This window comes from Bacteroides sp. 1_1_30 (genome assembly GCF_020982715.1).
GTDB lineage: Bacteria > Bacteroidota > Bacteroidia > Bacteroidales > Bacteroidaceae > Bacteroides > Bacteroides xylanisolvens.
Genome location: NZ_JAJKHN010000003.1, coordinates 1 through 57671, shown reverse-complemented (window position 1 = coordinate 57671; position 57671 = coordinate 1). Strand labels below are relative to the sequence as shown.

The following is a 57671-nucleotide window of genomic DNA, read 5'->3' as shown; positions in this document are numbered from 1 at the left end:
TCGAAATGGTTATTTATCATTTTATCAAATTGTTTGATAATCGTTTTATTCACTTCGTTACGTGTAATGAATTGGCGTTCGTAGAAACGGACACAGTAATCTAGCAATAGCTCTATATATTTGGAAACTATTTTTTTGCTGTGGCGATCAATGCAACGTTCGAGTTCTTGCTTGATCTTGTCCATAAACTCCAGAATGATCTGTTTCTCGCGCAATGATATATGCAGTGCCTCTTCAGGCTGATAAGAGAAGAAAGTATAGTTATCTATATTAAGTCCGAGCGGAGTGCCACAAATCAGATCGGGATGAAAAGCCAATATCCATCCTTTAGAGGGAAATCTCTTATTTTTTTCTTTCATACTGATAGACTCTCCGGGAGCCAGGCAGATCAAAGTACCGTCCGAGAAATCATAATACTGGTGACCATACACATAGGCCTCACATTTACACTCACTCAATAGAATCGTATAAAAGTCGAACTTGATGTCCGTATGAGGCGACAAGTCAGCCTTTGAGAGATCAATGACACTCACCAGCGGATGTAGTGTTTTGTTTCCCAGACAACAATTGCATTGATGCACGGTCCCTATTTTGAGTACTTTATCTCCCATGATGTTGAGACTCCTGTAGCTAAAAAATGCTTAGTTTCTTTGTTTATATTCGTTCGGGGTGCAACCGACATGCTTTTTAAACAATCGGCTGAAGTGCTGTGGATATTGAAATCCCAGTTCATAAGCCACTTGGCTGACAGTTTGAACACCTTCCAGTATTCTTTCTTTTGCCAGTTCGATAATCCGGCACTGGATATATTCCTGTGCAGTTTTTCCTGTTTCCTTCTTTATCAAGTCTCCGAAATAATTAGGAGAGAGACATGCCTTGTCTGCAAAATATTTCACGGATGGCAGTCCTTCGGTTATTGCCACCTGATTCTGGAAGTATTCGTCCAGCAATTGCTCGAATTTTACGATAATATCTTTGTTCGCCTGATTACGTGTGATAAACTGCCGTTCGTAGAAACGCATACAGTAATCCAGCAGCAGTTCGATGTTTCGCACGATGAGTTGCTTGCTGTGTTTGTCGATAGGATGTTCCAGCTCGATCCTGATTTTATGTATGCAATCAGTTACGATTTCTCTTTCCTGGTCTGAAAGATGCAATGCTTCATTTACCTCGTAAGAGAAAAAAGTATAGTTTTTGATATGCTGTCCTAATGAAGTTCCGCGGATTAAATCGGGATGAAACAAAACGCCGATTGACTTGGTGCGGGGAGCAGGCCTGTTGCGGTTGTCTATTCCGCTCACTTGTCCCGGTGCCATACAAACAACCGTTCCTTCCTGATAATCGTAATTCTTACGTCCATAAGTGAGGTCGCCACATTTTGCATCCTTCAGGAACAAGCAGTAGAATCCGATATTCATACGGATATATTCAACTGACCTGGTGGCTTTTGAGAAGTCGATTACATTCACCAAAGGGTGCAATGTTTCCAGTCCAAACAATTGGTCATACTGATCGACGGTTTCAATTTTTGTTATTTCATCCATATGCTTCTGTTATTAATCTGATACAAAGATAAAACATTTGAAGGTATCTTTTTAATTTCATTCAGCAAATCAGTAATATGGGTATAAGAATCAGTAATCTGTATACTACATAAACTTTCGGGCAGAAAAATAAATGGCAATGATTGCTGGAAGTAAATGATGGAATTGATATATTTGTTCCGGAGAATATAAAAAACAGGTTTTATGAAAGCATTATTTATTGGAGGTACAGGTACGATCAGTACAGATGTAGTGGCATTGGCGCAACAAAAAGGGTGGGAGATTACTCTCCTAAATCGTGGTTCGAAAAAGATGCCGGAGGGAATTCACAGTATCATTGCGGATATTAATGATGAAGAAGCTGTGGCAAAAGCCATCGTGTCCGAACATTACGATGTGGTTGCACAGTTCATCGGCTATACGGCAGAAGACGTGAAGCGTGATATCCGCCTGTTCCAGAATAAAACGCGGCAATATATCTTTATCAGCAGTGCCTCTGCCTACCAAAAGCCATTGGCCGATTACCGCATAACCGAAAGCACCCCTTTGGTCAATCCCTATTGGCAGTATTCCCGTAACAAGATAGAAGCGGAAGAAGTGCTGATGGCAGCCTATCGCACAAACGGTTTCCCCGTTACAATCGTCCGTCCCAGCCATACCTACAACGGAACAAAACCTCCCGTATCTGTACATGGAGATAAGGGAAACTGGCAGATCCTAAAACGAATCCTTGAAGGTAAACCTGTTATTATCCCCGGCGACGGTTCTTCTTTGTGGACATTGACTCACTCTAAAGATTTTGCCAAAGGTTATGTAGGACTGATGGCGAACCCTCATGCCATTGGGAACGCTTTTCATATCACTACCGATGAAAGCATGACCTGGAATCAGATTTATCAAACCATTGCCGACGCGTTGGGTAAACCTCTGAATGCATTACACGTAGCCTCCGATTTCCTTGCCAAGCATAGCGATCATTATGATTTCAGAGGTGAACTGTTAGGAGATAAAGCAGCTACGGTAGTCTTTGATAACTCGAAGATAAAGCGGTTGGTTCCTGATTTTATATGCAATACTTCCATGGCAGACGGATTACGACAAGCCGTACACTATATGCTTTCCCATCCGGAATCACAAATACCCGATCCGGAATTTGATTCATGGTGTGATCGTATTGCCAACGCAATAAGTGCGGCAGATAAGGCCTTCGAGCTTTCCTAATTCTGTGCCGAACTTACTTGATTTAATTCCGGACTGTCTGATCTAATCTATAGGACTACTTGGTTTTATTTCAGACTTCCGGGGTTTTATATTGAAGTACCTTATTTAATAAGGCGCGTTTCGTCCTTGTTGCACTTCGATTCGTATTCCGAAATTACCATTTGCTGATTTCAGTTCGAATGCTCCCCGGAAATTATTTCTTTCCCAAGGCATAGCGCTGCGGTTAGGCACTCGCCAGCCATCCTTATCATAATCTCCGTAGGTATTGATTCTCATTCCGTTTTTCAGTTTGAAAGACCCCATCTGCATAAACTGTGGAGAAGAAGACAGTCCCCAACCATATCCGTAGCCAAAGCCAGAAAAGCCGGAGAAAGAAGACGAAGAAAAAGAATCAGTGAATCCTTGCGAATAAGTAACATCTGTATTTAAACGAAAGAGCTGATTATAATCTTTCGTCATATTAGGCATCTCTAAATTAAACTTGGGAAGTTCGGGAGTTGCTACATTCATTAGCCCCATATCCAGCAGAAAGCCACCAAACTCTTTAATATTGGTGGATGGAGCATGACGAATACTATCGGAAGGAATTTCCGACTGTGCGGATGCAAAACCGACCGATAATATCAGCGAAAGAAATAGAATCAGTTTTTTCATCTTCGTAAAGGTTGATTTACCACAAAGATAGAGATTTTCAACCTGACTATTTGCTTCCGTTATGTTTTCTTAGAAAAAAAACTATCTTTTCAGTTATTTACGATTAGGCGATTTACAATGTACGATTGAGGTTACTATCCTCAATCATACGATCGTAAATCGTCTAATCAGTTCATTCTTTTGATGCTTTCCATGTTTGGGCATATTCTTCCAACACACACTTGATACTTTGTCCGATTTTCACATAATCGGCCTCATTCAAATTAGCCAGTGACACACGCACACTCCATTTCGGTCCGGCAAAGCCACCGCCATTCAACAGCACGAGTGAAGTTTCGTTTGCCAGACGGAAAACCACATCCAGCGGATTGTATGTCTTTTGCAGATAAGCAACGAAGTCATCTCCGTAGAATTTCTTCGCCCATACCAGCATATCAATCTCCGAATAATATCCGGCACGCAGCGGATCCTCTACCAGTGTGAACCCCGTGTTATCCCACAACGCATGCAGGCGTCGATGAATAATTTCCTGCATCTTGGTTTTATAACTGTCTTCTTTATCCAGAAGCGAGAAGATGGCAAACAAACTCATCTGCATTTGTTGAGGCAGAGAAAGCCCTGCGGTATGATTCAGCGCAATCTGCCGGCTGTCAGCCACCATGCGGTCGATAAATTTCATTTTTTCCGGTTGCAGGCTAAGACTGGAATAACGTTTGTTCAATATTGATTTCTGCTCCTCCGACAGGCGGGCAATCATTTTGTCGTAGATGTTGTCTTCGTGTAAAGCAATCACTGCGGTTCTCCATCCCGTAGCTCCGAAATATTTGGAGAACGAATAAACGCAAAGCGTATTGTGTGGCAATTCTGCCATCAATGAACGGAAATGAGGGATAAACGTTCCATACACATCATCCGTAATAATCATCAGGTTCGGATTGTCATTCTTCACAATGTTGATGATACGTTCGGTAGTCTCCCTGCTAAGTGCGTAACTGGGCGGATTACTTGGATTGGTGATAAATAATGCTTTGATCCGCGGATCTTTCAACTTGTCTATATCTTCATCCTTATACTGCCAGGTGTGCAATCCGTCAGGAGTCATCTGGTCGGCGGAAATTTCGGTAACGTCAAACTGATAGCGTCGCAATTCCGGGATTTCTATATAAGGAGTGAACACGGGAATCATCAAAGCAATGGCATCTCCCTGATTCAACAGGAAATTCTCTTGCAAAGAATCGAACAGATAACACATGGCTGCCGTACCTCCTTCGGTGGCGAAAAGGTCAAAAGTCCCTTTCGGCGGACGGCGGTCACACATCTCTTGTGCCAAGTAATCCTGCACGATTAACTCTGTAAAATGTAAAATACGGTCGGGCACAGGATACTGGTCGCCGATGACCGATTCCGCCCATTCGTGAATCAGCGTATCCGGATCGGCAGCATGCTCCATCAACATATAATTGTAGCCCTCTTTCAGCAGATTAGCCCCCGGAGCTTTTTCATTCTCTTTCAGGAAAGCCTCGAAACGGGCAGCTATTCCAGCCTTTTGCGGAATACCTGCTATTCCTTCTTCCAGTGAAAACGCATGGCGACATTCGCAAAGTCCGAATTGTCCCAACAGAAAAAATGCTTCGCGTGGTTCGGTAGCAATCCAGTTCGGATTACCTCTTCCCGCATTCAGCATGGTATGTGCTATTTTCTTAATGCTTTCGTCTGCCATATCGATCAGTTTGTTTTTCAGCTCGAACGGGCTGATCGTTTCCATTTTCTTGGCATAACTTTTCGTAATGGCAGGGTTATTTGTTTTCTTTTCCATAATGATATTTATTTATATAGTTTTACATAAGCAACACGATGACGACTCCCCAGATAATCAGTAGCGTATTGCCGACTGCATACGTCACTGTATACCCTAATGCGGGTGTATCACTTTCCACTGCATCCTGAATAGCTCCCAGTGCCGCTGTTGTGGTACGTGCTCCTGCCGTGCATCCCAATGAAAGGGCAGGGTGGAATTTGAACAGGTATCTCGCCATCAGCAATCCTGCGAGAAGAGGGATGGCAGTTGCCAGTGCACCGACAATAAACAGACTGACTCCGACTTCCTTGAATCCGGCTATAAAACTGGGGCCTGCAGCAATGCCGACCACTGCGATAAACATATTCAGCCCTACATTATTCAATACCCATAAAGAGGGTTCGGGGATACCTCCGAAAGTAGGATGCTTGCTGCGTAACCAACCGAACAGAAGTCCGGCAATCAATGCGCCGCCACTGGTAGAAAGACTGATAGGAACACCTCCCAGATGGATAGCCAGTGCACCGAAAAGACCACCGAGCAAAATGCCCAGCCCGACGAAAATCATATCCGTCTGATTGGTCGGACGGTCAATGTAACCCATTTGTTTGGCAGCGTCTTCCACTTCATGTTTAAGACCGGTGAGCTCGAGAATATCTCCCGAATCCACAACTGTTTTGGATAATACCGGAACATTGATTCCGGCACGCTTGATGTTACGGATACTGACTCCGTGCATAAATTTCTGTGCCCGGATTTTGGCTACCGTTTCGCCGGCAAACGTCCGGTGAGTCACCATTACGGGAAGAGTTTCCGCCGGAAAATCCAATAATTGTGCGTCGATCACTTCCGGACCGATCCAGTCTTCTTCTCCGATTACAAACTCACGGCGTCCGCTTAGTACCACTTCGTCATTTTTGCGAAGAATCAGGTTCGGATCAACATCTTTCACCACTCCTCTTTGACGAATCCGTTCTACAAACAGCCGTTTATCATTCTTACATAAATATGTTTCGAGTTCACTGACTTTCTTTCCTTTGCCGAACCATTCATTGGTGATTTTATAGGCACGGAATACCACCGGACGAAGAGCCGGGGAAAATCCGGGTTCATCAGCTTCCGATGTTCCCATTTGAGCCTCCAGTTCTTTGCAGTCGGCTTTCACCTTATCCAGTCCGCCCAGCATTTTAGGGCCGAGAGAAGCCAGAATCCATGCAGAACCGGCTGTACCGAAGATATAAGTTACAGCGTAAGCTACCGGAATCGCATTGATGAATGTTGCTTTTTGTGCATCGCTGATTCCCAATTGGTTGATTGTATCGCTTGCCACGCCGATCACGGCGGATATGGTCTGTGAGCCTGCCAAAAGTCCGGCAGCTTCCCCTACATGGTATCCCATGATTTTGGCGAGTATCCACGGTGCCACCAGGCTGACAATACACATCAGTACAGCGAATCCCACCTGTGGCAGCCCATCCTTTTTCAATCCGCGGAAAAACTGTGGACCTACCTTATAGCCGACGGCAAACAGGAAAAGCAGAAAGAACACAGCTTTCATCGGGCCATCCACAGTGATATTCAGTTGCCCGACCAACACGCCGACCAGCAGAACACTGGTGACTGTCCCTAATGAGAATTTCCCTATTTTGAGTCTGCCCAGCCAGAATCCGGCAAAGAGCGTCAGGAAAATAGCAAGTTCAGGGTGTACCCTTAGTTGATTAATAATCCATTCCATAATTAAGTTGTTGTTTTAGGTTATGTCATTTACAACAGTTATTGCGTGAAAAGAGTTTATAGTGTTTATGATAAATAGATATATAAATATCCGATGAACTTTAAATTTCTCTATTTCGCTTTTTTGTTATACTTTTGTTCTTTCAAAAATAAAACTAATCATATTCTGTATGAAATCAGACATAGAAATTGCTCGCAGCATTGAGCTGAAGAAGATTAAGCAAGTTGCCGAAGGTGTCGGAATTCCTCGTGAGGAAGTGGAGAATTATGGCCGCTACATCGCAAAGATCCCTGAACAACTGATTGATGAAGAGAAAGTGAAGAAAAGCAATCTCATCCTGGTCACTGCTATCACGGCAACCAAAGCGGGCATTGGCAAAACTACCGTATCTATCGGTCTTGCTTTGGGACTGAATAAAATTGGAAAGAATGCGATTGTCGCTCTTCGTGAACCGTCTCTCGGTCCTTGTTTCGGAATGAAGGGAGGAGCGGCCGGTGGAGGATATGCACAAGTGCTTCCGATGGATAAGATTAACCTTCATTTCACAGGGGATTTTCACGCCATCACCTCTGCTCATAACATGATTTCGGCTTTGCTCGACAATTATCTCTATCAGAACCAGGCAAAAGGTTTCGGATTGAAAGAAATTCTTTGGCGGAGAGTGCTTGATGTGAACGACCGTTCGTTGCGCAGCATCGTTGTCGGTCTTGGACCTAAATCTAACGGGATTACCCAAGAGTCCGGTTTCGATATTACTCCTGCTTCGGAAATTATGGCGATTCTTTGTCTTTCCAAAGATGTGAGTGATTTGCGTCGTCGTATCGAAAACATCCTGTTGGGCTTCACTTATGATGACCAGCCTTTTACCGTAAAAGATCTGGGAGTGGCAGGAGCTATCACTGTGTTGCTGAAAGATGCCATCCATCCTAATCTGGTGCAGACTACGGAAGGAACCGCTGCTTTTGTACACGGCGGTCCGTTCGCTAATATTGCGCATGGTTGTAACTCTATTCTGGCCACTAAATTGGCAATGTCTTTCGGCGATTATGTAATCACAGAAGCCGGATTCGGTGCTGATCTTGGTGCAGAGAAGTTCTACAATATCAAGTGCCGCAAGAGTGGACTCCAACCGCGTCTCACGGTGATTGTCGCTACGGCACAAGGATTGAAGATGCACGGAGGTGTCAGTCTCGACCGTATCAAAGAACCGAATATGGAAGGACTGAAAGAAGGATTGCGTAATCTGGACAAACATGTTCGTAATCTTCGTTCATTCGGTCAGACGGTTATTGTAGCTTTCAATAAGTTTGCGTCCGACACCGATGAAGAAATGGAATTGCTGCGTGAGCATTGCGAACAGTTGGGAGTCGGTTTTGCTATCAACAATGCGTTCAGTGAAGGAGGAGAGGGGGCAGTAGACATGGCCCGCCTGGTGGTAGATACAATCGAAAATAATCCGTCCGAACCTTTGCGTTATACATATAAGGAAGAAGATAATATACAGCAGAAGATTGAAAAGGTGGCTACTAATATTTACGGAGCCAGCGTTATTACTTACAGCAGTATTGCACGCAACCGTATCAAACTGATCGAGAAAATGGGCATCACTCATTACCCGGTTTGTATTGCTAAAACACAGTATTCATTCTCTGCCGATCCTAAGATTTATGGCGCGGTGAACAATTTCGAGTTCCATATTAAAGATATTGTAATCAATAACGGAGCTGAAATGATTGTAGCCATTGCCGGAGAAATTCTTCGTATGCCGGGATTGCCTAAAGAACCGCAAGCATTGCATATCGATATTGTGGATGGAGAAATAGAAGGATTGAGCTGATATACACTTAAATATACATTTAAAGAACGCTTGCTCTGGCGCTATGCCGATAAAAATAAATCCCCGTCTTTCCCTATAAAATGAATGTGGAAAGACGGGGATGACTGTATATAGAGTCCAGTGTGCTTCTCTTTTCTCTTCTTGCACACTGTACGGTTGAATTCGTACTTGTTGTGGGTGATATATGACATCATATATTTCTTTTATAGTAACAAAAACGAAATTCCGGAAAGATAGTTCGAACGGGACCGTTAATAAATAAAAAAAGACCTGCTCCTTTCGTAAAGAGCAGACCTTAAATGGGAATTAAGCTAATAACAGTTTACAATTACTAGCTTTAAATTTGTGTTTTAGTAAGCGAAAAGAGGATATTTTTTCATTGTCTCATTGACGCGTGCACGTACTTGTGCAATAACTTCCTCATTTTCTACGTTAGACAATACAGTCTCGATCATTTCTGCAATTTCGAGCATCAAGTCTTCTTTTGCACCACGAGTTGTGATAGCAGGAGTACCCAAACGGATACCGGAAGTCTGGAAAGCCGAACGGCTGTCGAACGGAACCATGTTCTTGTTAACGGTAATATCAGCAGAAACCAATGCTTTTTCTGCCACTTTACCTGTCAAATCAGGATATTTGCTACGCAGGTCGACCAACATAGAGTGATTGTCTGTACCACCGGAAACGATGGTAAAGCCACGGTCGATCAAAGCCTGTGCAAGTACGGCAGCATTTTTCTGTACTTGTTTAGCATATTCCTTAAATTCAGGTTGCAGGATTTCGCCGAAAGCAACTGCTTTAGCAGCAATTACATGTTCCAACGGTCCGCCTTGGATACCCGGGAAAACGGCAGAATCCAGTAATTGAGACATCATTTTGATCTCACCTTTCGGAGTTTTCTTACCCCATGGATTGGGGAAATCCTTACCCATCATGATGACACCACCACGAGGTCCGCGAAGTGTTTTATGTGTAGTAGAAGTGACGATATGTGCATATTTAACCGGATTTTCGAGCACTCCGGCAGCGATCAGACCGGCAGGATGAGCCATGTCGATCATCAGGATAGCGCCTACTTTGTCAGCGATTTCACGCATACGTTTGTAATCCCATTCACGAGAGTATGCAGAACCACCACCGATAATCATTTTTGGTTTTTCACGAAGAGCGACTTCTTCCATCTGGTCGTAATCAACGCGTCCTGTTTCCTGATTCAGGTTATATTCGCAAGGAGTATAGATGATACCGGAAGTGTTCACTAATGAACCGTGAGACAGGTGTCCGCCGTGTGCCAGATTTAATCCCATGAATTTGTCGCCCGGATTCAGAACAGCAAGGAAAACAGCAGCATTAGCTTGTGCTCCCGAGTGTGGCTGTACGTTTGCCCATTCAGCGCCGAAAATTTCTTTCAGGCGGTCGATAGCGATTTGTTCGCTTTGGTCTACTACTTCGCAACCTCCGTAGTAACGTTTGCCGGGATAACCTTCTGCGTACTTGTTAGTCAGGCAAGAACCCATTGCCTGCATTACTTGGTCACTCACAAAGTTTTCTGATGCAATCAGCTCGATTCCTTTCAACTGACGTTGATGCTCTTTTTCGATGATGTCGAAAATGATGTCGTCTCTTTTCATTCTTTTATAAGTAAGATTAAATTTCTAATTCGAGATACCTATTTTAAGCGCACAAAGTTAATGAAAATAAATAAAGAATGAAGGAACAGTAAGAAAAATGTTAGTAAAAAGCGGGATTTAATGATATTTTATTCTTAAAGAATGAATCCCAGTGAAAAACTTAACGCGCTGTCACGGCGACGGAAAATAATGTTGCTCACACCCGTACTGCCGTCGGAGTTGATATTGTCATAAATGATAGACTTGGAGATGTTTCCTATACCTTGTTCGTAGCGGAAATCGAAGAAGATACGTGAGATGTTGACACCTACGCCAATCACTGCGCTGACATTGAACGGATACAACTTTTCGTGAATACCCTTTTGGTCGAAATTCTTAAAAGTGATTTCATTGTGCTTTCCCCATAGGTAGCGAAGCTTGGGACCTGCGAAGATAGACATTCCGTAAGGTCCTTTTTTCACTACGTTATATCCATATAGAACGGGAAAATCGACACTGTGCAACACCGATTGCACCGAAGCGTAATCAGGCTCGATGGCAGGATGCTGGGAACCGAGTTTGTCGAAAGTAATCTCACATTTGCTTACATTATACGACACTTCAGGCTGAATGAAATGTTTTTTCATATTGATGCGCATGAAGAGAGCACCGAAATAACCAATCTTATAGTTATTCTGCACCTCATCGATAGTTACATCTTTAATTTTCAGTTCAGACACCATGAACATGGAAGAGTTGAAGCCCGCTTTGATACCGATATTTATTTTTTTTGTGTTGGGACGGTCTACTCTGTCTGCGTTATAATTCTGTCCGACAACCGGGCTGCCGGCTGCAACTAATAAACCTAAAAAAATGAATTTACGCAGCATATCCATGACAGTATCGTTCCTTTTATGATTTTTTCTTTTCTACACTCCAACCGAACTTACCGATTTTCTCTCCCAAATTGTAATATCCTCCGTGCACATATACCAGCGGATTAGCTTCCGCCAGTTCCAGCTTTCCGGTTTCGGGGTTCAGGTTCCGTTCATCGGCACGCACATTTACTACGTCGGCAATAAACATATCATGTGAGCCAAGAGAGATGATTTCTTTTACACGACATTCAATGCAAAGGGGTGATTCTTCAATCAGCGGTGCACTGACCACCGTACACTGTCCGGGTGTCAGTTTCATCTCTTCGAATTTATGATAATCACGTCCCGAACGAACTCCGCACCAGTCGGTGGCAAAAGCCATGTCTTTGGTTGTCAGGTTGATGACAAACTCCATGTTCTTTTTGATAATATCGTATGAGTGGCGTTCCGGACGTACGGATATATAACACATGGGCGGGTTCGTGCAAATCGTACCCGTCCATGCTACTGTGAACATATTATATTCGCTTTCCTCTTTTCCGCAACTGACTAGTACAGCCGGCAGCGGATAAATCATCGTTCCTGGTTTCCAGTCCTGTTTCATAGTTGTCATTTTTTTCACCACAGATTACACAGATTAACACAGATATAGATGTTATTGTCCCATAAAATAAAAATCTGTGTGAATCCGTGTAATCTGTGGTGAGCTGAAGTTAGAGGATTGTTATCTCTTCACGTCTCTGTTCTTTTTCGCAATAATGGCATTTCACGATGCAATTATCCTTATCTATCACATGAAAGATGGTGCTCATCGGTTCATTGTTGGTAATACATTTCGGATTGGCACATTTCACGATGCCACGAAGCTCATCCGGCATTTTTACCTCTTTCTTTTCCACTACCTCGTAATCGCGGATAATATTCAGTTTGACGTGCGGTGCTACTACCGAAATACGGTTGATCTCTTCGTCACAAAAGAATTTATCTGCAATTTTGATGATTCCTTTTTTACCCAGCTTCTTGCTGTCGAGGTTGAATCCGATCGTGATATTGCTTGTCATTTGTTCCACACCGAGCAGTTGCACTACGGTGAAGAGCTTTTCAGATGGGATATGGTCAATCACTGTTCCGTTTTTCAGGGCAGCTACTTGCAATGCTTGTTTATTTTCGCTCATAATAAAATATCGTTTTTAACGTCCTCTAATGTGATACCTAATACATCGCAAAGGATTGCTTCGCGGGCATACAGACCGTTTTGTGCCTGTTGGAAATAATATGCTTTCGGGTTGTCATCCACATCGTAAGCAATTTCGTTGACACGGGGAAGCGGGTGCAGGATACGCAGGTTCGGACGTGTGTTTTCCAACATTTTGTTACGGAGAATATATACATTCTTCACCCGTTCATATTCCATCAGGTCGGTGAAACGTTCGCGTTGCACACGGGTCATATACAGAATATCGGCGTCGGCGATAATCTCTTCGGAAAAGTCTGTATGTTCAACGTATTTTATTTGGTGCGTTTTGCAGTAAAGTTTGTATTCTTCCGGCATTTTCAATTCTTCAGGAGCGATAAAATGGAAAGTCGGATTAAAGTGTCGCATCGCCATCAGCAAAGAATGTACGGTGCGGCCGTATTTCAAGTCACCCACCAGGAAAATATTCAGATTTTCCAGCGTTCCTTGCGTTTTGTAGATAGAGTAAAGATCGAGCATCGTCTGCGACGGGTGCTGGTTAGCTCCGTCACCTGCATTGACAATGGGCACCGGGGCTACTTCGCTGGCATATCGTGCAGCTCCTTCGAGATAGTGTCGCATGACGATAATATCTGCGTAGTTACTCACCATCATGATCGTGTCTTTAAGTGTTTCCCCTTTGGAAGAGCTGGTGGCCTTGGGGTCAGAGAATCCGATTACTCGTGCACCGAGACGGTTGGCAGCTGTTTCAAAACTCAAGCGGGTACGGGTGGAAGGTTCGAAGAACAGGGTTGCTACTACCTTTCCTTGTAATAACCGGCGATTGGGGTTCATTTCAAACTGCTTCGCCATTTCGAGCATGTAGAGGATTTTTTCTTTAGAATGTTCGGCAATGGTTACTAAACTTCTGTTTTCCATTTTGTTATCTTTTATGTGGATAGAACTTGTTTTACCGGAGCGTAAAGGTACGAAGAATTTGTGAAAAGCACAGATTTTTCGTACCTTTTTTATCAGCTTTTAATCAGTCGGTTTATTTCCGTCCGCTGGCTAGTGCTGCAATGATATATTTCCCCGGTGCTCCGATTTTGCTCCAGGCCGTATTAGAGAGTAGTTTCCATACTTGGGTGCCTTTCCTGCCATAGTCTGATAACCGGAGAATTGTCTGCCTCTCCTTCAAATTAGTCACTTTGTGGCGTTCCAGACTTTCTATCAGTCCGTTCATGTTGTGTGTGGCCTGATTGTATGCATACCCCGGAATTTCAAACGAAGCATCGCTTATTTCTTCTTCTTCAGTATTTAGTTTAGTTTCCTTTAGTTTAGTTTGTCGAGAAATGTCTGCATTTTCTGAACTCACTTCCTCTTGAGTTGGAAAAATGTTAGCATTTTCCTTGTTCAACTCATCCTTGTGTATCCTTTTTCTCTGTTTGGTCTCTAATAAATAAGGTAGTTGTGAGAAATCTATTTTTCTTCGTGTTGTAGCTTCGAACCACACTCTTTGAATCTGTTCCGAAGTGAGTATACCGTGTTTCTCGTAGGTTTCCTTATGGAAAAATCCTTTTTCCAATAACAGGTCGACAATCTTTTCCATCATATCCTCTTTGATCCCGCCACCTACTTTGCGGACGAAAATTAGATTTTGTTCTTTCCCCCAAGAGATGTAATATCCCTCTTTATAGATTTTGCAAAGTAATCGCATGACCATGTAAGAAGCTAACACTCCGAATTTGGCTTCTAATAACTCCATAACCTCTTCGTCAAAAAAGTTTGCCGGTGTCGGGAAGTAAGGTATCCCTTTATTAATCATATTCATTATTCAATATTTTTTTATTATAAACTATACAATAGCTTTCCATTCCATCAGGTTTCCGATCATGAATCTTCTCCATCCTTTTTGTTCTTCACTCCAATAAATAATAGACTCTTGTTGTGCTGTGATATTAAATTCTCTATGAAAGAATTTTTCATATCCTACCAGTGTTCCTTTTTCCAGGCAGAACGTACCATCCTGCTTATGAAAAGCTATCATTGCATTTCCATACAACATGTGTTCTATTAGTTTAATGCACTCCTGTACAATTCTATCCGCACATTTATCCGAAATCCCCTTTTCGGCAGTAATACGTTTTTTCCATACTAATTTGCAAGCTTCCAACTTGCCTTTCTTGATCTTTTGTCTCATTTTCTTCTGTTTTTTGATTGAAAAATTAAGTTTTTATTTAAACGTAAATATTCCCTGTCGGATAGTGACGGTATGCTGTTGTCATAGCGTTACTATCCTTTCATTATAGTGACGCTATGACAACAGCATACCGTCACTATTTTTTGAGAGAAATTCTTGTTGCTTTCCGACCGGTTGAAAACGGCGGCGAAGGTAGGCCTTATATTTCACTTGTCCCATTATTTTTTCTTAGTACTTGCTTTTAAGCTTTTCAGCCTGTTCTCTTTTTTCCTTTTTCTCTTTCATATATTCTTCTTCGACAGACTTTTTCAATGCCGCCAATTCTGCATGTATACTGCTAAGTTCCATTAACTTATAGCCGCCATGCTTGTGAATGTATAATACTTTTTGGTCATAGATATATTGGGCCAGATTTATCAGCTTTTTTTTCTTAGGATGGTGGAAATATCCATCGATAAAGATTCTCAAATGCATGGTGAGATAAAGGCGGATATCTCCACTGATTGCTATTCTGTTTTCCAGCTCTTCTTCACTGATGATTTCTTCCTTTGACTGTCTTCCAGGGGCTTTTCCCACTGTTTGAACATTTCTTTTTGCTTTGTTGTTTTTACTTCCTTTTTTAGATTTTTCGCTTCTCATAATTAGTTAATTTTTGCAATATTAATGAATGTTAATTCGAAAATAATATCTGGAAAGTGAAATTGAACCTGCAAAAAGATTTGTTCTTTTGTCGCTTGCCAAATAGTATATATATAAAATAACTAGTGATGCAAATGATGAATAAAAATGGATTTAGTCGATGTGGTGAGAACTACATCAATCGTTTACGAAAGGAAGGGCGTTATTCTACGGCGCACGTTTATAAGAACGCCCTTTATTCTTTCGGGAGGTATTGTGGTACATTGAATGTGTCGTTCAAGCAAGTTACCAAGGAACGTTTACGACGTTATGGTCAGTATCTTTATGAGTGTGGTTTGAAGCCCAATACGATTTCTACGTATATGCGTATGCTTCGTAGTATTTACAATCGGGGAGTGGAAGCGGGGAGTGCCCCTTATGTTCCTCGATTGTTTCATGATGTCTATACAGGTGTGGATGTCCGGCAAAAGAAAGCTTTGTCTGCTGGTGAATTACATAAGCTTTTGTATGAAGATCCCAAATCGGAACGTTTACGTCGTACACAAATTATTGCCGCCCTGATGTTTCAGTTTTGTGGAATGTCATTTGCTGATTTGGCACATTTGGAAAAATCAGCTTTAGATCAGAGCGTGTTGCGCTATAATCGAATCAAGACGAAAACTCCCATGAGCGTCGAAGTATTGGATACCGCCAGGGGAATGATAAATCAACTCTGGAGTAATCAGGAACCCATTCCCGATTGTCCGGACTATCTATTTGATATACTTTGTAATAACAAGAAACGCAAAGATGAAAGAGCATACCGTGAATATCAGTCTGCTCTTCGGAATTTTAATAATAGTTTGAAGGATTTGGCGAGAGTTTTACGGTTAAAATCTCCGGTTTCTTCTTATACACTGCGCCATTCTTGGGCAACGACAGCGAAGTATCGTGGAGTGCCAATTGAAATGATCAGTGAATCATTGGGGCATAAATCTATAAAAACGACACAAATCTATTTAAAAGGTTTTGAACTCAAAGAACGTACAGAGGTAAATAAAGGGAATTTATCTTACATTAGAAACTATCGTTTAGGTTGATAGTTAACGATAAAGTGTTAGAAATCAAGGGCGAAATGTTTCCGTTACTTCTTAGGTAACGGATAATTATTCGGTGCAAAGATATGCAAAAATACAAATAGTAAACAAGTAAAATCTTCTTTTTTTTCTGAATTGTTGAAATATGCAACAAAAATATATCAGGACATGATGATTCTGTTTGATCATGCCTGAAATTCCTGTACTCTGTTTCCAAAGATGTTTTCCCTTCACGTAGGTTAGAAAAACATCTTTGTAGGCAGTTCCTGTCCATGTTTTTCTGCTTTCATCTGTTTTTCTGTGAATGAGTACCTTATCCGTTACCTAAGAAGTAACGGAAAAATAAGGGGTAAAAAAGTATGATTCTAACGAAAGAAACTTTAAGTGCTGGGCCTAGTATTGGGACAGGGGAAGGCGTAGCACACTCTAAACGCTGGTATGTCGCTCTGGTCCGTATGCATCATGAAAAGAAAGTAGCCGAGCGTTTAGATAAAATAGGGATTGAAAATTTTGTACCAGTCCAGCAAGAAGTACATCAATGGAGTGACCGCCGTAAAGTGGTTGAATCCGTATTGCTTCCGATGATGGTTTTTGTACACGCTGATCCCAAAGAACGTAAAGAGGTTCTTTCCTTTTCTACAGTTAGTCGGTATATGGTAATGCGTGGTGAGAGCAGTCCGACTATCATTCCTGATGAACAAATGGCTCGTTTCCGTTTTATGCTTGACTATTCCGAAGAGGCAATCTGTATGAATAGTGCTCCTTTGGCACGTGGTGAAAAAGTGCGTGTCATTAAAGGTCCCTTGACAGGGCTTGTAGGAGAACTGGTTATGGTAGATGGTAGAAGTAAAATTGCTGTCCGGTTGAATATGCTGGGGTGTGCTTGTGCGGATATGCCGGTTGGATATGTGGAACCGATAGGAGAGAAACAATAGGCAACTAAATGTGTTATGGTAACAGGAAACGAATATATATTTCCGAATATAGATGATGCACTAGAATATGTGTTAAAGAATGAACAAAAAGCATTGGCTTCAGACAGGAAGAGACAAGTTGCTCCTTGTGTGCCAGAACAGCCGACTTCATCTTTTTTGAAGCCTGGAATGAAATCAAAACTGATTCCGGTGGACAGTTTAAATTATCCTTATAGCGGATATTTCAATAATGCACCATCAGAAAGTTTCGTTATGTCTCGATTGGCATCGGGTAGATATTCGTTGAAACCTAATCTGCATGAGAGAAAATTTCTGTTTCGTGGTGAGACTGAGTTTCATTCTCCTTGTACTCCAAGTCTGTTTCGCAAAAATGAACAGAAACAATATATTGAAGAATTGGCAATTGGGCAGGAAATGGAGCTCTTAATGTTGTCACATCCTTTAGTTCAGCTACTAGACCTTGGTGTTGAACTGAATGGACAACAATTTCGCTTTGAGATGAATTTGTTGGGTTTGACTCAGCATTATTACAATAAAACATGTTTTCTGGACATGACCAGTAGTCCGCAAGTGGCAGCGTTTTTTGCAACTACCGATTACGATTGGAAGACAGATACCTATTCGCCCATTTTAGATAAAGAGCACGTAGCTGGTGTCCTTTATTATTATTCGTTGGATATTGATGCTGACTTCAAGATAGTTCCACTTACAACAATAGGATTACAGGTTTTTCCACGTAGTGGCAAACAGTATGGCTTTCTTTATAAGTTGACAAAGGGACAGGATTTTAACACCTTTTTACGACTACAAATGGTGCGATTTAAGCATGACCCCAAAATAGCTCAACGTATTTTTGATGAATTTCATGGTGGCAAAGATCTTTTTCCTGATGATATTTTGATGAATCATTGGAAGGCTTGTAATCGTGATAAGCTAGTGCTGTCAAACAGGACTGTTTTGGCAAATCAGGTTAATAATCCCGGCTCATCAGTTGATGATTTGACTCATGAATTAGAAAATTTGGGGTATGAAATTCGAGACTATATACCAACTTTTACAAAAGATGAATTGAAAGAATATTACGCTGCTATAAAAAAAGGTTTTTGGAATGAATTTTGTTCAAGGATATACATCCCGGGTGATAATGGTTCTATATTGAATGCGTTGAAATCCCTTCCTTATGACCAGCGTTATCAATGGGCTTTTGATGAAAATATTCCGTATACTATAGATTATAACCAAGGGGTTGTACTAAAAAAGTTTGCCCGTTGCTTGAAATAGGTGAATTAGCCCTGAATTATTAAGATGTCTCAAGTAACAGACAATAATAAACGCATAGCGAAGAATACACTTCTTCTCTACGTTCGTATGCTCTTTATGATGATCGTGAGTTTGTATACATCACGTGTCATATTGAATGCTTTGGGAGTTGAAGATTTTGGTATATATAATGTTGTTGGTGGCGTTGTGGCTATGTTTTCAGTAATATCGGGCTCATTGTCTACCGCTATTAGTCGATTTATTACTTTTGAATTAGGGAAAGGTGATCAATGTAAACTGAATAAAATATTTTCAGCATCGGTTACTATTCAAATGTTGTTATCTTTGATTATTGTCGTATTAATAGAATCTATTGGCGTATGGTTTCTTAATTCTAAGATGACTATTCCAGTAGATAGAATAGTGGCAGCTAACTGGGTACTTCAATTTTCTATTGTCACTTTTGTCATAAATCTTATAAGTGTTCCATATAATGCGGAAATCATAGCGCATGAGAAGATGTCAGTTTTCGCATATATCTCCATATTAGAGGTTATAGGCAAACTGACCATTGCATTTTTGATTGTCGTTTCGCCTATTGACAGACTAGTTTTCTATGCCATTCTTATGTGTTTGGTTGCGGCTGTTATTCGACTAACCTACACTTGTTACTGTCGTAAACATTTTGAAGAATGTACTTATCACTTTTGCTGGGATAGAAAATTATTGAAGAGTATGTTTGGCTTTGCCAGTTGGAATTTTATAGGAGCATCAGCTTTTGTGTTAAGAGAACAAGGTGTTAATGTAATTTTAAATGTTTTTTGTGGACCAGTTGTTAATGCTGCTAGAGGAGTATCTACACAAGTAAATAGTGCTATAATAGGATTTGTTAATAATTTTATGATGGCGTTGAATCCGCAAATTACTAAATCGTATGCGTCTGGGAATAAGGAGTATATGTTTGCTCTATTACATCAAGGTGCCCGATTATCCTTTTATATGCTTCTCTTTTTATCTTTACCTATTCTGATAAATACTGAATATATTTTACTTTTATGGTTGAAGACAGTTCCTCAATTTACTATTATTTTTGTTCAACTCACATTGATTTTAGCTATGGTAGAATCTATTTCAAATCCTTTAGTTACAGCATTGTTGGCAACTGGAAAGATTAAGAATTACCAAATAATTGTAGGGGGATTAAACTTGTTGAATTTTCCTATTTCATATATTGCATTAAAAATAGGTTTCTCTCCATATTCTACTATGTATATAGCGTTAACGATTTCTGTGTTATGCTTATTGTTAAGGTTGTTGTTTTTAAAAGGAATGATAGGATTATCAGCATTATCTTTTATAACAAAAGTGATATTAAATGTAATGTGTGTAACCATAATTTCAGCGCTAGTTCCTTTGCTGTTGAAAATCTCTATAAACAGTATAAATTTATTTGCTTTTATAGGTAATATTCTTACCTGTTTTATATCAGTATCAATTACAATATTTTATGTTGGTTGTAAAAGACAAGAAAGGCAAGTTGTAATTTCTTTTATTAGGAATAAAATAAAAAAACGTGGATAAAAAAAAAGTGTTACTTCTGGGAGGAACAGGAACTCTTAGTATGGGAGTTCTTAAAGAAGCTTTAAATAAAGGTTGGGATATAACTGTACTAAATCGTGGAATACATAAAAAACATATTCCGGATAGCGTACATAGAATCATAGGTGATTTTAAAAAAGTTGAAACTTGGAAAGAAGCATTGCATTCATGTAATTTCGATGTGGTTGTTGACTTTTTATCACGTAATCCTGCGGATATATCTCGGGTTTTCCCTATATTAAAAAATAATTGTAAACAATACATTTTTATTTCTTCTGCTTGCGTTTATCGAAGAAATGAGGAAGATTTTCCGATAAAAGAAGATTCGCCTAAACCCAATATGAATTGGGACTACAATGTTGAAAAATATAATTCGGAAAAAGAGCTGGTCAAGTTATCCCAAAATGCATCATGCTATTATACTATAATTCGTCCTTATATTACATATGATGACGAAAGGATACCTTTTGGAATAGCTCCCTCTTATAAATATCATAGAACAATTATTGAAAGATTAAAAAATGGAAAACCAATGTTTGTTTGGAATGAAGGTAATAACATAACGACATTAACTTATATATCAGATTTTGCTAAAGGTGTGGTTGGGTTATTTTCTAATAATGCAGCAATAAATGAAGATTTTCACATAACGAGTGATTATCAATATACATGGAATGAATTCTGGAGTATTTTTCTTGCTAAATTGAATTTAAAAAGTACTATATATCATGTAGATGCCAAAGATATAACAAAATATATGCCTTCTGAAAAGCAATTATTAATGGGGGATCGGGGATTAGATGCCTCATTTGATAATAAAAAAATAAAAAAGGCTGTTCCATCTTTGACGTTTGAATTTAATCTGGAAAAAGGTATTGATAATTTGATAAAATATTACAATGAACTTGATTCTTGGAATTATGATTATAGATATGATGCGATGATAGATAAAATGTTGGCAAAACAATCTCCAAGATGTTTTTACATTAAATATGAAAAGGCCTATCGTTCTTCTTGGTTGATTTATCATATCTATAGATATCTCCCATATAAAATGGCGAATAAATTATGCAGAGTAATAAAAATAAATCAATAGATTTCAAAAGTTCAGTATTTACCTGTAATAAACTAAATTGCAGTGGTTGTGGTGCATGTGCTCAAATATGCTCAAAACATGCAATTGATATGGTAGAAGATAATGAAGGCTTCTTATTTCCAATATTAAATCAAGAGAAATGTGTGCAATGTGGATTATGTGATAAAATTTGTCCTGAAGTTAATTCACACCAATCAAACGTAGGAGAATATAAACAATGTTTTGCTGCAACTAATAAAGACAATGATTATTCACGTATGAGTGCGACTATTGGCGCTTGTACAATGATGGCCGAGTATGTTTTATCTATAGGCGGATATGTTTTTGGGGTTATTCTAGATGAAGATGAATGGAAAGCAAAACATAGATGTATAGATAATTATTCTCTTTTGCAAGAAGCTAGAAATTCAAAATATATTCAAAGCGATACAGGAAGTACATATTCTCTGGCTAAACAACTTCTAAATAAAGATAAAACTGTACTTTATATAGGGACACCTTGTCAAATTGCAGGATTAAAAGCCTTTTTGCAAAAAGAATATAAAAAATTGTATACAATAGATTTGATTTGTCATGGTGTATACAGTTATAGGCTACTTCAAAAAGAAGTAGATTATTGGAGTTGCAAGTTTAATAGAGGTAAAGTAAGTAATTTTAGATTTAGAAGTAAGGAGAAATATCCATGGATATACGGTGGTGTTATTAATTTTGATATCAGTAACAATAAGAGTTATGCTCATATAGAAATACATGGAAGTTGTTCGCCTCTTTATCGTTGCTATGCCTATAGTGAAGATGGTATTAATTATACCCTTAGAGAATCCTGCTATTCTTGTCAATTTAGAGATACCAATCGTTTTGGAGATATAACAATAGGAGATGCGTGGGGAATATCAAAGAAACGTTCTGAACTTTTTCAGAACAAAAATCTAAAGAAAGGAATATCATTAATATTATGCAATACTCATAAAGGGAAATTTCTTTTAGATCATATTGATAGTCAAGTTAATTTGGTTGAATTATCAGAAAATGAGGCTTTCTCTCAAGATGCATTAAAAAGTTCCAATAGAATGATTCCCAAGGAAAGATATCTTATTTATAATAATCTGGACAATGAAGATTGGGAGTCTTTAATTGAAAAAAATCTTCATGTTAATTTTACCAAATTAAGAACGATGTATCATATTCACGAGGTGAAGAAAACAATTAAAGAAGTAATTAAAGAAATGATTTTTTATAATAGATGGAAAAAGTGAAATATTATCCATATTTGGATACTTTGAAAGTAAGTAAGATCTTAAAAAGATTATTGTTTGGTTTATGAGATTGATTTCACATTTGCGCGCTATCAAATATGGCTTAGTTTGGTATGTAATAAATAGTTTAGTGTCCAATTTCCCAAGTATAAGATTAAGATATTATATTCTTAAATTATTTGGAATGAATTTAGCCAAGAATGTTCGATTTTATCAAGGATTTCACATAAGAAATCCTAAGGGAATTGCCGTTAATGATGGCGTCTCTATTGGCCCTAGAGTTTTGCTAGATGGTCGTAAGGGATTAATTATAGGTAAAAATGTAGTAATTGCGTACGAAGCAATTATATGGACATTAAATCATGATTACAACGACATATACTTTGCTGGTAAAGGATCATCTGTCACTATTGGCGATTATGCTTGGATTTGTTGTCGGTCGATAATACTTCCAGGCATTACCATTGGGGAAGGAGCTGTAGTTGCATCAGGTGCAATTGTAACAAAAGATGTTCCCCCATATACTATTGTAGGAGGAACACCTGCTAAAATTATTGGATATCGTGAGAAGAAAGCATATAGTTATGGTTATCATAAAAACAGTTCAATAGAATATTTTATATAAAATGAATTTGCCTGCTTATAAAAAAATAAGTGTAACGAAAAAAGCTGTTATATATCTTACGTTATTTATAGCTTTTTGTGGATGGTCTTCAATATATTTAAGCTGGGGAGGATGGCTGTCTAAACCTTCATTTTTTATTGGTTTCTTCTTATTTTGCTTGTGTATCTATTATTGTCGGCGAATAACAAGTGGAGAGATGACTAATGTTGTGAATTGGACCTTAATTTCAGCGTTTTTCAGCATTATTCCTGCTATGGGGGATTGGCATGCTAGTTTTCATTCTTACTTTTACGGGTATATTGCAACCTATTATGGATTGTTTTTTTATTATATGTTGAGAATATGGAAAGTGAGCCCAAATGCTCTTATGAAAATAGTAACTGTATTTTGTTTTATTTGGGTAGCTATTGAAATTGGTCAGCAATTTACGTATCCTGAATATTGGTTTTTAGGTCGCCAAAATGAATGGGACATAGTTGAGAACCGTATGGGACTTTGGAGATTCTACATTTGGGGGATTGATTTTGTAATGTTAGCCTTTGCATTTTATGCTGGTAAAGCTTTTTCCTCGAAACAATATTCAAAGGTTAATATGATTTATTTTATCATTTTTACTGTGGGTATTCTATGCTATTGTTCAAGGAAGCATATTGTCGCGGTCGTTGTAGTGATTATGTATGCTATATTAATGATAGAAAGCAAACATAAATGGAAGATCAGAATTATTTGTTTGGTCGTGATGGCGATTCTTTTTTATAGTTTCTATGATGATTATTTAGCAATGAGCGCAGAAGCTGTTGATTCTCAAGGTGCCGGTGAGGACTTCATTCGTTATCTTGCTGCCAAATATTTTATAGTGGATTTTTCTAATTCACCTCTTTATCCGATATTTGGGACAGGGTGGGGGAGTTTGGCTCTTGGTAATAAACTAGAGTATTGTAAACACGTACTACACTTTTATATTTCAGATGTTGGAATTATAGGTTATTATTCCACAGTCGGCTTAGTTGGGGTTTCTGCTATTATTTTTTACATATACAAATTTATCAGAAATTGGAAATATATTGATTTGGGGTATAAAATGTTCTTTATTATGAAAATGATTCTTGTTGTATTTGACTTCTGGATGTGCTGGGCTATTGGTATAATTGCTTATGGAACATTTTTATATCTATTGGATGAAAATATAAAGGAGAATAAACTTATTAAGAGTAAATTATGAATATTGGAATACTAACATTTTATAAAGTTGCAAATTTTGGAGCTAATATACAGGGGGTATCTACATACTGTTATTTGAAAAATGCAGGACACAATCCGATCTTCTTGAACTATCTTTCCCATCGAACAGAAGATGAACTTGAAAAGGGTTATAATGATAGTATTCAAGTAAAAGCACATTTGGATTTTGTAAACAATGTTTGTATTAATCAAACTGAAAATTTATATGGTTCTAAAGATATCGAAAGAATGATTAATGAATACCTTCTTGATGCTATTATAATAGGTTCTGATGCTGTAGTACAACATCATCCTCTTTTTTCAAGAATTCATAAAGGAAGAAGGAAGCCTTTTTATATAGCTCATCCGGTACCTGAGAGAATGTTTCCTAATCCGTTTTGGGGAATCGGTTTTGCTATTATGATTCCAACAGCAATGATGTCTGTATCGAGTCAGAACTCCAAATATAGTCAGTTTTCGAAATCATTGAAAAGTAAAATGCGAAAAACTTTAGCTAATATGAAATACATTTCTGTTAGAGATACATGGACTCGTGATATGATGTTGGCAATAGGGACCCCACAAAACATTGAAGTTACTCCTGATCCTGTTTTTTCTTTCAATTATAATGCGGGAGCATTAGTTCCGTCAGAAGAGGATATTAGAAATCGTTTCAATTTACCTAAGCAGTATGTATTGGTATCTCTTCATTCTCAAAGTTTATCAGTTAACATTCTCGACGAATTAAATCAAAAGCTTAAAAATCATGGAAAAGAATGTGTCGCTTTCCCAATGCCTAACGGTATTAAGTTTCAACATAATTTTGATTATCAAGTCAATGTGCCTCTATCGCCTATTGATTGGTATGCACTCATAAAATATTCAAGTGGATATGTAGGTAGTAATATGCATCCTATTATAGTTAGCTTGCACAATGCGGTACCCTGTTTTAGTATTGACCATTGGGGAACAAAAGATTTTTTTAATCGGACAGTTAGAGATGGTTCAAGCAAAGTAGAGCATATTATGGGAATTTTTAGCTTGAAAGCAAATGTAAGACCTATTAATGCGGGTGTTTGTGAAGTTTCAGCAGAACAGATTGTAACTGCTTTGCAGAATTTTCCCAAAGAAAAAGTAAGAGCTGTTGCTGCAGAGCGTTATGAACAATATAAGAAGATGATGGAAGATATAATTGATAGCTTACAAAAAAGATAGGAATTATGAGAATACTTATAATTTCCAAATGTCCTACGCATCCTACAAATGCAGGAAATAGATGGTGGATATTGTCACAAGCAGAAATGTTTAAGTCGTTAGGGCATGATGTGTATTTTCTCCATATTAGTGAGATGCCATTGAGACAAAACTCCAAAGCATATTTTGAAAGTATTGAGAAATCGAAAAAATATTGGGGAGATAGATATTACTTGTTTACTGTCAGTAAACTACAAAAGATCAAGATGACTTTGATTAAGTATTACCGTAAGAATTTCTGTCACGGTTTTTATCAGGTAGATGATCAATACCCTTATGGCTTGGAAAATATGGTAAATAGGCTTGATGAACAGATTCATTTTGATGTTTGCGTAATCAATTATTATTATTTATCTCGGCTGTTTGAATTTATCCATATTCCTAAGAAGGCAATAGCAACCCATGATTGTATTGCATACAAGAATCTCAAAGTTGGTATGCCTACTATGTGTATCACTGCGGATACCGAGGCAAAGGCAATGCAAAGATGTCCACATATCTTTGCTCTTCAGGAAGTAGAAGCCGATTATTTTCAACTTCTTTCACCTAATAGCGAGGTGTACAATCTATATGGTAAATATGGATATCATCCTCAACCTGTGGTGGGAAATCATAATCTGTTATTTCTTTCTGGAAATAATGAATTTAATCAAAATGGAATAAAGTGGTTTATTAAAGACATTTTTCCTTTCATAAGAAAGACATTTCCTGATGCTGAGCTTGTAGTAGGTGGAGGAATCTGTAAAATGATGTCAAGCCAGAATAATATAGATGGGGTGAAAGTTTTAGGGTATATAGATAATCCTGCAAATTTTTACGCTCAAGGAGATGTGGCTATTAATCCTGTGTATCAGGGAACTGGATTGAAAATTAAAACATTTGAATCCATATCCTTCGATAAAGTTGTAATGGTTCATCCTCATAGTATGGCGGGGATATTTAAAAAAGAAAGTGCTCCTCTTTTTGCGTCAACTAATCCAATTGAATGGGTAGAATACCTTGAAAAAATATGGGACAATGTTGCCGAAATCGATAATGTGAAAATTCAAAATAAAGTTTATCTTGCAGAAATGGATAGATTTGTTATTGCCGAGTACAAAAAGTTTTTAGGCTAATTTTATACAAATTGTTCTTGTGCTAGGAGTCTAATAATCAGGAAGAAATTTTATATCATGGAGAGATTATGTATACATCCGTTTGCGCATGAATTCGATAAATACTTGCGACTTACACCCTATAAAGGGATAAAAAAGAAGAAAAATTCTGTAGGTAAGTTTTGGAATTTAGTGATTAAGCCCATGGTTTTAGGTTATCATCGTTATACCTATATTAGAGTTTGTGGCTGTCGAATAGATATTGGTTGGTTACCAATATTAAAAAAATATAGGGATTGATTGAGACTAAATGGAAATAGAAGAAATATGAGTTTCACGTTTTGTCAATAGTTGGCGGTTGTTCAACCTCCGCATGGTCTAAAAAATAACGGTCATGCATAGTAGTGAAGATTTTGAGAAATAATGTAAGCTATAGCTCCACCCCCCCAAGAATACTGGAGCTAAGGATTATTGTCATAGGGGGTTGGATACTTACGATATATACCTTTTTTATATGAATAAGAAAAAAATATCTTGGATAACTCCAAGTTGTTTCATTGATGTAGATTTGCCGATTATAAATCTTTTAGCCAAAGATTATTTTATTGATTGGCAAATAGTGGTGGAAAATAATCAAGAGATCGATTATGAGTTATATGTAAAATCTGTACTGAAAGACAATCCTAATGTCCAAGTCTATTTTTTCTATTTAACGCATCGCCTTAGGAGCCTTCATAATATAATTGATTTAATACGTATCATTAAAAGAGCTAGAGCATTCCTTCCAAATCTGTATTATATTTCAGCAGCTATGCATCCTTATGGCACTATGATGTATCGTTTGATGCTTCCTAAAAGAAATGTCGTTATCGCATGTCACAATGTTTCTACTCCAAGAGGAGCTAATTCGGAAAAATGGGCCAAAAAACTAACTAATATGTGGATTCGTAGTTTTAAGAATATTCAGGTATTCTCAAGAAGTCAGGAAGTAATTCTCAAAGAGAAAGTTCATGGAAAGAATATTCTAATGGCACATTTGGCTTTAAAGGATTATGGAGAATCTACTATTGAAGTAAATAAAAAGGAAGAACGAACTTTTAGATTCTTATTTTTTGGAAATATTGTTGCATATAAGCGGGTTGATTTATTGATTGAAGCTGCAAATATTTTGCATGATAGAGGTATTGAAAACTTCAAAGTAAGGATTGCTGGTAGCTGTAATTGTAATTGGGAACAAAACTATGCATCGTTTATAAAGTGTCCAGATGTGTTTGAACTAATGATTAGACGAATTCCTAACGAGGATGTAGCTAATATGTTTGCAGATAGTCATGTTTTTGTTATGCCTTATCAAGATATAGCCCAAAGTGGGGCTATAACGGTAGCATTTAGATATAATGTCGTTACATTGGTCTCTGACATTCCTCAATTTAAAGAGTTTGTAGAAGATGGAGTGACGGGATTAGCATTCCAATCAGGAAATGCAGGTGATTTAGCGGATAAAATGCAGTGGTGTATAGAAAACAGGGATGTGCTTTTAAAAGAACTTTCTGTTAATCAAAAGAATTTTGTAGATAAGGAGCTTTCGCTAACCAGTATTGTTGCGAAATATAAAGACTTCTTTTCTAAATTGTAAATTATGAGTTTTGTACCTCGACTGGCTACAGATAAACAATGTACAGGCTGTTTTGCTTGTATAGATGTGTGCAATAAAAATGCTATAAATATAGTTGAACATTATGATGGGCATCGGTATGTAGAGATAGATAAAAGTAAATGTGTTGGTTGTGGCATGTGTGAACAAATCTGTCCGATCGTCTCGAATTTCGAATATCAGAAAAGTGAATATTCAGATTTCTATGCAGCTTGGGCAAAAAATAGAACACATCGAAAGACTAGTGCTTCAGGTGGCGCTTTTTATGCAATGGCGTTTTCTGTAATAGAACAAGGGGGAATTGTGTTTGGTGCGAAAATAGAATCACCTTGTTATGTTCATCATCAGGCAATTGATACTAAGGAAGAATTGACTTGTTTGCAGGGATCAAAATATACACATAGCAATGCATCTGGAAATTATAAACTTGCTTTGAAATATTTGAAGGAAGGTCGAATGGTTCTTTTCTCGGGCACAGGTTGTCAAATTGCTGGACTATTATCTTTTTTGAAAGATAGAACCTATAAAGGGAGTCTGGTTACGGTGGATTTAATTTGTGGTGGAATTCCTTCTAAAATTTTAATTGATAAATTTATTAGTCAGGCACCGTATAAAGTGAAGCGTGTTTTGTCATTTCGTACCAAGGAAACAGGATGGAAACCTAGAGGATTTCGTTATAATTTAAAAGTCGAAGACGAAAATGGTAAAATTTATGATTATGCAAATAAAAATAATTTAATTACTACTGGATTTAGTCTCGAATTAACGAACAGGTATTCTTGTTATGACTGTCCTTTCGTTGGAAAAAATCGCAAATCAGACTTTACCATAGGGGATTATTGGGGATGTATTAAATATGATGAAGAACATTTTGATGGTATATCGTTGATTATAGCTCATACTGATAAAGCGAGGCAGTTCCTTTCATCATTAAAAGATTCTTTATTTTATGATAAGGCTGATATGAACTTAGCCATATCTCATAATCATAGATTGGTTACAGGACATTCGATTCAGCAATATTTTTTTGAACGAAAGTTATTGGCTTTCTTTTCCTCACACCTTAGTGATAGTGTATTTTCAAAAGTATATGCGTATACCTTTTCGAATAAAAGTCCATGGATACTGTTGAAAGTGATTCGGAAAGTTTACGGAATAGTAGTAGTGATTATAGATAGAATAGGACATAAGCAATGAGAATCGGATTATTAACATATCATAAGTCGTATAATTGTGGAGCAGTGTTACAAACTTATGCCACATGTCGTCTCCTCAAGGAACTGGGACATGAAGTAGAGTTGATAGACCTTAGGCAGCCAGAACCTATAAAGTTGAGACAATTGATTTTTATTCCTCGTTTTATTAAATTTCATAGGTTCTGCAAAAAGTTTTATCCGTCGCTTACAAGGCATTATAAAACAGTGGAGGAACTTAGAAAGGCAAAGTTGGATTATGATTGTTTGTTGGTAGGAAGTGATCAAACATGGAATCCTTTAATTAGCCGTGAACAATGTTTGGCCTATTTTCTTGATTTTGGAGAGGAGCAGGTTCGCAGAGTGTCGTTTGCTTCGAGTTTTGGGGTGAATATGTGGCCGGAGAGTCATAAAGAGCTACTGCCTGCTATAGATAAACTTCTTCATCGTTTTTCAGGAATATCTGTGAGAGAGGTTACGGGCCAAAATATATTAAAGCAGCAATTTAGCCTTGATAGTAACTTAGTGCTTGATCCTACAATGTTGCATTCTTCTTATGCGGAAATTACTTCATCTATTATTCTCAATCACCGTATTGTCTGTTATCTTTTAAATCGTAATGATTGTCAGCTTGATATGGCACGTTATCTTTCATACAAGATGGGTATACCGGCTCGTATGATATTTAATGGATATCCTTTGAGAGGGTTTGAATATTGTTATCCTCCCGCTATAAAAGGATGGATAGAGCAGATTGGAGGAGCGGAGATTGTAGTGACAGATTCTTTCCATGGATTGGTGTTTAGTTTGCTTTATCATCGTCAGTTTGCTGTGATTCCTATAGCAAATGGATTATCGAGCCGTCTGCTTGATTTGCTTGATTTAGTAGGACTAAAAGATCATGTGTTTACTTCCCAGGAGGAGTTGGAAAAGAATATGGAGGTACTTCAGCGTCCGATTGATTATGAGAGGGTAGACAGAATATTGGCTATTTATAGAAAACAGTCAATTGACTTTTTACGTAATGTTTTGAGATAAGGATAATCGTCCTGCAAAAGTGCTTAAAAAAGATACAATTTTGAAAGTAAAGAATGGGAGAGGCTTAGATAATTAAATTGTATGGTTAGAAAAATACTTAATTATTTCTTATGAAAATATTATTGGCAAACAAGTTTTATTATCGTCGTGGTGGTGATTGTATCTATACGCTTAATCTAGAGTTATTGCTACGGGAGTATGGACATGAGGTAGCGATATTTTCCATGGATTATCCTGATAATTTGGAAACTCCATGGAGAAAATATTTTCCGAGTGAAGTGAAGTTTAAACCCGGATTAGGAATGTTGGAAGCTTTTTTGCGTCCATTAGGTACAAATGAAGTAAAAAGAAAATTTTGTGCATTATTAGATGAATTCAAACCTGACGTAGTACATTTGAATAATATTCATACGCAACTTTCTCCCATAATTGCTGAACTAGCACATGAAAGAGGAATTAAAGTTGTATGGACTCTACATGATTTGAAGCTTCTTTGCCCTCGTTATGATTGTCTTCGTAATGGAAAAATAGCCTGTGAAGAATGTTTTATGGATAAACGTAAGGTGCTTGAGTATAAATGTATGAAGAACTCTATTGTTGCTAGTTTCTTAGCTTATAAGGAAGCAGTATCATGGAATCGTGAGCGTTTGGAGAAATGTACAGATATATTTATTTGCCCAAGTTTATTTATAGCGAATAAGATGATACAAGGAGGCTTTGATAAAACAAAAATGTGTACACTCTGTAATTTTATAGATATAGAAAAAACAAGGAAGCAAGAGTATAATAAGCTGGATTATTATTGTTTTATAGGTCGTCTATCTAATGAAAAAGGGGTGGTTACATTGGTAAAAGCAGCTCGTCAGTTGCCATATAAATTGAAAATTATTGGTGAAGGCCCCTTGATGGAAGAGTTGAAAATACTGTGCAAAGGAACAAATATCGAACTTGTAGGCTATAAACAATGGGCGGAAATAAAAGAACTATTAGGACGCACTCGTTTTAGTGTTATTCCATCGGAATGTAACGAAAATAATCCACTTTCAGTGATTGAAGCACAATGTTTAGGAACTCCAGTTTTGGGAGCATGCATTGGAGGTATTCCCGAATTGATAGAAGAGGGAAAAAGTGGAATGTTGTTCAAATCAAAAGATATAGTGGATTTAAAAAAGAAAATTGAGATGATGTTCACATATACGTTTGATTACGAATCATTGGCCAAAAAATCACAAGAAAAATACTCTGCAGATGCTTACTATAAACAGCTGATGAAGATTTATACCAAGTGACGAGGAAACATATTTCTTTTGTATATATTTAAAATCTTATTATATTATGACTACAAATAATATCCCGTGTCCTACGGACGCGAGCATTATTCTGACGTATCGTTGCCCGATGCGTTGCAAGATGTGTAATGTGTGGCAGTATCCCACAGAAAAGAGTAAAGAAATACAGCCAGAGGAGTTACGTACACTTCCAAAGCTGAAATTTATAAATCTGACAGGTGGCGAGCCTTTCATTCGTGAGGATTTGGATAAGATTGTTGAAGAATGCTATAAACATACGGATCGTATTGTGATTTCTACATCCGGATGGTTTGAAGATCGTGTGGTAGCATTGGCTAAAAAATTTCCGAATATCGGTATTCGTATTTCTATCGAGGGATTAAGTTGCAAGAATGATGAATTACGTGGACATTCAGGTGGCTTTGATAAAGGTTTGCGTACGTTATTGACGCTAAAAGATATGGGATTAAAAGATATTGGTTTTGGATGTACGGTATCCAATAATAACTCAAAAGACATGCTTTCACTCTATCAATTGAGTAAGTCATTGGGAATGGAGTTTGCTACAGCTGCTTTTCATAATTCATATTATTTCCATAAAGACGATAATGTGATAACGAATAAAGACGAAGTATGCAAAAATTTTGAACAGTTGATAGAATGGCAATTGAAGGAGAAACATCCGAAGAGTTGGTTTCGTGCTTTCTTCAATATGGGACTAATCAATTATATAGAAGGTGGTCGTCGTATGCTGCCATGCGAGGCCGGTTCTGCCAATTTTTTTATTGAACCTTATGGTGATGTATATCCATGTAATGGTTTGGAAGAAAAATACTGGATGAAGAAAATGGGTAATATTCGTGAAACTCCCAATTTTATGGCTGTTTGGAAAAGCGAGCAGGCGCAGCAGGTGCGTGATATGGTACGCAAATGTCCGAAAAACTGTTGGATGGTAGGTACTGCTTCTCCAGTAATGCATAAATACATTAAACACCCTCTAAAATGGGCATTAAAAAATAAACTTTTTAGTATGCAAGGTAAGCCTGCATGTTTGGATAAGTGTTGGTATAATGTAGGACAGGATCCTTGTCAGGGAGATTTAAGAGAGGGTTTTTAAGATCATGAAAGTCGTGGTAACTGGCACCCGAGGAATACCAAATATCCTTGGTGGTGTTGAAACACATAGTGAAGAGCTTTTCCCTCGTATTGCACAAAAAGGCATCGATATAACTATAATCCGTCGTAAAAGCTATGTACATGATTCACTTCAAGAATATCAGGGTGTTAAATTGACAGATATTGAAACTCCTAAAAGGAAATCGTTCGAAGCTATCATTCATACATTCAAAGCTATTTTGAAAGCTAAAAGTCTACATGCAGATATTGTCCACATTCATGCTATTGGTCCAGCACTGTTGACCCCCTTGGCGCGTTTACTGGGCATGAAAGTAGTTTTCACACATCACGGTCCAGACTATGACCGGGATAAATGGGGAAAGGCGGCTAAGGTAATGTTGAAAACCGGTGAATGGATGGGATGTATGTTTGCTAATGAAGTGATTGTCATTTCGGAAGTCATTAATGATATTCTAGTACGTAAATACGGTCGAAAGGATTGTCATCTTATTTATAATGGAGTGCCTACGCCAGACAAAATTAATAGTACAGATTATTTATATGAATTAGGACTAAAACCCTGTAAATATCTGTTTGCGATGGGACGATTCGTACCGGAAAAGAACTTTCATCTATTGATTCGTGCTTTTGCTGCTTTGAAACAACATAATTATAAATTAGTGCTTGCAGGAGATGCAGATTTTGAAGATGATTATTCAAGGAAACTGAAGTCTTTGGCGAAAGAGAATGGGGTGGTTTTGACTGGTTTTATTAAAGGAAAGAAGTTGCATGAATTGCTAACCCATGCCCATTGTTTTGTTTTGCCGTCTTCTCATGAGGGTTTGCCAATTGCTCTATTAGAGGCGATGAGTTATGATCTTCCTGTGATTGTGAGTGATATCCCTGCAAACTTGGAAGTGGGGCTGGCTTTTGATTGCTATTTTCAGACGGGGAATGAGGAGCAATTACAGGAAAAACTACAAAAGAATTTAGTACAGGATTTTTGTCCTGTTCATTATTCAATGGATGAATATAACTGGGATAAAATTGCAGAACAGGTTGTTTCTGTATACGAAAATATGTTTTAATTTTTATCGTTTATTACCATGCAGGAAGTCCAACGTTTCAACAAAGTCCTAAAATCTTTGGTTCTCTTGGGAGACCTTATTTTGCTGAACCTGCTTTTATGGGGATTTAATTTGTTTCTGGGTACCCGTTTCTGGTGTATCCATTGCGGTTCTATCTTTCAGGGAATGACTCTTATCACTCTGTGCTATTTACTTTGTAACATGCATTCAGGGGTTATTCTTCATCGTCCTGTGGTGCGTCCTGAACAGATCATGATCCGTGTCTTACGTAACATGGTTCCTTTTGTCTTTTTTTCGGTTTGTGCATTGCTTGTTTTTCATTTTCATTTTTCTCATTCCCGATATTTCGGACTGTTTTATGTTGCACTGATAATTGTCATTATCAGCTACCGCCTAATTTCCCGTCACTGTTTGGAGCTTTATCGAAAAAAGGGAGGAAATGTGCGCAAGGTAGTATTAGTTGGGAGCCATGAGAATATGCAGGAACTTTATCATGCGATGACGGATGATCCTACGTCTGGTTATCGTGTACTGGGCTATTTTGAGGATTTTCCTTCGGATCGGTATCCACAGGATGTTCCATATTTGGGACAACCCAATGAAGTAAGTGTTTTTTTAGAAAAACATGCGGGAGAGATTAATCAGCTTTATTGTAGTCTTCCTTCTGTGCGCAGTGCGGAGATTGTTCCCATCATTAATTACTGTGAAAACCATCTGGTCCGTTTTTTTAGTGTTCCTAATGTCCGTAATTATTTGAAGCGTAGAATGCATTTTGAATTATTGGGGAATGTTCCTGTACTTTCTATTCGTTGTGAGCCATTGGAATCACTGGAGAACCGTATTATCAAGCGTGCTTTTGATGTCGTTTGTTCAGGGTTATTTCTTATTACGGTTTTTCCGTTCGTTTATATATTCTTCGGAATTGCAATAAAATTAAGTTCTCCCGGTCCTGTTTTTTTCAAACAAAAACGCAGTGGTGAGGATGGCCGTGAATTCTGGTGTTACAAGTTTCGTTCAATGAAGGTTAATGCGCAATGTGATACTCTTCAGGCTACGGAAAATGATCCTCGTAAAACACGTATCGGAGAGATAATGAGAAAGACTAGTGTGGACGAATTGCCTCAATTTATCAATGTATTGAAAGGAGATATGTCTATTGTAGGTCCTCGTCCTCACATGTTAAAACATACAGAGGAATATTCTAATCTGATAAACAAGTTTATGGTTCGTCACTTCGTTAAACCTGGAATAACTGGCTGGGCTCAAGTGACGGGCTTTCGCGGTGAGACGAAAGAGCTCTGGCAGATGGAGGGACGTGTGCAACGTGATATCTGGTATATAGAGCATTGGACTTTTTTATTGGACTTATATATTATGTATAAGACGGTGTATAATGCTATACATGGAGAAAAAGAAGCATATTAAAAAATAAAACTTAGGAATTAAAGGGCGTTTAATTATGAATTTAAGAATTATGATGAGAAGACTAAACAAAAGAAATTTGTGGTTACTATTGTTGCCATTCCTATTGGCTGGCTGTCAGTCTTATAAAAAGGTTCCCTATTTCCAGAATGTGGAAGTTGTGAACGAGGTAGAACAACAGGAAAAATTGTATGATGCCAAGATCATGCCCAAGGATTTGTTGACTATTGTGGTATCGTGTACTAATCCTGAACTTGCGATACCTTTTAACCTGACAGTTGCCAGCAATGCCGGAATAGCTGTGAGTACTTCGTCTTATGTGACTACTCAACCTGTATTACAGCCTTATTTGGTAGATAATGAAGGAAACATAAATTTTCCGGTGTTAGGAGAATTGAAGTTAGGAGGCTTAACGAAAAGGGAAGCAGAACAGCTGATTATAGATAAATTGAAGCCTTACATGAAGGAGACTCCCATTGTAACGGTCCGTATGGTAAATTATAAAATATCTGTTATCGGTGAGGTTACCCGTCCCGGAACTTTTACTATCTCTAATGAGAAAGTGAATCTGTTGGAGGCATTGGCTATGGCTGGTGATATGACGGTATACGGTCTTCGTGATAATGTAAAGTTGATTCGTGAAGATGCAAACGGCAAACAGCAAATTGTAACCTTGGATCTGAACAAGGCCGAAACCATTCTTTCACCTTACTATTGGTTGCAACAGAATGATATTGTTTATGTAACTCCCAATAAAGCAAAGGCTCGAAATTCAGATGTAGGTAACAGTACCAGTCTCTGGTTCTCAGCCACCTCTATCTTGGTATCCATTGTCAGCCTATTAGTAAATATTTTAAAATAATGATTTGCAATGAAAGAAACAGATTTCAACGAAGCACAAGAATCTAAGGAAGAAAATATAGACGTCAAGGAACTACTGTTTAAGTATTTGATCCACTGGCCTTGGTTTGTGGGGGCAGTTGTGGCGTGTTTGATTGCGGCATGGGTCTATCTTTATACATCCACTCCCGTATATAATATTTCCGCTACGGTTTTAATAAAAGATGATAAAAAAGGGGGGAGTGCCGGAATGCTTTCCGGGTTGGAGAGTCTGGGATTGGATGGTATGATCTCTTCTTCGCAGAATATTGATAACGAGATTGAAGTTCTCCGTTCAAAGACTATCGTCAAAGAGGTGGTTGAAGATTTGGGACTCTATATTTCTTATGCAGATGAGGATGAGTTCCCTTCCAGGAACATGTATAAGACTTCACCTGTACAAGTGAGTCTGACTCCGCAGGAGGCTGATTTGTTGGAGGAGCCGATGATGGTGAAGATGGCATTACAACCACAAGGAAGTATGGATGTGACTGTGAAGATTGACGATGATGAATATCAGAAACATTTTGAGAAATTGCCGGCGGTTTTTCCTACTGATAAAGGGACATTGGCTTTTTTCCTGACGCCGGACTCGGTATTATCTTCTAAAAGAACATTGGAAGAAACTACAAATTTGGAAAAGACTACACGTAATATTACAGCAACAATTAATAAGCCTTTGACGGTAGCGAAATGGTGTTGCAAAAATATGACTATAGAACCCACTTCCAAAACTACTTCTGTAGCTGTCATATCGTTGAAAAACTCAAATGTGCAGCGAGGCAAAGATTTTATCAATAAACTATTGGAGATGTATAATATCAATACGAATAATGATAAGAATGAAGTGGCACAGAAAACTGCAGAGTTTATCAATGAACGTATTGGAATTATTTCAAAAGAACTCGGTAGCACGGAAAAGGATTTGGAGAGTTTTAAACGTGGGGCAGGTATTACGGATTTGACCAGTGATGCTCAGATCGCTTTAACTGGTAGTGCTGAATATGAAAAGAAGCGTGTAGAGAATCAAACCCAGATTAATTTACTGCAGGATTTGCAGAAATATATGCAAAATGAAGGTTATGAGGTTCTGCCCAGTAATATCGGATTGCAGGATTTGAATCTTGCGGCTGCCATTAATCGTTATAATGATGTGCTTGTTGAGAGAAAACGTTTGCTACGTACGTCAACAGAGAATAATCCTACCATTATAAACTTGGATACCAGCATTAGTGCAATGAAAGAGAATGTGCAAGTTTCTTTAGACAGGGTGTTGCGTGGATTGTTTATCACAAAGGCAGATCTGGATCGTGAAGCGAGCCGTTATTCCCGTCGCATTAGTGAGGCACCTGGGCAGGAGCGCGAATTTGTGAGTATTGCGCGTCAGCAGGAAATTAAGGCCGGACTCTATTTGATGCTTCTTCAGAAACGTGAGGAAAATGCTATAACTCTGGCTGCTACAGCCAATAATGCGAAGATTATAGATGAAGCTATAGCAGATGATGCTCCTGTGGCTCCTAGAAGTAAAATTACTTATTTGATCGCTTTGATACTAGGAGTCGGAATTCCGGTAGGGGTTATATATTTGCTTGAATTAACCAAATTCAAGATTGAAGGTCGTGCAGATGTAGAAAAACTTACTAGTGCACCTATTGTCGGTGATATCCCGTTGACAGATGAAAAGCAGGGAGCTATTGCTGTATTTGAGAATCAAAACAATCTGATGAGTGAAACTTTCCGCAATGTCCGAACGAATCTTCAGTTTATGCTTGGAAATGGCAAGAAGGTGATTTTAGTTACTTCCACAGTCAGTGGTGAAGGTAAATCTTTTATCTCTGGTAATCTTGCTATCAGTCTTTCTTTATTAGGGAAGAAGGTAGTAATAGTTGGTCTTGATATCCGCAAGCCAGGTTTGAATAAGGTATTCAATATATCAAAAAGAGAACAAGGTATAACTCAATATTTGGCTAATCCGGAAAAGAATTTGATGGATTTGGTACAGCTCTCTGATGTCAGTAAGAATCTCTATATTCTTCCTGGTGGAACAGTTCCTCCTAACCCGACAGAATTGTTAGCACGTGATGGATTGGATAAAGCGATTGAGACTCTCAAAAAGAATTTTGAATATGTGATTCTCGATACCGCTCCTGTCGGTATGGTAACTGATACCTTATTAATAGGACGTGTGGCTGATTTATCTGTTTATGTATGTCGTGCGGATTATACCCGTAAAAATGAGTATACTTTGATTAATGAACTTATTGATGGAAATAAGTTGCCTAACCTATGTACAGTAATAAATGGTTTGGATTTGAAGAAAAGAAAGTACGGTTATTATTACGGTTATGGTAAATATGGCAAGTATTATGGTTATGGTAAACGATACGGCTATGGTTATGGATATGGAGAACAATCTGGTAAGGAAGAATAAATCCATTGATAACCAAGATATTTTAAAATTAATAATGTCATAGAGTGGTTTATAATACTTTACACAAAAGTGAGATGAAACATGTAGGTCCCTAACTTTATGCTACACACATGAAGAACCCTACATTTTGTGGTCAGGAAATATACAGCGGTGTATTCCTGATCAACGCCCTCATGTCGGTGTAAATCCGATGTGATTTCTATAATATCAACTGTCTGTGAAGATCGTTGATATTTTTTTTAAAACAGTGAATGGTGCGATGAATATTTTTTGTAGCTTTGTGAAAAATCGAATTGAAATGGAAAATTTACGAAGATACCCCATCGGAATACAGACTTTTTCGGAAATACGGAAAAGTAATTACCTTTATATTGATAAAACGGAATATGTGTATTGGATGGTACATTTCACTAAATACGTATTCTTGAGTCGTCCTCGTCGTTTTGGTAAGTCATTGTTGACTTCTACATTACATAGTTATTTCTCTGGTCAGAAAGAATTATTTCAAGGGTTGGCTATAGAAAAGCTGGAAAAGGAGTGGACGGAATATCCAGTGCTTCACTTTGATATGAGTACAGCCAAACATGCAGACTGTGAACAGCTGTTGCAAGAGTTGAATATGAAGCTAATTCGTTATGAGGAGGTTTACGGAAAGATGGAGGGAGAGGTTAATCCAAATCAGCGTCTGGAAGGACTCATCAAGCGCGCTTACGAGCAGACAGGGAAACAAGTGGTTGTGCTGATAGATGAATACGATGCTCCTCTGCTGGATGTAGTACACGAGGAAGAGAGGCTTGGCGTATTGCGTAACATTATGCGCAATTTCTACAGCCCTCTTAAAGCGTGTGATCCTTATTTGCGGTATGTGTTTTTGACCGGTATCACCAAATTCTCCCAACTTAGTATATTTAGTGAATTGAACAATATCAAGAATATTAGCATGAATGAGTCTTATGCTGCCATTTGCGGTATTACAGAAAACGAGATACTTGTCCAAATGAAAGATGATGTAGACGCATTAGCCCAAAAACTGGAGGTTACTTCTGAAGAGGTATTGGCAAAACTGAAAGAAAACTACGACGGCTATCATTTCACTTATCCGTCTCCTGATATATATAATCCATTCAGTTTGCTTAACGCTTTTGCAGATGGTAAATTTAATTCTTATTGGTTTGGTAGTGGTACGCCTACTTATTTGATAAAGATGCTGGATAAATTTGGTGTAGCGCCTTCCGAGATAGGGAGAAAAACTGCGGTTGCGGAGGATTTTGATGCACCTACAGAAAGAATGGTGAGCATTACTCCATTGTTATATCAAAGTGGCTATATCACGATAAAAGATTATGATAAGGAGTTAGATTTATATACATTGGATATTCCTAATAAGGAGGTAAGAATAGGTTTGATGAAAAGTCTTCTTCCTAATTATGTTGCTAGTAAAACACCGGAAACCAATACTATGGTAGCTTATCTTTCCCGTGATATTCGTAATGATGATATGGATGCTGCTTTACGTCGTTTGCAAACGTTTCTATCTACCATTCCTCAATGTGATAATACGAAATATGAGGGGCACTACCAACAGATGTTTTATATTATATTCAGTTTGTTGGGCTATTATGTAGATGTGGAGGTTCGTACTGCCAGTGGACGGGTGGATATGGTGCTTCGTACAAAGACTACGTTGTATGTGATGGAATTGAAACTGGACAAGAGTGCGGATAGGGCGATGGAGCAAATTGATCTGAAGAATTACCCCAAACGTTTTGCTTTGTGCGGATTGCCTATAGTAAAGGTGGCTGTCAGTTTTGATAGCGAACAGTGTACAATAGGGGAATGGAAAATTCTAAAAGTTTAATTATATTGCTGATTAATAAATTGTTATATACTAGTATGAATATAAAGAGCTCCGCAAGGGGCTTTTTTCTTTTCTATCCGGAATAAAAGCTTCACCTTTGCAGTGTTGATCAACAAAACGTGAATAAATAATTTGAATTTAAATCTTTAAAAAAACGTAGTATGAGTGTAATATACAAAGTCATTACGCGCCCAACAGATCCGCGTGTTCCCAATTCTCCCAAGAGATATTATCCGCATCTGATCACTTTAGGTCAGTCTGTCAACCTGAAATATATTGCACAGAAAATGCAGGATCGTTCTTCGCTGTCTGTCGGTGATATCAAGAGTGTGATCCAGAATTTTGTGGAAAAGATGAAGGAACAGTTGTTGGAAGGTAAGTCTGTGAATATTGAAGGTCTGGGCGTCTTTATGTTGACTGCCCGTTCGAAAGGTGCCGAACTAGCGAAGGATATTAATGCCAAAAGTGTAGAGAGTGTTCGTATCTTTTTTCAGGCGAATAAAGAGCTGCGCGTTACAAAGACTGCCACCCGTGCAGATGAGAAGTTGGATTTGATTAGCTTGGATGAATATCTGAAGAAGCTTAATATGACAATTTCTCCTAATGATCCTGAAAAACCGGATGATGGCGGAGAAGAAGGCGGAGGAAATGAAGGTGGCGGTAGCGGAGAAGCACCGGATCCTGCCGCATAATGAATTGTCAATTAACGATTGATGGTTAGGGTGTTTATTTAGTGTTTAATAAAAAAAGAAAAATGTCTATGAAAAAAACGTGGAGTATTATTTTGAAAGTGATTATTGCTGTTGCTGGTGCAATTGCCGGAGTGGTCGGTGTACAGGCAGCAAACTTGTAATTGATTATCTTATAAATAGGTATATTTATGAATGAATAACAGGCGGGAAAAATCCCGCCTGTTTTTTGTTTGGGATATATTAGAGAATTATACTTCTTCACATACTCTCATTTCCATTCCTTTATACACTACTACAATCTTATGCAACAGTGTGGTACCAATTGCATTTTTCACTGTATCAGTATTAGCATAACGGTTTGTCTGAGCGATACCTTCCAATCGTAATTCTTCCACACGATTCTCTGAATCTTTGTATTTGGCATATTTCAACTCGATTATGTAGCTGTGTTTCATGTCGGGATAAATATCCAATAATGGAGATAGGAAGATGTCGGCATATCCTTCTTGTGTGTCTGCCTCCGAAATGGGACGGTAGAATCGGTTTTGTGCAGTCATGGCTAATGTGAAACCATGCACGAAAAATTCTCCCTTTTGTTTGTCACGCTGGGAGGCATAACTCTTCAGGCAATCGGCTATATAATCAAAATATGCTTTCCATGTACCTCGATAAGCGAGTGAACTGGATAATTCATTTTTTTCATAATTACTGAAGCTTAAGTTGGCTTCATTGTAAGTGTTCAATAGATAGGTGTAAAGCTGTTCGCGGACTACCTGATTAGGAATGGTGAGTTTGCACTTTCCTTCATGTGTACCATTAATAGTAAGCATACCAAAATAATAGAGTAGACTGATGAAGTTGTCTGGATCAATAATACTGGCGGCTGGAAATCCTTTCTTCACTTCTCCAGTGATGTAGCCTTGGCTTATTAAGGTTTGTATGATGGAAGCATCGTGGGCAAACTCCTTATCTTTGCGGATGAGCATACGCAATTTCTCGTAGTCAATACGGATGTTGTCTTCTACCATGTCCCTCGGTACTTCACCGTATCGGATGTAGTTTTTGACGAAATAAAGCACCATGTTGGAATTGTACATAGTGGTTTGACCATAACATTCTTGTGCAAAGCAGTAATTATCATACCACGGTTTCATAATTTCTATCAACTCATCGATGGTATGGTTGAAATGCCCTGTATTAGAATAATAAGTTAACATTTCGCGAACTTCACTTTCTGTGAATCCCATCATTTCATTGAATTCTGATGAAAGGGAGTAATTAGTGCCGATATTGAAGCCGCTGGTCAAGTCATCCATCGTTACGGGACTGACACCTGTGATGAAACAACGTTTGATGCTGGAGTCGGTACCGGATTTTATTTTATTGAAGAAGGCACGTAAATAACCTTCTTTGTGTGTCTCATCAGTGTAACGGTTCAGGCTGTCGACATCAGAGAGTATTGTATTGGTGAAATGGTCATATTCATCAATGAAGAGATAAATCTTTTGATTTACCCGGGCGCATTCCGTAAACAGATATTCGAATTGGCTGACCGCCCCGTCTTTTTCGTTCATTCTTTCTTTGATTCCTTCGGGTAAATAGTCGGCATAAACATCGCAGAAATAGTCAAATACGATTCTGCAATGTTCGTCCAAACCTTTGCGGTAGCTGTGTAAATCTCCACTGATTCCTGAAAAATTTAATTTTATTACTAGATAGCTATTACGGTCTTTCGTAGGGTGCTTTCCGATATAAAGGTCGCCAAATAAAGCGTCAAACTTATCTTTGGTACGTATGTCATAATAATGTTGAAGCATATTCAAGGTCAGACTTTTTCCGAATCGACGCGGACGGATAAAAAAGAAGAAACGATCCGACTGCTCTATCAAAGGGATGAAAGAGGTTTTATCCACGTAATAATAATTGTCCAAACGGATGTCCTCGAAGTTCATCATACCATAAGGTAACAACTTCCTGTCTGATAATACATATTCCATAATTTATGCCTTTTATATGAATATACTTTGAATAAGTGTAGACAAAGATACTTCCTTTCCGCTACTTTCCCAAACAAACGTTCTTTCTTTTTGGTTTCGTGCTATTTGTTAGAAGTGTCACTCTATATTTTAACAAAATAGAAAATCTAATCAAACTCGTTGGCTGAATAGCGGATTTTATCTACCTTTGCACCTTAATTTAATGCGTCATTTTAAGCAAGAAAAAACATGATTCGAAAAATAATAAAGGCTCTTTGGATATTTCTGGCAGTCATTGTGTTGGCTATTGTTGTCATCTTTGTCTCTATCTCAAAGGGGTGGATTGGCTATATGCCTCCTGTGGAGGAACTTGAGAATCCGAGCTATAAATTTGCAACGGAGATTTTTTCTGAAGATGAAAAAGTGCTTGGTACGTGGTCTTATAGTAAGGAAAATCGGGTATATACAGCTTACAAGGATTTGTCTCCCAGTATTATCAATGCTCTTATTGCGACGGAAGATGTCCGTTTTGTTAAACATTCTGGAATTGATGCCAAAGCATTGTTCCGTGCGTTTGTGAAACGTGGTTTGATGTTTCAGAAAAATGCAGGTGGAGGTAGTACTTTGTCGCAACAGCTTGCCAAACAGTTGTTTACGGAAAAAGTGGCGAGAAATACACTGCAACGTCTTTTCCAGAAACCGATTGAATGGGTGATTGCGGTGAAGCTTGAACGTTACTACACCAAAGAGGAAATCTTGAGTATGTATCTCAATAAGTTTGATTTTCTGAATAATGCGGTTGGTATTAAAACTGCTGCACATACATACTTCGCATGCGAACCGAAAGATTTGAAGATCGAAGAGGCAGCTACGTTGGTAGGGATGTGCAAGAATCCTTCACTTTATAATCCGGTCCGTTTCAACGAACGTTCCCGTGGCCGTCGTAATGTAGTGCTTGAGCAGATGCGTAAAGCTGGTTATATCACAGATGCAGAATGTGATTCTTTGCAGGCTCTTCCGTTGAAACTAAAATATAACCGCGTTGACCACAAAGAGGGATTGGCTACTTATTTCCGCGAATATCTCCGTGGTGTGATGACAGCACCGAAACCGGTAAAAAGTGATTATCGTGGTTGGCAAATGCAGAAATTCTACGAAGATTCTATCGCGTGGGAAACTAACCCGTTGTATGGTTGGTGTGCAAAAAATAAAAAGAAAGACGGTACGAATTATAACATCTATACAGATGGATTGAAGATTTATACGACGATCAATTCACGTATGCAGCAATATGCAGAGGATGCAGTAAAAGAGCATTTAGGTGATTATTTGCAACCTGTGTTTTTCAAAGAAAAAGAGGGAAGCAAAAATGCTCCATACGCAAGATCACTGCCGGAAAAACGAGTGGAGGAGTTGCTGACAAAAGCTATGAAGCAGACGGATCGTTATCGTCTTATGAAAGAGGCGGGAGCTTCGGAACAGCAGATTCGTAAAGCGTTCGATACCCCGGAAGAAATGACTGTCTTTTCCTGGAAGGGAGATAAAGATACAATTATGACACCGATGGATTCCATCCGTTACTACAAATCTTTCCTGCGAACAGGATTCATGTCGATGGATCCGGTAAGCGGGCATGTGAAGGCTTATGTAGGCGGACCGAATTATGTATATTTCCAGTATGATATGGCAATGGTGGGACGTCGTCAGGTGGGATCTACTATCAAACCGTATTTGTATACATTAGCAATGGAAAATGGCTTTTCTCCTTGCGACCAGACACGCCACGTAGAGCAAACGTTGATTGATGAGAACGGAACTCCTTGGACGCCTCGTAATGCAAACAATAAACGTTATGGGGAAATGGTGACTCTGAAGTGGGGATTGGCTAATTCTGACAACTGGATTTCTGCTTATCTGATGGGCAAACTGAATCCGTATAATCTTGTACGTTTGATCCATAGTTTTGGGGTTCGTAATAAAGCAATCGACCCGGTGGTTTCGCTTTGTCTGGGACCTTGTGAAATTTCTGTGGGTGAGATGGTAAGTGCATATACAGCTTTTGCCAATAAAGGAATTCGTGTAGCTCCATTGTTTGTTACACGCATTGAAGATAGTGATGGTAATGTGCTTTCTACCTTTGCACCGCAAATGGAGGAGGTGATAAGTATTTCAAGTGCATATAAAATGCTGGTTATGTTGCGCGCCGTTATTAATGAAGGAACAGGTGGGCGTGTTCGTCGTTATGGAATTACCGCCGATATGGGTGGGAAAACAGGTACGACCAATGATAACTCTGATGCCTGGTTTATGGGATTCACTCCTTCATTGGTATCCGGTTGTTGGGTAGGTGGTGACGAACGTGACATCCATTTCGGTAAAATGACCTATGGACAGGGAGCTGCTGCTGCTTTGCCTATTTGGGCATTGTATATGAAGAAAGTGTATGATGACCCGACTTTGGGATATGACCAGCAGGAGAAATTTAAACTTCCTGAAGGATTTGATCCGTGTGCCGGTTCGGAAACTCCGGACGGAGAGGTGATAGAAGAGGGGGGATTGGACGATCTTTTTAACTAAGTCTGAAATAAGTATTAAGTATAAAGTATTAAGTATTAACCGTAGCGTTTGGGGCACTGAACTGTAGGTGTAATATCTCTAATATCTAATGTTTAATACTTAATACCTAATACTTAAATACTTATTTTTTAATGCATAGGTATATTGTTTGCATAGGGAGTAATTACAACAGGAAAGAGAATTTGACTTTTGCCAGACAGGAACTGACTGAATCGTTCTCTTCTATATGTTTTGCGCCCGAATTGGAAACTGAACCTTTATTTTTTAAGAATCCGGCCTTGTTTGCCAACCAAGTGGTTATGTTCTTTTCCGATAAAGATGAAGAGGTAGTGAGGAAAATGCTGAAAGATATAGAACAGAGGTCCGGACGTCGTCCGGAAGATAAAAAAGAGGAGAAAGTTTGTCTGGACATTGACATGCTTTTATATGATAACAAAATAGTAAAACCGGAGGATTGGCAAAGGGGATATATACAACAGTCATTATCTGCCTTCCATTCTTCATTATTTATTAAGTAGATGAAATTTCTTGGAATTATACCTGCCCGCTATGCATCCACTCGTTTTCCTGCAAAACCGTTGGCTATGTTGGGTGGAAAAACTGTTATACAACGTGTGTATGAGCAAGTGGCTGGCGTTTTGGATGACGCTTATGTAGCCACGGACGATGAGCGTATTGAAGCTGCTGTCAAGGCGTTCGGAGGTAAGGTTGTGATGACTTCTGTTCATCATAAAAGCGGTACGGACCGCTGTTATGAAGCCTGTACAAAGATTGGAGGTGACTTTGATGTCGTGGTCAATATACAAGGAGATGAACCTTTTATTCAGCCTTCACAATTGGATGCGGTAAAGGCTTGTTTCGAAGATGTAACCACGCAGATTGCCACGCTGGTGAAACCTTTTACTGCAGATGAACCGTTTGCTGTACTGGAAAACGTAAATTCACCGAAAGTGGTAGTCAATACGAACTGGAACGCGCTTTATTTTAGCCGATCCATTATTCCTTATCAGCGTAATGCCGAGAAACAGGACTGGCTGAAGGGACATACCTACTACAAGCATATCGGACTGTATGCCTATCGTACAGATGTGCTGAAGGAGATAACCATGCTTCCGCAGTCTTCTCTGGAACTGGCTGAATCTTTGGAGCAGCTCCGTTGGCTGGAGAACGGATATAAAATAAAGGTGGGCATTAGTGAAGTAGAAACCATCGGAATCGATACCCCGCAAGATTTGGAACGGGCAGAAGAGTTTTTGAAGAATAGAATCTAATCGTATGGATCGTAAAATACAACCTGAAATACAAACCCTGAAAAATTTTCGTATACTTCCTCCCGTCCGAATGACATTGCCAAATGGTATTCCATTGACTGTTATTAATGCGGGTGAACAGGAAGTAGTACGCATAGATGTGCTTTTCGCTGGAGCCCGTTGGCAGCAGTCGCAGAAACTGCAAGCCTTGTTTACAAACCGGATGTTGCGCGAAGGTACGACAAAATATACGGCTGCTACCATTGCCGAGAAACTGGATTACTACGGTTCGTGGCTCGAACTGTCCAGCTCGTCGGAGTATGCATACATCACTGTTTATTCGTTGAATAAGTATTTGGCGAAAACATTGGAAGTGGTAGAATCCATGATTAAAGAACCGCTTTTTCCGGAAAAAGAATTGCATACTATCCTCGATACCAATATCCAACAATATCTGGTCAATACTTCCAAAGTTGATTTCCTGGCACATCGTGGTCTGTTGAAGTCGCTTTATGGCGAACAGCATCCATGTGGTAAAATAGTGGTGGAGGAAGATTATCATGCTATCACTCCGGAAGTGCTTCGTGAATTTTATGAACGGTATTACCATTCGGGCAATTGCTCTATTTTCTTATCCGGCAAGGTGACGGAGGATATTATCAGCCGGGTGACGGATACATTCGGCACTTCTTTTGGTCAACATCAACAGCCGGCATCGAAATTAAGTTTTTCTTTTACTGCCGTTCCCGAAAAGAGGATTTTTATAGAACGTGAGGATGCCATGCAGAGTGCTGTAAAGATGGGATATACAACCATCACTCGTAACCATCCTGATTATCTGAAACTCCGGGTATTGATGACTTTATTCGGAGGCTATTTCGGCAGTCGTCTGATGTCTAATATCCGTGAAGAAAAGGGGTATACTTATGGCATTTCAGCAGGAATCATGTTTTATCCGGATAGCGGATTGCTGGCTATATCGACAGAAACGGATAATGAATATGTGGAACCGTTGATACAGGAAGTATATCATGAAATTGACCGTCTGCATCAGGAACCTGTGTCGATGGAAGAACTGACTATCGTACGCAACTATATGTTGGGCGAAATGTGCCGTAGTTATGAGTCTCCTTTCTCACTTTCGGATGCATGGATCTTTATTGCTACTTCCGGTCTGGATGATGACTACTTTTCACGTTCTCTGCTGGCTGTAAACGAGGTTACTCCTGCAGAAATACAAGATTTGGCACAGCGCTATTTGTGCAAAGAGACATTAAAAGAGGTCATTGCAGGTAAAAAGTTGTCATAAATTGCTTTCCGAAAGTGGGCTGTTTGGGATAGAAATTGTATCTTTGTCCAAATTGTAATTCTAAAATGAGTAACGACTAAAACCAATGAGGAAATATCTATATACTACACTTTTATTGGCTCTCCTCGCACAAGAGGGAGTAATGGCACAAGAAAATGAAGGAAAAAAAGGCGGATTTTTCGGAAAAATTAAAGATACATTCTCCACTGAAATAAAGATTGGCAACTATACTTTTAAAGATGGTAGTGTCTATACGGGAGAAATGAAAGGCCGAAAACCGAACGGAAAAGGAAAAACGGTTTTTAAAAACGGTGATGTCTTTGAAGGTGAATATGTGAAAGGGAAACGTGAAGGATATGGAATTTATATGTTCCCCGACGGAGAAAAATATGAAGGACAGTGGTTCCAGGATCAGCAGCACGGAAAAGGTATCTATTATTTTATGAATAATAACCGTTACGACGGTATGTGGTATCAGGATTATCAGCATGGTGAAGGAACTATGTATTATCATAACGGTGATTTGTATGTAGGTCATTGGGTAAATGATAAGCGTGAAGGCGAAGGTACATATACTTGGGCAAACGGTGCCAAATATACCGGTCACTGGAAAAATGATAAGAAGAACGGTAAAGGTATCATGAACTGGGATGACGGCTGTAAATACGATGGAGACTGGAAAGATGATGTTCGTCACGGAAAAGGGGTATTTGAGTATACCAATGGAGATAAATATGATGGTGACTGGGCGGATGATATTCAACATGGAAAAGGTACTTATTACTTTCACACGGGCGACCGTTATGAGGGCTCGTATCTCTTAGGTGAGCGAACCGGTCCAGGAGTTTATTACCATGCTAACGGTGATAAATATGTAGGTAATTTCAAGAACGGCATGCAAGACGGAAAAGGTACTTTTACCTGGGCGAATGGTGCTGTGTATGAAGGAAGCTGGAAAAATAATAAACGTGATGGTAAAGGAGTTTATAAATGGAGCAATGGCGATGTTTATGACGGTGACTGGAAAGATAACCGTCCCAATGGACAAGGCACTCTGAAAACTGTTGCTGGTATGCAATATAAAGGTGGGTTCGTTGATGGATTGGAAGAGGGTCAAGGCGTACAAATCGACAAAGATGGTAATCGCTTCGATGGCTTTTTCAAACAAGGAAAGAAGGATGGCCCTTTTGTCGAAACAGATAAAGATGGAAAAGTGATTAAAAAAGGAACCTATAAATTCGGAAGACTCCAATAAAATGATGAATGAAAAATTGGTTGCTTACTATCACCAATTCAAATTCTTAGTATGTTGAGACAAATAAGAAAGCCGGCTAAACTTGAAATTAGCCGGCTTTCTTATTCTTCATTCTTCATTTATCATTCTTCATTTAAATGATATATTGTGAACTGATAGATTCGTTATTCATTACTCGTTTGATTGTTTCAGCAAACATGTCGGCAATGCTTAACTGTTTCACTTTCGGGCATTTCTTAGCATAAGGGATGCTGTCAGTAAATACCATTTCTGTCAGGGCAGACTCTTGCACACGGAAAGAAGCCGGATCAGACATTACGCAATGACTGGCGATAGCGCGTACAGATTGGGCACCGGCTTCCAACATGATGTTGGCTGCTTTGGTGATTGTTCCTGCTGTGTCTACGATATCATCAATCAAGACAACGTTTTTACCTTCCACGTCACCGATGATTTGCATAGATGCTACTTCATTGGCTTTTTCACGTGATTTGTTGCAGAGTACCAATGGTACGCCGAGGTATTTGGAGAAAGTGCTGGCACGTTTTGAACCTCCTACGTCCGGTGTAGCAATAACCAGATTTTCCAATTGCAATGACTGGATGTAAGGGAGGAATACAGCTGATGCGTACAAGTGATCTACCGGGATATTGAAGAATCCCTGGATCTGGTCAGCATGCAAATCCATCGTAATCAGTCGGTCGATACCTGCAACAGACAGCAGATCAGCTACCAACTTAGCCCCGATAGATACACGAGGTTTGTCTTTTCTATCCTGACGAGCCCATCCAAAATAGGGGATTACAGCCACAACGCTCTTTGCTGATGCACGTTTAGCAGCATCAATCATCAGGAGAAGTTCCATTAAGTTGTCTGAGTTAGGGAAAGTGGATTGAACCAGGAATACATGTGCGCCACGAATTGACTCCTCGTATGAAACCGCAAATTCGCCATCGGCAAAATGGGTAATGTTCATATTTCCCAGAGGACAATCCAGGCTCGCGCAGATTTTTTCTGCAAGATATCTCGAGTTCGTTCCCGAGAATACCATAAAGGGTGCTTTTTCGCTCATTTTGTAATAGATGTTACCTATTTGTTAATTTGCCTGCAAAGGTAGGAATTTCTCTTATTATTTAGAAGGACTTATTGTATAAAAAATATTTTTCTCTCCAACTTATCGGAAATATTTGTAGATTTGCTTTCTGAAAACAGTTAATAGTCAAAAATGAGTTCACGTTTTCCTTTATATATAATAGGTATAGTGTTGTTTACCTCTTTTTTTTCGTGCACTGATATGGTGCCGACCAAAGAGGTGCGCCTGATTGATTCTTTAAACGGGAAAGCGTATACTTATCGTTATCGAAGCTTGGATTCCTCCTATAAATATGCCAATGAAGCTTATCAACAGGTAAATTTTTATAAGTCGGGGAAAGCGGAGGCATCTAATAATCTCGGATTCTGTGCTTTTATGGCGATGGATTTTGACCGGGCGGAAGCGTTGCATAAGGAAGTATATAAACTGACTAAAAATGAGCTTGAACTGTTGATTGCTGATATCGGACTGATGAAGATTTGTCAGCGGACAGCTATGAACAAAGAATTTTATGATTATCGTAACAGTGCGCTCCGGCGTATGAAACGTATTCGGGAAGAGAGTGATTTGTTTGCTGACCGCCACGAGGCACTTCGACTGGATTATGCTTTCACCGAATTTTTCATTGTGTCTTCTATTTATTACTATTATCTTCAGCAAAGGCAGGAAGCCATCGCATCTCTCAATCAGATCCCGGAAGATGAAGTATTGGCAGATACGAATCAGTTGCTTTATTATCATTATATCAAAGGATCGGCTTCATTGGTGGAAGCCACCAAGCCGGAGGACAGGAAAATGCGTGAGTTCGACCAGCTATATATTACCTGGCGGACTGCGGTTCAGACTAATCATCCTTATTTCGAAGGAAATGGTCTGCAAGGGTTGGCTAATCTGATGGTTTCTCCCAATAACTTCGAACTCTTCCGAACAAGGAGGGGATATGCGCTGGATCAGTTCGGTTTTCCTGTAGATTCGCTTTTGCCTTTGCGAATGGCACAGCTTGCGCTTGAAAAATTCCGGGAGTATAATGATTTGTATCAGATTGCCGGTGCGTATGTATCTATCGGTAAGTATATGAATGAGCACGGACGTTATTCGGAAGCATTGGATACGCTTACAAAAGCGTTAGATTGTGTGAACCAACACCATATGCTTTATTATCATCATGCAGTGGATACGTTGGACAAGTTGCGTATTTATGCGGAAGGAGATACGACATATACTGGAGTTCCGTGGATTATGGAGGAAGACGTAAGGACGGTGCCTGAATGGATTTCGAGGATTCGGGAACAATTGAGTGTATCGTATGCCGGGCTTGGAATGAAGTATGCTTCTGATTACAACCGAAATATATATCTGGATATTCTGAATTATACCCGTCAGGATAAAGAGTTGGAGAGTCGTTATCTTTCGTTGGAATCCGATTCACGACAAATGACGCTTGTACTTTCTTTGGTTATTGCCGGACTTGTACTGGTGGTTATTCTTTGGTGGTTTTTCAATAAGCGATCTAAAATAAGGAATCAAGTAGATGTGGAACGTCTGCAACGGATACTGGCTCTTTGCCGGGACATCACTTCTTCTATACCAATGAATGTTCCGTTAATTCAACAAGGCATCGACCAACTGTTCGGAAAAGGGCGTCTTCAACTGGAAATTCCGGAGGAAGGAAAAGCGGCACTGGTTCCTTTGCATCGGTTGAACCGTGATGAAAAAGCGTTGGTGCACGTGCTTGAACCGTATATCGTTTGGGCTGCGGACAATGAGCAGATGGTAGAAGCGTTGAGTGACGAGCGGATGCAATTGGAAAAGCAACGATATGTTTACGAACAACATATCGCGGGGAATAAACGCCAAAATCTGATTAAGAAGGCTTGTCTGGCCATTGTGAATGGGATAAACCCTTATATCGACCGTATCTTGAATGAGGTGCATAAGTTGACGGAACGAGGATATATCGATCATGAAAAGATAAAGAAAGAGAAGTATCAATACATTGACGAGCTGGTAACTACGATTAATGAATACAATGATATTTTGGCTCTTTGGATTAAGATGAAGCAGGGGACGCTTAGCCTGAATATTGAAACGTTCGATCTCAACGAACTCTTTGAACTGTTAGGCAAAGGGAGACGTGCTTTTGAAATGAAAAATCAGAAGTTGGAAATAGAACCGACCACGGTTATGGTGAAGGCTGACCGGGCATTGACTTTGTTTATGATTAACACGCTGGCGGAAAACGCCCGAAAATATACTCCGGAAGGAGGAACAATCAAAGTGTATGCCCGTACTATGGACGCGTATGTCGAGATTTCCGTAGAAGACAACGGAAGGGGGATTTCCGAAGAAGATGTAGCTCGTATTATCGGTGAGAAAGTATATGACTCTCGTGTCATCGGAATGAAGAATGTAGCTGATCCGGAGGTTCTGAAAGAAAATAAGGGTAGTGGTTTCGGACTGATGAATTGTAAGGGAATCATTGAGAAATATAAGAAAACGAATGAATTGTTCCGGGGATGTGTCTTTGATGTAGAGAGTGAATTGGGGAAGGGGAGTCGTTTCTATTTCCGTTTGCCTTCGGGAGTGCGTAAAGCGATAGGAGTCTTGTTGCTTTGCCTGTTGCTTCCGTTTGGGGTGAGTTCTTGTCTGCATGATCCGATTCCTCCCATGTTGCAGGAGGGCGATTCGATAGTGGTGGTTACGGATTCTGCCTATGAGGATTTACTGGATGCAGCGTCGGATTATGCGAATGCTGCCTATTTTGCTAATGTGGATGAAAATTATGAATTTGCTTTGCAATATATAGATTCTGCTATACTCTTGTTGAACGAGCATTATGAGAAATATGCGCGTCCGGATCGTCCGCATCGGTATATGAAGCTGGTGGGGGAAGGAACGCCTGCCGAAATCAGTTGGTGGAACGAATTGTTTGATTCGGATTATCATGTGATTCTGGATATCAGGAATGAGGCGGCAGTTGCTTTTTTGGCTTTGAAACAGTTGGATGCATACAGTTATAATAATTCGGCATTTACGGATTTGTATAAGTTGCAAGGAGAAGATCAGACTCTTGAAGCATATTGCCGACAGTTGGAACGGTCGAATACGAATAAGACAGTAGGAATTATTTTATGTTTTGTTCTACTGATTGTTTCTTTGGTCGGATACTATTTCCTGTATATGAGAAAACGTTTGCAGAATCGTTTGAATCTTGAACAGGTACTTGAGATTAATCAAAAGGTATTTGCGGCATCTCTGGTCAGACCGCAGGAACAAGAAAATGCTGAGGCACTCCAACGGGAGGAAAGTACGCTTAAAGAAATCCCGCAACGTATTGTGGATGAAGCATTCGCTTCGGTGAATGAACTACTGACAATTGACCGGATGGGAATTGCCGTTTATAACGAAACGACACATCGACTGGAATATGCTTCTCGTCCCGGGCAGGAAATGCCGGAGATGGTAGAACAGTGTTTTAGTTCCGGAGAATATCTTTCTGAACAGCATCTTCAGGCAATTCCGCTGATGGTGGAAGCAGGAGGTGAACATCAATGTGTCGGTGTGCTTTATCTGGAACGTAGAGAGGGAACGGAGCAGGAAACAGACCGGCTGCTTTTTGAACTGGTAGCACGTTATGTGGCTATTGTAGTATTTAATGCAGTGGTGAAACTGGCTACTAAATACCGGGATATTGAATCGGCGCATGAAGAAACACGCAGAGCTTCCTGGGAAGACAGTATGTTGCATGTACAGAATATGGTACTTGACAACTGCTTGTCGACAATTAAACATGAGACGATCTATTATCCGAATAAAATCAAACAGATTGTAGGGCGGTTGAATACACAGAAGCTTTCGGAAACGGAGGAGCGTGAAGCGGTGGAGACCATGACGGAATTGATTGAATATTATAAGGGAATCTTTACGATTTTGAGCTCGTGTGCTTCCCGTCAATTGGAGGAAGTCACTTTCCGGCGTACTGTGATTCCGGTGCAGGAGCTTTTGGACACTGCCGGAAAATACTTCAAGAAATCAATGAAGAACCGTTCGGAGAGGATAGAACTGGAGATAGAACCGATGGAAGCGAAGGTGATAGGAGACGTGAACCAGTTACGTTTTCTATTGGAAAATTTGATTGATGAAGCATTGACTGTGCGTGAAGATGGGGTGATACGTCTGCAAGCACGTCAGGATAATGAATATATTCGTTTTCTCTTTACGGATACGAGACGTGAAAAGAGCGTGGAAGAATTGAATCAATTATTTTATCCGAATCTGGCACGTATGACTTCCGGTGAGAAAGGGGAGTTGAGAGGAACGGAATATCTGGTATGCAAGCAGATTATCCGCGACCATGACGAATTTGCAGGACGCAGAGGATGTCGTATCAATGCCGAACCGGCTGAAGGCGGAGGATTTACGGTTTATTTCACCATTCCGCGCCGATAAAAGGAGAACACATAAAAGTTATTAGATAAGAAACATGGAAGAACAGAAGTTTAAAGTTATTATCGTAGAGGATGTAAAACTGGAGTTGAAAGGGACAGAAGAAATATTCCGTCATGAAATACCGAATGCGGAAGTGATCGGTACGGCAATGACGGAAAGTGAGTTCTGGCCGTTGATGGAGGCGCAGCTTCCCGATTTGGTATTGTTGGATTTAGGACTGGGAGGTTCTACGACCATTGGTGTTGACATTTGCCGGAATATATTCAAACGCTACAAAGGAGTCCGGGTACTGATCTTCACAGGTGAGATTCTGAATGAAAAGTTGTGGGTGGATGTATTGAATGCCGGTGCCGACGGAATTATCCTCAAAACAGGAGAATTACTGACGAAAACAGATGTACAGGCTGTGATGGACGGAAAGAAGCTGGTATTCAACTATCCGATTTTGGAAAAGATTGTAGATCGTTTCAAGAAATCGGTAGCCAACGATGCCAAGCGTCAGGAAGCAGTCATCAGTTATGATATTGATGAATACGATGAACGTTTTCTCCGCCATTTGGCCTTAGGATATACGAAGGAGATGATTGCCAATTTGAAAGGGATGCCTTTCGGCGTAAAATCATTGGAGAAACGACAGAATGATCTTATCGGACGCCTTTTCCCGAATGGAGAACGGGTGGGAGTGAATGCTACCCGATTGGCAGTACGTGCACTGGAATTGCGTATTATCGATTTGGATAATCTGGAGCCTGACGAAGAATAATTAATGGCAAGTAATACCTCTGGAAAGTAATGAAGAATAAATGGCGTATGCCCCATCCCGCTACGATGTTCCTTCTGCTGACAATGGCAGTGGTCTTTCTTTCATGGATATGTGATATCTATGGGTTGAAAGTGACATTGCCGCAGACAGGTGAGGACATCCGTGTACAAAGCCTGTTGAGTCCAGAAGGGATCCGTTGGTGGTTGCGGAACGCTATTAAGAATTTCACGGGCTTTGCTCCGTTGGGCATGGTGATTATCGCTATGTTCGGACTGGGAGTAGCACAACATTCCGGTTTTATTGATGCGTGCATCCGCATGGGAGTAGGGAACCGGCAGGAAAAGAGGAAAATCATCTTGTGGGTGATTGTGCTCGGTTTGTTGTCGAATGCCATTGGGGATGGTGGATATATTATTTTATTGCCTATTGCCGCTATGCTGTTCCAGTGGGTGGGACTTCACCCGATTGCAGGGATTGTTACAGCTTATGTCTCTGTTGCGTGCGGGTATAGTGCCAATATTGTATTGAGTACGATGGACCCGTTATTGGCACATACCACCCAAGAGGCGGCACTGGCGCAAACGGGGTATCAGGGGAACACGGAACCTCTTTGTAACTACTTCTTTATGAGTGCTTCAACAGTAGTCATTACAGCTATTGTGTATTGGATTACTCAAAAATGGCTTCTTCCCACATTAGGAAAGTATGAAGGCAGTGTGAAAGTGGTGGCTTATCATCCTCTCTCTCGCAAAGAGCGGCGTGCTATTATGATTTCCATTGTTGTAGCAGCTGTTTATGTCGCTCTTATCTTGTGGCTTACTTTTTCTTCTTATGGAATTTTGCGAGGGGTGAACGGAGGTTTGATGCATTCGCCTTTTATTGCCGGTATTTTATTCCTGCTTTCTTTGGGAGCAGGTATTACGGGGATGGCTTATGGATTCAGTTCCGGACGGTATCGCACTGACAATGATGTGATTGAAGGACTTACGCAGCCAATGAAACTTCTTGGAGTGTATTTCGTTATCGCTTTCTTTGCTGCACAGATGTTTGCCTGTTTTGAATATTCCCATCTGGATAAGTGTTTAGCCATCATGGGAGCTGATTTGCTCTCTTCGTTTGAGCCGGCTCCTTTGTCTGCTCTCATCCTGTTTATTCTATTTACGGCATTGATAAACCTGATTATGGTATCTGCTACCTCCAAATGGGCTTTTATGTCTTTTATCTTTATTCCGATGTTTGCACAGATGGGAATTGCTCCGGATGTAGCACAATGTGCTTTCCGTATCGGAGATAGTTCGACGAATGCCATTACTCCTTTCTTATTCTATATGCCTTTGGTACTGACTTATATGCGGCAGTATGATAAACAGATTACGTATGGCTCATTGCTTAAATATACCTGGAGATATTCATTAGGTATCCTGGTTGCCTGGACATTGATGTTTATTGTCTGGTATTTGTTGAAAATACCGATGGGATTATAGCCAGTACGTGAAAAAATATCAAGTAGACAAGGCTCAGTCTGAAACCTTGGGGGATTGCGTTAAAATTCTTATTTTTGCATCATGAAAACATCCTCTTCCCAAACGATTGATCCTGTTGCTTCTTTAAGCTTGTTCTTGCCTTCAGGAAT

At 39.2% G+C, this 57671-nt stretch carries 47 protein-coding genes (1 of these 47 running past the window's edge); 32 read left to right on the top strand and 15 right to left on the bottom strand.

What is annotated here, in order from left to right; translation table 11 throughout:
- Both LPH68_RS01260 and LPH68_RS01255 read right to left on the bottom strand, forming a co-directional pair.
- Positions 1 to 611, bottom strand: the 5' portion of a protein-coding gene (locus LPH68_RS01260; protein ID WP_151923360.1) for an AraC family transcriptional regulator. It extends 289 nt beyond the left edge of the window; the window shows 611 of its 900 coding nt (coding positions 1-611); the start codon lies at positions 609 to 611; its stop codon lies beyond the left edge, outside the window.
- A 30-nt stretch (positions 612 to 641) separates the two neighbouring features.
- The gene (locus LPH68_RS01255; protein ID WP_008022585.1) at positions 642 to 1544 is read right to left on the bottom strand and encodes an AraC family transcriptional regulator; all 903 of its coding nucleotides are present in this window, start codon (positions 1542 to 1544) and stop codon (positions 642 to 644) included.
- Between the two features lie 204 nt (positions 1545 to 1748).
- Here LPH68_RS01255 and LPH68_RS01250 point away from each other — a divergent pair, with 204 nt between their 5' ends.
- The gene (locus tag LPH68_RS01250; RefSeq protein WP_008022584.1) at positions 1749 to 2765 is read left to right on the top strand and encodes an SDR family oxidoreductase; all 1017 of its coding nucleotides are present in this window, start codon (positions 1749 to 1751) and stop codon (positions 2763 to 2765) included.
- A gap of 105 nt (positions 2766 to 2870) precedes the next feature.
- On the opposite strand, the gene LPH68_RS01245 is transcribed toward LPH68_RS01250, so the two are convergent.
- The 3 genes from LPH68_RS01245 to aspT all read right to left on the bottom strand — a co-directional run bounded on the left by LPH68_RS01245 (position 2871) and on the right by aspT (position 6952).
- The gene (locus LPH68_RS01245; RefSeq protein ID WP_009039533.1) at positions 2871 to 3419 is read right to left on the bottom strand and encodes a hypothetical protein; all 549 of its coding nucleotides are present in this window, start codon (positions 3417 to 3419) and stop codon (positions 2871 to 2873) included.
- A gap of 172 nt (positions 3420 to 3591) precedes the next feature.
- A complete protein-coding gene (gene aspD / locus LPH68_RS01240) occupies positions 3592 to 5235 on the bottom strand; it encodes an aspartate 4-decarboxylase (protein ID WP_009039534.1) in 1644 nt (547 codons plus the stop codon).
- 22 nt (positions 5236 to 5257) lie between these two features.
- Positions 5258 to 6952: an aspartate-alanine antiporter gene (gene aspT, locus LPH68_RS01235; protein WP_009039535.1), complete on the bottom strand. Its 1695-nt coding sequence runs from the start codon at positions 6950 to 6952 to the stop codon at positions 5258 to 5260.
- A gap of 169 nt (positions 6953 to 7121) precedes the next feature.
- Here aspT and LPH68_RS01230 point away from each other — a divergent pair, with 169 nt between their 5' ends.
- The gene (locus LPH68_RS01230; RefSeq protein ID WP_008640016.1) at positions 7122 to 8789 is read left to right on the top strand and encodes a formate--tetrahydrofolate ligase; all 1668 of its coding nucleotides are present in this window, start codon (positions 7122 to 7124) and stop codon (positions 8787 to 8789) included.
- A 350-nt stretch (positions 8790 to 9139) separates the two neighbouring features.
- Here the strand turns inward: LPH68_RS01230 and glyA are convergent, their stop codons facing one another.
- From glyA to LPH68_RS01190, 8 genes are all read right to left on the bottom strand, one after another.
- A complete protein-coding gene (gene glyA, locus LPH68_RS01225) occupies positions 9140 to 10420 on the bottom strand; it encodes a serine hydroxymethyltransferase (protein ID WP_004303451.1) in 1281 nt (426 codons plus the stop codon).
- A gap of 134 nt (positions 10421 to 10554) precedes the next feature.
- Positions 10555 to 11295, bottom strand: a complete 741-nt coding sequence (locus LPH68_RS01220) for a porin family protein (RefSeq protein WP_008019436.1) — start codon at positions 11293 to 11295, stop codon at positions 10555 to 10557.
- A gap of 16 nt (positions 11296 to 11311) precedes the next feature.
- Positions 11312 to 11881 (bottom strand): flavin reductase family protein, encoded by a 570-nt coding sequence (locus LPH68_RS01215; protein ID WP_004303449.1) that lies wholly within the window; start codon positions 11879 to 11881, stop codon positions 11312 to 11314.
- 109 nt (positions 11882 to 11990) lie between these two features.
- The gene (gene pyrI / locus LPH68_RS01210; protein ID WP_009039537.1) at positions 11991 to 12452 is read right to left on the bottom strand and encodes an aspartate carbamoyltransferase regulatory subunit; all 462 of its coding nucleotides are present in this window, start codon (positions 12450 to 12452) and stop codon (positions 11991 to 11993) included.
- The gene (gene pyrB / locus LPH68_RS01205) at positions 12449 to 13390 is read right to left on the bottom strand and encodes an aspartate carbamoyltransferase (RefSeq protein WP_009039538.1); all 942 of its coding nucleotides are present in this window, start codon (positions 13388 to 13390) and stop codon (positions 12449 to 12451) included. Before pyrB ends, pyrI begins: the two co-directional genes overlap by 4 nt.
- 112 nt (positions 13391 to 13502) lie before the next feature.
- Positions 13503 to 14282, bottom strand: a complete 780-nt coding sequence (locus LPH68_RS01200; protein ID WP_008022568.1) for a DUF4373 domain-containing protein — start codon at positions 14280 to 14282, stop codon at positions 13503 to 13505.
- 24 nt (positions 14283 to 14306) lie between these two features.
- Complete coding sequence (locus tag LPH68_RS01195) at positions 14307 to 14651, bottom strand: SH3 beta-barrel fold-containing protein (RefSeq protein WP_008770647.1); 345 nt, start codon at positions 14649 to 14651, stop codon at positions 14307 to 14309.
- A gap of 228 nt (positions 14652 to 14879) precedes the next feature.
- Positions 14880 to 15290: a DUF4119 family protein gene (locus LPH68_RS01190; RefSeq protein ID WP_008022561.1), complete on the bottom strand. Its 411-nt coding sequence runs from the start codon at positions 15288 to 15290 to the stop codon at positions 14880 to 14882.
- 128 nt (positions 15291 to 15418) lie between these two features.
- On the opposite strand from LPH68_RS01190, the gene LPH68_RS01185 reads away from it, so the two are divergent.
- From LPH68_RS01185 to LPH68_RS01080, 22 genes are all read left to right on the top strand, one after another.
- Positions 15419 to 16369 carry a tyrosine-type DNA invertase cluster 3b gene (locus LPH68_RS01185; protein ID WP_049702701.1) on the top strand — a complete coding sequence of 317 codons (951 nt, stop codon included), beginning with the start codon at positions 15419 to 15421 and terminating at the stop codon, positions 16367 to 16369.
- A 356-nt stretch (positions 16370 to 16725) separates the two neighbouring features.
- Entirely contained in the window at positions 16726 to 17301 is a 576-nt protein-coding gene (locus tag LPH68_RS01180) for a UpxY family transcription antiterminator (protein WP_117683847.1), read from the top strand.
- A 15-nt stretch (positions 17302 to 17316) separates the two neighbouring features.
- Positions 17317 to 18582 (top strand): FRG domain-containing protein, encoded by a 1266-nt coding sequence (locus LPH68_RS01175; protein ID WP_117810627.1) that lies wholly within the window; start codon positions 17317 to 17319, stop codon positions 18580 to 18582.
- Positions 18583 to 18606: 24 nt separating this feature from the next.
- Complete coding sequence (locus tag LPH68_RS01170) at positions 18607 to 20142, top strand: lipopolysaccharide biosynthesis protein (RefSeq protein ID WP_117683849.1); 1536 nt, start codon at positions 18607 to 18609, stop codon at positions 20140 to 20142.
- Positions 20135 to 21256: an NAD-dependent epimerase/dehydratase family protein gene (locus tag LPH68_RS01165; protein WP_117683850.1), complete on the top strand. Its 1122-nt coding sequence runs from the start codon at positions 20135 to 20137 to the stop codon at positions 21254 to 21256. The genes LPH68_RS01170 and LPH68_RS01165 overlap by 8 nt, the downstream gene beginning before the upstream one ends.
- Positions 21229 to 22512: a Coenzyme F420 hydrogenase/dehydrogenase, beta subunit C-terminal domain gene (locus tag LPH68_RS01160; protein ID WP_117683851.1), complete on the top strand. Its 1284-nt coding sequence runs from the start codon at positions 21229 to 21231 to the stop codon at positions 22510 to 22512. Before LPH68_RS01165 ends, LPH68_RS01160 begins: the two co-directional genes overlap by 28 nt.
- A gap of 184 nt (positions 22513 to 22696) precedes the next feature.
- Positions 22697 to 23137: an acyltransferase gene (locus LPH68_RS01155; protein WP_117683888.1), complete on the top strand. Its 441-nt coding sequence runs from the start codon at positions 22697 to 22699 to the stop codon at positions 23135 to 23137.
- Between the two features lies 1 nt (position 23138).
- Positions 23139 to 24359, top strand: coding sequence for a hypothetical protein (locus tag LPH68_RS01150; RefSeq protein WP_117683852.1), 1221 nt, complete (start codon positions 23139 to 23141; stop codon positions 24357 to 24359).
- A complete protein-coding gene (locus tag LPH68_RS01145) occupies positions 24356 to 25573 on the top strand; it encodes a polysaccharide pyruvyl transferase family protein (protein ID WP_151936161.1) in 1218 nt (405 codons plus the stop codon). The genes LPH68_RS01150 and LPH68_RS01145 overlap by 4 nt, the downstream gene beginning before the upstream one ends.
- Before the next feature lie 5 nt (positions 25574 to 25578).
- Positions 25579 to 26727, top strand: coding sequence for a glycosyltransferase family 4 protein (locus tag LPH68_RS01140; RefSeq protein WP_117683854.1), 1149 nt, complete (start codon positions 25579 to 25581; stop codon positions 26725 to 26727).
- A 493-nt stretch (positions 26728 to 27220) separates the two neighbouring features.
- Positions 27221 to 28342, top strand: a complete 1122-nt coding sequence (locus tag LPH68_RS01135) for a glycosyltransferase family 4 protein (protein ID WP_120144562.1) — start codon at positions 27221 to 27223, stop codon at positions 28340 to 28342.
- A 3-nt stretch (positions 28343 to 28345) separates the two neighbouring features.
- Positions 28346 to 29557 carry a Coenzyme F420 hydrogenase/dehydrogenase, beta subunit C-terminal domain gene (locus LPH68_RS01130; RefSeq protein WP_117683857.1) on the top strand — a complete coding sequence of 404 codons (1212 nt, stop codon included), beginning with the start codon at positions 28346 to 28348 and terminating at the stop codon, positions 29555 to 29557.
- Complete coding sequence (locus tag LPH68_RS01125) at positions 29554 to 30591, top strand: polysaccharide pyruvyl transferase family protein (RefSeq protein ID WP_117683858.1); 1038 nt, start codon at positions 29554 to 29556, stop codon at positions 30589 to 30591. The genes LPH68_RS01130 and LPH68_RS01125 overlap by 4 nt, the downstream gene beginning before the upstream one ends.
- A gap of 110 nt (positions 30592 to 30701) precedes the next feature.
- On the top strand, positions 30702 to 31880 hold the full coding sequence (locus LPH68_RS01120; RefSeq protein WP_151936162.1) for a glycosyltransferase: 1179 nt from the start codon (positions 30702 to 30704) through the stop codon (positions 31878 to 31880).
- 46 nt (positions 31881 to 31926) lie between these two features.
- Positions 31927 to 32997: a radical SAM protein gene (locus tag LPH68_RS01115; protein ID WP_117683860.1), complete on the top strand. Its 1071-nt coding sequence runs from the start codon at positions 31927 to 31929 to the stop codon at positions 32995 to 32997.
- Positions 32998 to 33001: 4 nt separating this feature from the next.
- Entirely contained in the window at positions 33002 to 34084 is a 1083-nt protein-coding gene (locus LPH68_RS01110) for a glycosyltransferase family 4 protein (RefSeq protein ID WP_117683861.1), read from the top strand.
- An 18-nt stretch (positions 34085 to 34102) separates the two neighbouring features.
- On the top strand, positions 34103 to 35509 hold the full coding sequence (locus tag LPH68_RS01105) for an undecaprenyl-phosphate glucose phosphotransferase (protein ID WP_117683862.1): 1407 nt from the start codon (positions 34103 to 34105) through the stop codon (positions 35507 to 35509).
- 34 nt (positions 35510 to 35543) lie between these two features.
- A complete protein-coding gene (locus LPH68_RS01100; protein WP_049702721.1) occupies positions 35544 to 36368 on the top strand; it encodes a polysaccharide biosynthesis/export family protein in 825 nt (274 codons plus the stop codon).
- A gap of 9 nt (positions 36369 to 36377) precedes the next feature.
- The gene (locus tag LPH68_RS01095) at positions 36378 to 38816 is read left to right on the top strand and encodes a polysaccharide biosynthesis tyrosine autokinase (protein ID WP_151936163.1); all 2439 of its coding nucleotides are present in this window, start codon (positions 36378 to 36380) and stop codon (positions 38814 to 38816) included.
- Between the two features lie 298 nt (positions 38817 to 39114).
- Positions 39115 to 40674, top strand: coding sequence for an ATP-binding protein (locus LPH68_RS01090; RefSeq protein WP_227236296.1), 1560 nt, complete (start codon positions 39115 to 39117; stop codon positions 40672 to 40674).
- A gap of 161 nt (positions 40675 to 40835) precedes the next feature.
- The gene (locus LPH68_RS01085) at positions 40836 to 41366 is read left to right on the top strand and encodes an HU family DNA-binding protein (protein ID WP_008022512.1); all 531 of its coding nucleotides are present in this window, start codon (positions 40836 to 40838) and stop codon (positions 41364 to 41366) included.
- A gap of 68 nt (positions 41367 to 41434) precedes the next feature.
- Positions 41435 to 41527, top strand: a complete 93-nt coding sequence (locus tag LPH68_RS01080) for a smalltalk protein (RefSeq protein WP_151433315.1) — start codon at positions 41435 to 41437, stop codon at positions 41525 to 41527.
- Between the two features lie 87 nt (positions 41528 to 41614).
- On the opposite strand, the gene LPH68_RS01075 is transcribed toward LPH68_RS01080, so the two are convergent.
- Positions 41615 to 43363, bottom strand: a complete 1749-nt coding sequence (locus LPH68_RS01075; RefSeq protein ID WP_151923823.1) for an AAA family ATPase — start codon at positions 43361 to 43363, stop codon at positions 41615 to 41617.
- A gap of 228 nt (positions 43364 to 43591) precedes the next feature.
- On the opposite strand from LPH68_RS01075, the gene LPH68_RS01070 reads away from it, so the two are divergent.
- From LPH68_RS01070 to LPH68_RS01050, 5 genes are all read left to right on the top strand, one after another.
- Positions 43592 to 45919 carry a transglycosylase domain-containing protein gene (locus LPH68_RS01070; protein WP_151923822.1) on the top strand — a complete coding sequence of 776 codons (2328 nt, stop codon included), beginning with the start codon at positions 43592 to 43594 and terminating at the stop codon, positions 45917 to 45919.
- A 131-nt stretch (positions 45920 to 46050) separates the two neighbouring features.
- Positions 46051 to 46437 carry a 2-amino-4-hydroxy-6-hydroxymethyldihydropteridine diphosphokinase gene (locus LPH68_RS01065; RefSeq protein WP_009039564.1) on the top strand — a complete coding sequence of 129 codons (387 nt, stop codon included), beginning with the start codon at positions 46051 to 46053 and terminating at the stop codon, positions 46435 to 46437.
- Positions 46438 to 47190, top strand: coding sequence for a 3-deoxy-manno-octulosonate cytidylyltransferase (gene kdsB, locus LPH68_RS01060; RefSeq protein WP_008022505.1), 753 nt, complete (start codon positions 46438 to 46440; stop codon positions 47188 to 47190).
- A 4-nt stretch (positions 47191 to 47194) separates the two neighbouring features.
- Complete coding sequence (locus LPH68_RS01055; protein WP_008022503.1) at positions 47195 to 48478, top strand: pitrilysin family protein; 1284 nt, start codon at positions 47195 to 47197, stop codon at positions 48476 to 48478.
- A gap of 85 nt (positions 48479 to 48563) precedes the next feature.
- On the top strand, positions 48564 to 49733 hold the full coding sequence (locus LPH68_RS01050) for a phosphatidylinositol-4-phosphate 5-kinase (RefSeq protein WP_008022501.1): 1170 nt from the start codon (positions 48564 to 48566) through the stop codon (positions 49731 to 49733).
- A gap of 133 nt (positions 49734 to 49866) precedes the next feature.
- Here LPH68_RS01050 and LPH68_RS01045 read toward each other — a convergent pair whose 3' ends face one another.
- Entirely contained in the window at positions 49867 to 50805 is a 939-nt protein-coding gene (locus LPH68_RS01045) for a ribose-phosphate pyrophosphokinase (RefSeq protein WP_008022499.1), read from the bottom strand.
- Positions 50806 to 50958: 153 nt separating this feature from the next.
- On the opposite strand from LPH68_RS01045, the gene LPH68_RS01040 reads away from it, so the two are divergent.
- The 3 genes from LPH68_RS01040 to LPH68_RS01030 are packed head-to-tail and all read left to right on the top strand — an operon-like array spanning position 50959 to position 57522.
- Positions 50959 to 55275, top strand: coding sequence for a DUF5113 domain-containing protein (locus tag LPH68_RS01040; RefSeq protein ID WP_151923821.1), 4317 nt, complete (start codon positions 50959 to 50961; stop codon positions 55273 to 55275).
- A 34-nt stretch (positions 55276 to 55309) separates the two neighbouring features.
- Positions 55310 to 56038, top strand: coding sequence for a DUF5932 domain-containing protein (locus tag LPH68_RS01035; RefSeq protein WP_004317459.1), 729 nt, complete (start codon positions 55310 to 55312; stop codon positions 56036 to 56038).
- A gap of 29 nt (positions 56039 to 56067) precedes the next feature.
- Positions 56068 to 57522 (top strand): AbgT family transporter, encoded by a 1455-nt coding sequence (locus tag LPH68_RS01030; protein ID WP_008022495.1) that lies wholly within the window; start codon positions 56068 to 56070, stop codon positions 57520 to 57522.
- Positions 57523 to 57671: the final 149 nt, after the last annotated feature.

Bases quoted from the DNA above. Each gene is read 5' to 3' on its own strand.
- LPH68_RS01255 (WP_008022585.1), bottom strand. From the start codon at position 1,544: ATGGATGAAATAACAAAAATTGAAACCGTCGATCAGTATGACCAATTG.
- LPH68_RS01250 (WP_008022584.1), top strand. From the start codon at position 1,749: ATGAAAGCATTATTTATTGGAGGTACAGGTACGATCAGTACAGATGTA.
- LPH68_RS01245 (WP_009039533.1), bottom strand. From the start codon at position 3,419: ATGAAAAAACTGATTCTATTTCTTTCGCTGATATTATCGGTCGGTTTT.
- aspD (WP_009039534.1), bottom strand. From the start codon at position 5,235: ATGGAAAAGAAAACAAATAACCCTGCCATTACGAAAAGTTATGCCAAG.
- aspT (WP_009039535.1), bottom strand. From the start codon at position 6,952: ATGGAATGGATTATTAATCAACTAAGGGTACACCCTGAACTTGCTATT.
- LPH68_RS01230 (WP_008640016.1), top strand. From the start codon at position 7,122: ATGAAATCAGACATAGAAATTGCTCGCAGCATTGAGCTGAAGAAGATT.
- glyA (WP_004303451.1), bottom strand. From the start codon at position 10,420: ATGAAAAGAGACGACATCATTTTCGACATCATCGAAAAAGAGCATCAA.
- LPH68_RS01220 (WP_008019436.1), bottom strand. From the start codon at position 11,295: ATGGATATGCTGCGTAAATTCATTTTTTTAGGTTTATTAGTTGCAGCC.
- LPH68_RS01215 (WP_004303449.1), bottom strand. From the start codon at position 11,881: ATGAAACAGGACTGGAAACCAGGAACGATGATTTATCCGCTGCCGGCT.
- pyrI (WP_009039537.1), bottom strand. From the start codon at position 12,452: ATGAGCGAAAATAAACAAGCATTGCAAGTAGCTGCCCTGAAAAACGGA.
- pyrB (WP_009039538.1), bottom strand. From the start codon at position 13,390: ATGGAAAACAGAAGTTTAGTAACCATTGCCGAACATTCTAAAGAAAAA.
- LPH68_RS01200 (WP_008022568.1), bottom strand. From the start codon at position 14,282: ATGAATATGATTAATAAAGGGATACCTTACTTCCCGACACCGGCAAAC.
- LPH68_RS01195 (WP_008770647.1), bottom strand. From the start codon at position 14,651: ATGAGACAAAAGATCAAGAAAGGCAAGTTGGAAGCTTGCAAATTAGTA.
- LPH68_RS01190 (WP_008022561.1), bottom strand. From the start codon at position 15,290: ATGAGAAGCGAAAAATCTAAAAAAGGAAGTAAAAACAACAAAGCAAAA.
- LPH68_RS01185 (WP_049702701.1), top strand. From the start codon at position 15,419: ATGCAAATGATGAATAAAAATGGATTTAGTCGATGTGGTGAGAACTAC.
- LPH68_RS01180 (WP_117683847.1), top strand. From the start codon at position 16,726: ATGATTCTAACGAAAGAAACTTTAAGTGCTGGGCCTAGTATTGGGACA.
- LPH68_RS01175 (WP_117810627.1), top strand. From the start codon at position 17,317: ATGGTAACAGGAAACGAATATATATTTCCGAATATAGATGATGCACTA.
- LPH68_RS01170 (WP_117683849.1), top strand. From the start codon at position 18,607: ATGTCTCAAGTAACAGACAATAATAAACGCATAGCGAAGAATACACTT.
- LPH68_RS01160 (WP_117683851.1), top strand. From the start codon at position 21,229: ATGCAGAGTAATAAAAATAAATCAATAGATTTCAAAAGTTCAGTATTT.
- LPH68_RS01155 (WP_117683888.1), top strand. From the start codon at position 22,697: ATGAATTTAGCCAAGAATGTTCGATTTTATCAAGGATTTCACATAAGA.
- LPH68_RS01150 (WP_117683852.1), top strand. From the start codon at position 23,139: ATGAATTTGCCTGCTTATAAAAAAATAAGTGTAACGAAAAAAGCTGTT.
- LPH68_RS01145 (WP_151936161.1), top strand. From the start codon at position 24,356: ATGAATATTGGAATACTAACATTTTATAAAGTTGCAAATTTTGGAGCT.
- LPH68_RS01140 (WP_117683854.1), top strand. From the start codon at position 25,579: ATGAGAATACTTATAATTTCCAAATGTCCTACGCATCCTACAAATGCA.
- LPH68_RS01135 (WP_120144562.1), top strand. From the start codon at position 27,221: ATGAATAAGAAAAAAATATCTTGGATAACTCCAAGTTGTTTCATTGAT.
- LPH68_RS01130 (WP_117683857.1), top strand. From the start codon at position 28,346: ATGAGTTTTGTACCTCGACTGGCTACAGATAAACAATGTACAGGCTGT.
- LPH68_RS01125 (WP_117683858.1), top strand. From the start codon at position 29,554: ATGAGAATCGGATTATTAACATATCATAAGTCGTATAATTGTGGAGCA.
- LPH68_RS01120 (WP_151936162.1), top strand. From the start codon at position 30,702: ATGAAAATATTATTGGCAAACAAGTTTTATTATCGTCGTGGTGGTGAT.
- LPH68_RS01115 (WP_117683860.1), top strand. From the start codon at position 31,927: ATGACTACAAATAATATCCCGTGTCCTACGGACGCGAGCATTATTCTG.
- LPH68_RS01110 (WP_117683861.1), top strand. From the start codon at position 33,002: ATGAAAGTCGTGGTAACTGGCACCCGAGGAATACCAAATATCCTTGGT.
- LPH68_RS01105 (WP_117683862.1), top strand. From the start codon at position 34,103: ATGCAGGAAGTCCAACGTTTCAACAAAGTCCTAAAATCTTTGGTTCTC.
- LPH68_RS01100 (WP_049702721.1), top strand. From the start codon at position 35,544: ATGAATTTAAGAATTATGATGAGAAGACTAAACAAAAGAAATTTGTGG.
- LPH68_RS01095 (WP_151936163.1), top strand. From the start codon at position 36,378: ATGAAAGAAACAGATTTCAACGAAGCACAAGAATCTAAGGAAGAAAAT.
- LPH68_RS01090 (WP_227236296.1), top strand. From the start codon at position 39,115: ATGGAAAATTTACGAAGATACCCCATCGGAATACAGACTTTTTCGGAA.
- LPH68_RS01085 (WP_008022512.1), top strand. From the start codon at position 40,836: ATGAGTGTAATATACAAAGTCATTACGCGCCCAACAGATCCGCGTGTT.
- LPH68_RS01080 (WP_151433315.1), top strand. From the start codon at position 41,435: ATGAAAAAAACGTGGAGTATTATTTTGAAAGTGATTATTGCTGTTGCT.
- LPH68_RS01075 (WP_151923823.1), bottom strand. From the start codon at position 43,363: ATGGAATATGTATTATCAGACAGGAAGTTGTTACCTTATGGTATGATG.
- LPH68_RS01070 (WP_151923822.1), top strand. From the start codon at position 43,592: ATGATTCGAAAAATAATAAAGGCTCTTTGGATATTTCTGGCAGTCATT.
- LPH68_RS01065 (WP_009039564.1), top strand. From the start codon at position 46,051: ATGCATAGGTATATTGTTTGCATAGGGAGTAATTACAACAGGAAAGAG.
- kdsB (WP_008022505.1), top strand. From the start codon at position 46,438: ATGAAATTTCTTGGAATTATACCTGCCCGCTATGCATCCACTCGTTTT.
- LPH68_RS01055 (WP_008022503.1), top strand. From the start codon at position 47,195: ATGGATCGTAAAATACAACCTGAAATACAAACCCTGAAAAATTTTCGT.
- LPH68_RS01050 (WP_008022501.1), top strand. From the start codon at position 48,564: ATGAGGAAATATCTATATACTACACTTTTATTGGCTCTCCTCGCACAA.
- LPH68_RS01045 (WP_008022499.1), bottom strand. From the start codon at position 50,805: ATGAGCGAAAAAGCACCCTTTATGGTATTCTCGGGAACGAACTCGAGA.
- LPH68_RS01040 (WP_151923821.1), top strand. From the start codon at position 50,959: ATGAGTTCACGTTTTCCTTTATATATAATAGGTATAGTGTTGTTTACC.
- LPH68_RS01035 (WP_004317459.1), top strand. From the start codon at position 55,310: ATGGAAGAACAGAAGTTTAAAGTTATTATCGTAGAGGATGTAAAACTG.
- LPH68_RS01030 (WP_008022495.1), top strand. From the start codon at position 56,068: ATGAAGAATAAATGGCGTATGCCCCATCCCGCTACGATGTTCCTTCTG.